Raw genomic sequence first — 57671 nt, 5'->3', positions numbered from 1 at the left:
TTTTCTTTATTGCGCCACAAGCTGCCGATATTCTGCTACACAAGCACCTCAACAACCCGTTACCACTCAAGAAATCAAAGCGTAGCAATAACGACATTGCGCTAACCCAAACCCACCTAAGGCTTTTTCAAAAATTCGCCATGGCGATAACCAACGCGCTGACTGCCGATGCCAATCACTACGCCATTGAGCACACAGACCATCAGCCCTCTGACATTGGTGTCACCATTACGTTTGAGTTCGACGACCAACAGCTCGATCTGACCTTCATGATCGACAACAAATACGTGAAAAAGCTGCGCGACATGATGGAAAGTAACGAAACCTTTGATCGGGAAGAGATACTCGACAACTTACGCTATCAGCCCGTTGAGCTAGGGTGCGTCATGCTTCACCGGCAGTGCACACTCCATGAGCTTTCTCAGCTAAAACCCGGGGATTTTATGCCCATGACCTTGTGCAAAAACCTCACGGTCAAGGTCAACGGACACCCTACTTTTTTTGGCAAACTTCAATCCATAAACTCTGAACTGGGAGTCGAAATCGATGGCTAACGACAAAGAGACACACAACATTGACAGCTCAATGAGCGACTTAAACCTTCATGATGAATTACCAGATCTTGATGACTTAGATTTGGATGATCTTACCGACGACTTGGACTTGGGAGACGACAAAGAGCATATGAGTAACATCTCTCTGCTAAAAAGTATCCCTGTCGACATCACCGTTGAGGTTGCACGTAAGACATTGATATTAGATGAGCTACTGAATTTAAAAGCAGGCAGTGTCGTGATGCTGGAAAAACATGAAGGCGACCCCGTCGATATCAAGATCAACGGCACCGCGTTTGGCACGGGGGAGATAGTATCCAAGAATGGTCAGTATGGCGTTAGATTACTGAGCATCATCAAGAAACCAAGTAAGTAGCTCCTTTGAATAACGCAAAGAGTACGATGCCAAAACGAATATTCTTCACGCTAGCTTTTGCGTTATTCGCGAGTACATCGCACGCAGAAGGGCTGACGATTCTCAGTGAAACAACCACATCTGACGGCACTGAATACAGCATTAAATTGCAGATTCTAATCCTGATGACATTACTGAGCTTCGTTCCAGCTTTCGTGATCATGTGCACCAGCTTCACGCGAATCGTCATTGTCTTGGCCATTTTAAGGCAAGCGCTCGGCCTGCAACAAACGCCGCCAAATCAGGTACTTGTGGGGATTGCACTCATTTTTACTTTGCTGATCATGAGGCCAGTCTGGACCAAGATTTACGATACCGCTTACATTCCATACTCGAACGATGAAGTGTCCTTGATGGAAGCGTTAGCCACAGCAGAAAAGCCGCTGCGTCGATACATGCTGGACCAAACGCAACGTAAGGCACTCGAACAAGTCTCCAAAATAGCAGGCGAAAGCTCCATAGAGTCCGATCAGGATATTCCCTTCTTAGTATTACTGCCGGCTTATCTACTGAGCGAGCTCAAGGCCGCCTTTCAAATTGGCTTTATGTTGTTTTTGCCCTTCCTGGTCATCGATTTAGTGGTGGCTTCTGTTCTGATGTCGATGGGGATGATGATGTTGTCGCCCTTGATTGTCTCTCTGCCTTTTAAACTGCTGGTATTTGTCATCGTCGATGGCTGGGGCTTACTCATGGGGAGTTTAGCCAACAGTTTTTGGATAAGTGGATGAGTCCGGAAGAAGCCGTCACTCTGGTAAGCCAAGCAATCTGGCTGATCATTCTTATGGTGTCGGTTCTTATCGTGCCTAGCCTTGTCGTGGGTTTGGTCGTAGCAATTTTCCAAGCGGTAACTCAAGTCAATGAACAAACCCTTAGCTTCCTTCCTAGGCTATTAGTAACTCTGTTATGCATCATTCTTTCTGGCCATTGGTTATTACAAGAGATCAACGACCTATTCTTGTTTATCTTCAATACAATACCAAGCAAGGTTGGCTAGCCCTGATGCAAATAACCTTTACTGATATCACCCAATGGCTAGGGATACTCTGGTGGCCATTTGTCCGATTTACTGGGCTTTTTCTTATCGCACCATTTTTTGGTGATAACGCGATACCGGTAAGAGTTAAGTTGCTGTTTTCTTTTATTTTTTCTTTGCTTCTCGCTCCCTTGGTGAAGGAGGTTCCTCCATTTAACCCTTTCAGCATCGACACTCTACTGTTCTCTTTTTACCAACTCATATTTGGTTTTTTAATTGGCTTTGCAGTGATGATATTTTTCACTATTTTTTCAATTGCGGGGCAGGCGATTTCCATGCAAATGGGGTTAGCCATGGCAATAATGAATGACCCTGCCAATGGCGTTAGTATCGCCATCATTGGCAGAATCATGTTCATCACCTCTATGTTGCTTTTCCTCTCTTTAGATGGACACCTAGTGATGCTGCTTGTGTTTAAAGAAAGCTTTGAATATTGGCCTCTCAATTCAGCCTTCCCTTTCAACAGCATTGAATACGTCTTGAAAATGGTCTCTTGGATGTTTGCGACCGGCTTACTGGTAGCGGTGCCTGCTATTGTCGTGATGCTATTGAGCAACATCACGTTTGGTCTAATGAACAAAGCGGCACCGTCTCTTAATGTCTTTGCACTTGGTTTCCCAATGACCATGTTACTTGGCTTATTCGCATTAATGGCCTCCCTAACCGGTATCGGCGATCACTATTTTGATCTGGTATTAGAGTTGAACCAGCATCTGCACTATATGTTGAGGCTGCCTAATGTCTGATCATCAAGACTCCGGAGATAAGAGCGAGCAACCCAGTCAACATAAGCTCGCCAAAGCTAGACGAGAAGGGCAAGTACCGCGCGCTAAAGAGTTCGTTTCTTCAATAACCCTTGTCAGCGTCGTTGCTTACTACGTGTTGAATGTAGACATGATTAAACAGACCTTCATTGAACTGTTTCTGGTGAGCTTTCAGTTTGATAGCCAAACGGTCAGCCAGCCAATGGCTATCGTTGAGTTAGTAGGCACCGCGCTTTTTTCGATGATCACGCTATTTTTCCCGCTACTGATTTATCAAATGATCGCCGCGATCGTCGGCTCAACGCTACTTGGTGGGTGGATATTCAGCCCATCTTTATTGATCCCCAAGTGGGAAAAGATAAGCCCACTCAAAGGACTGAAACGCATATTTTCCTCTCAATCAATCGTCGAACTGTTTAAGAACGTCATTAAGGTCTCTCTGTTCTTTACCCTACTGTATTGGGTAATATCGAGCTACATCTCGGTGATCACCAACCTAGTCAGTGCCCACTTTGATACCGTCGTACTTTCCGTAGCAACCATTACCATTGAGTACTTGGGTTACCTTCTTTTAATCGTCTTACTGTTTGGCTTATTTGATTTCCCTTATCAGCGGCATGAATTTACAAAACAGATGAAAATGACCAAGCAAGAGGTCAAAGATGAGCACAAAGACCAAGAAGGTAGGCCCGAGGTTAAAGCTCGAATCCGTCAGATACAGACTCAAAATGCCAAGAGAAGTGCCAATGAGCGCGTGCCTAAAGCGAGCGTTGTGTTAACCAACCCAACCCGTTATGCCATCGCCCTAATTTATGATTTAAGCCAAGCAGAGGCACCGTTTGTTGTCGCGAAAGGGCAAGATGATGTGGCACTTTACATTAGAGAGCTTGCGACTAAAAACGAGGTTGAAGTCGTCGAGAGCCCTGCACTTGCCAGGGCGATTTACAACACCACTCAAATCGACCAAATGGTTCCAAACCAACTCTTTGTCGCAATAGCGCACATCCTAACTTATGTGAATCAGCTAAAAGCATGGCGCAAAGGAGAAAGAAACAAACCCACCAATTTGCCCCACTTCAACATTCCTAAATCATGGTCCGATCCAAACGATTAGGCCGCTACTCCAGTAGTGAAACACATAAAACTGTCGTTTTTATTCAATACCTTCTTAAAGCAGTCACCTACACTTGCAGCTATTGAAACGACAGGAATTAACGCGATGTTAGACATCAAAAAAATCTCAGTACTTAGCGACTTGAGCGAACTTAAAACGGCTTACTTTGCTGAGTCAACAGCTCCACTCGATGGCATGTGGCATTTCGGTTTTGTACCTATGTCTGACCATTTTGGTTTTTACGAAAACGGCAAGCTTGTCGGTTACTGCGTGTTGAATGGTGAAGGCTACTTACTTCAGTTCTTCCTAGCACCAACCGCAAGCGCGAACATTGCCGACTTGTTCACCTTAATCATCGAAAACAACAGCTCTGTGATTGGTGAAGTGAAAGGCGCATTCGTAAGTACGGCTGAACCACAATATCTGTCACTATGCTTGGACAATACTGAGTCCTTCAAAGTCAACGCACTGATGTTTCGCCAGCGTCCAACAGCCGTCGAAAACAGCATTGAAAACATCGAGATGACTCTCGCGACGGAAGAACAACTCGATAAGCTAGTGGAATTTGCTTCATCGGCGATTGGCGCGCCAAAAGAGTGGCTCACCGGTTACTACGGTAATTTGATTGCCCGCCAAGAGCTATGGGGCTACTGGGAGAATGACGACATTCTCGCGACTGGAGAGTGCCGTAAGTTCGATGAGCATCAAACACAGTTTGCCGACCTAGGTATGATTGTCGCACAAGAAGAACGCGGTAAAGGCTTAGCAACGCGTGTTATTCACTTTCTAAAGCAACACGCTAATAACCAAAGGTTAGAAGCTATGTGCTCTACGGAAAGCAGTAATATTGGCGCACAAAAGGCCATCAAACGCGCTGGGTTATCATCAAAGCATCGTATCTTGCAGTTTGATTTTAGCGAATTAAAGGAAACTGATTAGCCTTGATTCGGATTAACAAACATCAAGACTAAGTTCTAACAATTGATACAGATAAAAACTGTCACCTCCAACGATATCCACATATAGTTGGAGGTGACAATCATCTGAAATAGAAGGTCTAATGATCAATTGGTTACAGTCTCCAAAATCCCCTGTAGTTGCTCAGTTCATTGATTGCTACTGGCTGATTGAAAAGACGCCCGACGCTCAAACTCATCAATTTCCGATACTCAATCCCGATCCATCGGCACACCTGATCTTATCGCCAAGCGAGCAGGTATATCACTACACGATTGAGCAACAAATCGATCAAGGCGTTGGCAACCATCTGCTGTTACCACACCATAAAGCCATCGAATTGGATCACTCGAAGCCCTTTGTTCACTTGGGCATTAAATTCCATGTCGGAGCCTTGTATTCATTGGCTCTCCCAGATAGTCCTCACCCTAGCTTGGACAGGGTTAGTCCAGTCAATCTCGCAGGTTTACTAAACAACCCAAACGCCGATGCAACGCTACTGATCAAACTCGCTCAAACTGATGTTGAGGCCTGCTGTCAGCAGTTAGATGATTTGCTATTTCCTTGGCTATCGACAGCTAAAACGGATAGGCACAGCGAACTGACACGTAAGGTGTTGGGTGTGCTTGGTTCGACACCGATTGCAGAGCTTGGCGACAAGCTGTTTTGCTCGCAAAGAACACTGGAAAGAAGCTTCAACAAGGTAACTGGGCTGACATTAAAACAGTGCCAATCGATGAACAAACTCGAAGCGATGTTGGAATATTTGTATAAGCGAAATTTGGATGACATCGACTGGATGGACGTCGCCTTTCAATTTGGGTTTAGCGACCAACCGCACCTGATTCGTTACCTAAAGAAAACCATCGGTCTAACACCCAATACTTACGCCAAACAAGGCGGTTTAACCATAGATGTTTATGGTGGAGTGAGATCGGACTAACCCACCCTTTCTCTATAACGAACGCTCTGTTTATAACGTACACCTCTGCCTTTTGTGTCCCATTAGTAACAAGTTTTATTGAGTTTAGATTTGCGACTAAATATACTGGGGACATCATCAGACGGAGGACAAAAATGAATAATAAAAACAAACATATAGTTTTAATTCATGGTCTATATATGCCTGCGTTGATCATGCAATATCTGGATAGAAACTTCAAAAAACGCGGCTTTACTACCCACAAGTTTGCCTACAACTCGCTGCGTTTTCCTTCAGCAGCCAAACGCCTCAATCGCTTCGTGAATGCTCGCTTTAATGAGTACGACGAGGTCTATTTTTTTGGTCACTCACTCGGTGGCTTGCTCATTCGCCACTACTTTAAGTTCTACCAACCCGACTTTGCAGACACCTGCATTATTACCGCAGGCACGCCGCACAATGGGGCAACTATCGCCAAAACACTGTCTAATCATGGGCTTGGATTTATATTTGGTTCGAGCAAAATGATCTTAAGCGATGGCTTGGGTGACTACGATATTGATGTGCCGATTGGCGTGATTACAGGTACCTACGACGCCGGAGTCGGACGTATTGTTCTGGGAAGAAACCCTGGCGATGGCACAGTCACACTCGAAGACGCCAACCTGAGAGGAGCAACGGATACTTACGCTCTCAAACTCAACCACACGGCGCTTGTCTACTCCAAGGAAGTCGTGACACTGTCGGCTCAGTTCATCGAACACAGAGCTTTCAAGGACGCTTCATAGCTTATTTCCGTTAGCTTTTGCGCGTTGACTCCTGTGTCGAGCTCTTGTTCTCTTATTTGTGATAGATAAAAACAAAAATACCACTCTGCGATAAGAGTGGTATTCAAAGATTCATTACTGAAGTGAGTGCTTGTTACAGACGATTTACTCGCGTTGGTAGGAACACCTCACCCAACATGCATCGCACCGAACCACCACCAATGTCTTCAATCGTTTTCACGTTAAATGGTAGCAGCTTGCCATGTGTCGAAAGCTGAGCTAACTGGGCTGGAGAAAACGCATCGTAAGCCGATTGAGACATCGCGATCACCTTGTCGCCATTCACTGTCTCCAGTTGCAGAATGTTGCCGCAGAATCGGTTCATCTGATCAATTGAGATAGAGATAACCTGCTTATCTTTAGCAAGCGACTTCACCACAAAACGGCGCTCAAACTCTGGGATCACTTCATCACAGATCACGCAGAAGTTATCACCAATCGCCATCATCACATTGGTGTGGTAGATCGGCTGACCAGACGGCAGTGCTGTTTGGAACGAGACCACGCGAGAATAACCAATACGCTTCGCATAGTCTTCTAACACTTCACGGTCACAACGCTGAGAAAGCGCTGCGTAGATGGTCTTATTGATATGGTCGATAACCATCACACCCGTGCTCTCTAGATAAGAGCCTTGCGCGATGTAAGACTCTAGAGACTCACTGTGGTTAACAATGCGACCCGACGCTTCTAACGCTTCAATAAGAGCATTTGGCTTAACTTCATTTTGACGGTTTTCACACGCCATAGGGAAAGTGAATAAGCTTCCATCACTACAAGTACTGAACCAGTTGTTTGGGAAAACAGCATCCGGAGTTTCAACGCCCAATTCTGGGTAATCAAACTCTACAACTTGCACACCTTCTTTACGCAACGAAGCGACCATAGCCTTAAATTCGGCCATCGTTTCTACCTTCACCTCAGCTTCGGTCAGATTCACTCTGTGCTGAAATTCGTTATCACGTGCTGTTTCTTCGTTAAATTTAAACTCTTTTGGCGGCACCATAACAACGCAATTGGCGTTTTGAACATTAGTAATATGAAGTGATTTTTTGTGTAGGTTTAACATTTCAACCGTCCCTATCTTTTATTTACTTCAGAATTGTAAACAACTTGTTACGACAAGATTCACTGAAAAGAATATTGATTTGAATATTTATCCCAAACAATTACTGCAGATCTTAGATTAATCGGTAATTTTTACTGCAAGATAACAGCACATCAGAAAGAACCAACTGTGTGCATATTCGTTAAGTCACTTTATGGATAAATATTCTGATTCCATTTTCTCGCCTATCACGAGTTTTGATTACAATTTAATCCATTTAACGTTAGGATTATCACCGTTGCATAACAATCAATTACGTTTGAAATAAGCTTAACTTTTCCTGTCTAATTCAATCTAAAATAAGCGTCATGAAAGACATTCTTTGGACCTTTCCTGCATCGCTTAAACAAAGTTTTAGTGTTTTAAAGCCAAGTGCCTAAATAAGCGCTAGAACAAAATCCATCGAATGACTTAATACTGATAAGAACCCATGGGCGTTTATATAATTTCAAACTAAGACAGTTAAATTTCAAATCAAGACCATAAAAACAAAGCTGCACCAACGATGCAGTCGCTTATAGATGCACTAGTTTATAAAGGGAAATCTATGTACAAGAAATTTGAAGGCTTTACTGAAGCCTTTCCAAAGGGAGAGCCGATACAACCTCCTACTGGCATACTGGCATTCTGTCGCCATTACACTCGAGGTTTCGAAAAACCGTTGATCTTACTCGGGTTGATGAGCATGACCATCGCGATAATCGAAGTCGCGCTGTTCGGTTACATGGGGCAATTGGTTGACTGGCTATCAACAAGCAACCCAGACACTTTCTTAGCAGACAACGAGTCGACATTGATGGGGCTCGGTATTCTGCTGTTGGTTGTGATGCCAATCTTGATCAGTGTTTACTCGCTATTGCTTCACCAAACTTTGCTGGGCAACTACCCAATGTCGATTCGTTGGTTAGCGCACCGCTACCTTTTGAAGCAAAGCCTGTCCTTTTATCAAGATGACTTCGCCGGACGTGTCGCGACTAAAGTGATGCAAACCTCGCTCGCGGTGCGCGAAACCGTGACCAAAATGGTCGATGTGTTTGTCTACGTAACGGTTTACTTCACGGCGATGCTGTTCATGCTTGCTGAATCAGATTGGCGCTTGATGGCTCCGATGCTGATTTGGCTATTCGTTTACATCGGTATTCAACTGCACTTCGTGCCAAAGCTAAAAGACGTTTCTTCCGAACAAGCGGATGCTCGTTCATTGATGACGGGTCGTATTGTTGATAGCTACACCAACATCGCCACCGTGAAACTGTTCTCACACAGTAAAAGAGAAACCGAATACGCCGAAGAAGGCATGGAAGGCTTTTTAGATACGGTTCATCGCCAAATGCGCTTGGTTACTGGCTTCAACATCTGCGTTGAATTTGCTAACTATCTATTGGTGTTCAGCATTGCGGGTATCTCTATCTACCTATGGTTAGACAATGCGATCACCGTGGGTGCGATTGCGATTGCGGTCAGCTTGGCTCTGCGTATTAACGGCATGTCGAAATGGATCATGTGGGAAATTGGTGGCCTGTTTGAAAACCTAGGTACCGTGATTGATGGCATTAAAACCCTATCTAAGCCTATCGCTATCGAAGACAAGAAAGACGCGAAGCCTCTGGACGTTCCACAAGGCGGTATCCACTTCGACAACGTGAGCTTTAACTACGGTGAGAATAAGGGGGTGATCAACAACCTCAACCTCAACATCAAACCGGGTGAAAAAGTGGGCTTGGTTGGCCGTTCAGGTGCAGGTAAATCGACCCTAGTTAACTTACTACTGCGTTTCCACGATGTAGAAAGTGGCCGCATCCTGATTGATGACCAAGAGATCTCGAGCGTTACTCAAGATTCTCTGCGCAGCAACATTGGTATGGTGACTCAAGATACCTCACTGCTGCACCGTTCGATCAAAGACAACATTCTTTACGGTCGACCAGAGGCATCAGACGAAGAGGTATACGCGGCGACTAAACAAGCGCACGCGCATGAGTTTATCGAAACGCTAACCGACCCGTTTGGCAACGTTGGTTACGATGCTCAAGTGGGTGAACGTGGCGTTAAGCTTTCTGGTGGTCAGCGTCAACGTGTCGCTATCTCACGTGTTCTTCTGAAAAATGCTCCATTACTTGTTCTCGATGAAGCAACGTCTGCACTCGATTCTGAGGTAGAGGCAGCGATTCAAGAGAGCTTGATTGAGCTAATGGAAGGCAAAACGGTGATTGCGATTGCACACCGCCTGTCGACCATTGCTGCGATGGATCGCCTGATCGTGCTTGATGCCGGCAATATCGTAGAAGAAGGCACGCACCAAGAGCTGATTAACCAGAATGGTATTTATGCGCAGCTATGGAATCACCAAACCGGTGGCTTCATTGCCGATGACCTTGAGCAAGCCACGAGCGCTTAATTTTTGTGCTATTTTAAAAGTGCGGCGTGATTCACACCAATTTGTTTATTAGCGGTAAATTACACGTGGCAGAATGTTATGTCGTAATTATATAATGACATTAACACCAAAGACGCCTCGCTTGCGCGTTCTGGAATAAGGCTAGACTTCGGGGGGAGGCTAGCCTTTTTTATGCCTGCTATTTGGTGCTCTTTGTTACCTGTCCAATAAACTTCATCGATCCTTTTGTTTTTTTCTTGGCGTTTTTTTCTTAAAATGCGCGCAATATTCTTTCTAGAGATCAACCATGAACAAAAGTGTCTTAACTAACGTTATTGCGTTAGCACTGCTTGCTGGCGGCTATGCGACAGCAAACCAATACTTGCTTTACGCAGGCCTATTCGCCTTTTCTGGTGCTATCACCAACTGGCTTGCGATTCACATGTTGTTCGAGAAAGTACCCGGCCTATACGGTTCTGGCGTTATTCCAGCACGCTTTGAAGAGTTCAAGGCAGCCATCAAGCAACTAATGATGGAGCAATTCTTTACAGAAAGTAACATCGACCGCTTCCTAAGCAGCGAGATGACAGGAAAGTCGCTCAATCTAGAGCCTGTGATTCAGAAGATCGACTTTAACCCTGCATTCGACTCACTGGTGCATGTTATCGAGAACTCTCAGTTTGGCGGTATGTTGGCAATGTTTGGTGGCACAGAAGCACTAGAACCAATGAAAGCGCCGTTTGTTGAAAAGATGCAAGAATCTGTGATTGAAATCAGCAAGAGTGACTCTGTAAAAAATGCCATCAAAGACGAACTAGAATCGCCTGCGATGATGGATGAAATTAAAGAGAACATTGAGGCGATCATCGATCAGCGCTTGAATGAACTGACACCTAAACTGGTTAAAGAGATGGTTCAGACCATGATCAAGAAACACCTTGGCTGGTTGGTCGTTTGGGGCGGTGTATTCGGTGGTGTGATTGGCTTAATCTCTGCGGCCATTACGCTGTAAGCCGGACAAGTTTATCGGATTGCTCGTTATCTGACGCTCAACAAAAAATGGAAGCTTATTAGCTTCCATTTTTTTATATCTAAATCACCTTGGTAAGGCGAAAGCAGGCCACTATTTTAGAGTTGCCAACAACTCAGGGTTCACGCCAAAACCCTTTTTGTGCTCTTCAATCACAACTTCACTGCGTGTCTGAATCACACCAGGTAGGGTGCCCAACTTCGTTGCCATAAACGCTTGATACGCTTTCATATCTTTTACTCGAACCTTGATCATGGTGTCAAAGTCACCCGACAGTGAGTAGCACTCTTCCACCTCAGGCATCATTTCTACCGCTTGGGCAAATTTGTCGAAGATCGAAAAGCTAGTCTGATCGAGACGGATATGGATAAAGACTTGAACATCGAGTCCTAGCTTTTCTGAACACAGCTCAGCATGGTAGCCCGTTATGTAGCCCTCTTTTTCCAGTCGCTTGAGTCTATCGGAGCAAGGGGATGTCGTTAGGTTAACCTGCTTGGCCAACTCAACCACGGGTAAACGCCCTTTCATATGCAGAATTCTTAGTATCTCTTTATCGATACGATCGAGTTGATGCTGAGACATAACATTCCTTAAACATTCTAAATTCGGCTCAGTATATTCCATACTAAGAGCAATCGAAGAAAACCTCGCTCACACATTTAAAAACTAAATGTACAGATGACATTCACACCAAATATAAATACATATAAATAGATAAGAATCCTTATAAATCAAACTCTGGTTATTAACAAATTATTATAGAAATGACCCGATTAACAAATAAGTTGAGCCGGAAACGAAAGAAAGGATATAGGCCAAAGTGAATAATATAATTATCAAAGAGAAAGGATGACTCTATTATGAAAACGCAAGAACTCGCATATAAACCTTACGGTATTGGTTCATGGACACACGTAACGGTATCAAAAGATGTTGCTCAGGCACTAGCAAATGAGTACTCAAACTACGGTTGGGATGTGAAGATTGATGGCGACGCCATTGATGCCGAGCTAGCACTCAAAGCCGCATAGAAACGCAAAAACCTCCTAAAACGGAGGTTTTTTGATCTAAGTTAGTGAGCGCTTACTGTAAGTTAAGCTAAACCAACTTGGGGTACAGTACTTCCTGTTTCGCAACGGCAGTTACACGTGCGGCAGAAGTGCTGAGTTTCCATATCGTAGTACAGGTTTCCACTAAATAGCTTTGACGTCCATTGCATCATACGGCCAGAGGTTGTCTCGGGCTCTGATTCACAACGTTTCATTATAGACTTATGTAGTGTTGTTTTTTTACATCCTTTGCAATAGAGATCAGGCATACCTTTGTCCTATAGGTCTTTAGTGGTTACTGACAATTGACACATCATGTCCAATTCAGTTCAACAATTCACCGAGCTAATAACAAAAGTGAGCGCCAAGTTCAAAAAATAGCCACTTTTCTATTTCATTTTTTGACATCACACACCATTGAGTAAGTTGATCTTTCACTTGTCACCGAAGATCCAACCACTTCGATTTACATTGTAAAACCCCATAACAGCGCCTCACCAGCTCGATCCAACAACAAACCTCCACGCAAAAAAAGCGGCACCTCCACAATGAAAGCACCGCTTTATAACGTCATTTCTGGTTCAATTTAATTCAAACTTAGAAGCCAAATTTACCGTTGTCATTTTTCCACTCTGAACGTGCTGGAATGGTTTCAATGGTGTCCCAGTGCTCCACAATCTTTCCGTTATCTACACGGAATAGATCATAAAATGCTACATGGTTATTCATGAACTGGCCTTCGCTGATCGAAAGTACAAAGTTACCTTGACCTAAGATCTTGTGGTTAGCGGTATAAACCATTGGCATTCCTGCTTCAGCTAACGCACCCAAAGCCTCGCCTAAACCGCTTAGACCATCGGCCACACCTGGGTTGTGCTGAAGGTAAGCGCTGTCTTCATTATCGATGTACTGATTAATCTTAGACATGTCACCGCCAATCAGGATGTCTTTTACAAAGCCACCGACAAGCTGTTTATTTTGATCCGTTTTCTCGATATCTACGACTTTAGTCGTACCGTCTAATTGAGTGCGACCACTTGCGTTTGGCTTCGCGATCTCTTGCAAGTTATCCCAGTGCTCAACAATCAGTCCATCTTCAAAACGGAATACATCGAAGCCGACTTTAGGGCCGAAGAAGTTGTACTCAGTGTGTGTTACTACGAAATCACCGTCTTGAAATGAGCGCTTAACTTGCGCCTTTGCAGAACCTTTAGGCAGCATTTGTAGAACTTCGCCAAAACCAGCTAAGCCATCGCCGACCGCTAGATTATGTTGGATGTATTTCTCAGGGTTAATGTAGCTCACCGCTTTCGCATCGCCCGTTTCAATACTTGAAATGACCGCGACACCTTTCTCTTGAATAGACAGCTCTTGAGCAGCCACAGAGCCGGTAACAACAGAAGCAGCAAGTACGCCAGCAGCTAGTAGTGTTGATTTGAATGTGTTGGTTATTGTTTTCATTATTAAGTCCTCTCGTTGGCTTGGAAACTATATTAGTCAACGAAAGAGGCTCACGGCAGAGTGGATTTAGGCAGAAAAATGGTAGATATCGAACCTTAGATGATTCGTGTCGACCTACTAGTTATTCAGAGAGTGAAGGCTTGGAATACTTCTTTTGAAACTCACTCGGCGTCATCTGAGTATGATTTTTAAAGTACTTAACGAAATTACTGGCGTCTTCAAACCCAAAATCCAACGCCATTTTCTGAGACGTAATATTGGTTACCACCAGCTGACGCTTCATTTCTAAAACGGTAAAAGAATCGATGATCTGCTTAGCAGTTAACCCCGTTGCGACTTTGCATACTTGGTTCAACGTCTTGTAGGTGGTGTTAATTTGATTGGCGTACCAGTTTGCATCTCGCACACGCAGGTAGTTGTTTTGAAGAAGCTCAAAGTAGCGGGCAAACTTAATGTTCTGCTGCAAGCTCAAGGTGTCTTGCTTCACTTCTGGTCGCAGGCGATGAAGAATCAGAGCTAGTGCGGAGAACAAGTACATCACAATCAAGGGATCGGATTCTGGCTGATTCAGCTCCGTCATAATTTGCTGAATAATACTTTGCGTCCGCTCTTGGTGGGACTCGTCTAGTGACAACAGTGCCGAGTGCGCCTTGTTCAAATGAGTAGGTGTGTAGTTTGGCAACTTCATATTAGCGTGAACGCTGTCTAAGAACGCTTGAGTAAACAAAACCGCAGTGCCTTGTGGCTTGTTACTAAAATCAAAGGCGTGCACCTGCTCTCTTTGAATGAACAACACGCTCCCTTGGTTAAAAGGGTAGTCCTCAAAGTCGACCATGTGCGTGCCTGAGCCTTGCTCGATAAACAGAATCAGGAAGAAGCTGACACGATGTGGCAATTGAGGATCGTGGTTAATATTGCTTTCTGAATAGAGCCGAGACAAGGGCACAAACTCCAGCTCAGCTTGCGCCGTTTTCTCGTGGTTAAAGCCAATATTCGGGATTACTTGAGGCACTATTAACTTCCTATTCATTTACTCAACGACTCTTAGCAAGAGTAATGTATCGCAATGGGAACGGAAATGCTCTGAGCCTAGAAGTATGACTTAGCCAGCGTCACCAACAAGGTAAACATGCTCAATACACTCAACTTGCCAGACGCAACACAAGGTCAAAGCATTTAGATATAGGCAAAAAAATAGAGCCACCGAAGTGACTCTATTATTTTTAGTTCATGTTCTTTGCTAATTCACGTCTGTTTTACAATGTAAATTAGTCTAGCTCAACGAGGTTCTTCTCGAACTCAGCGTGTTGCTTCTTAACTTCGTCTTCAGGCTCGCCCGTAATTAGACTCACGATAACGATAGAAAGAGTCGATAGGATGATTCCCGGTACGATTTCGTACACATCGAACCAACCGCCCGTGAACTGTTTCCAAAGTACAATCGTCACACCACCAACCACGATACCCGCTAGAGCGCCGTTACGGTTCATACGAGACCAGTACAGGCTCAATACGATAGCTGGGCCGAATGCAGCACCAAAACCAGCCCATGCGTAAGACACAAGGCCAAGTACTGAACTGTCTGGCGTCATCGCTAGTACAAGTGCAATCAAAGAGATTAGGATAACCGCGAAACGGCCTACACGAACAATCTCTTCTGACGTAGCGTCTTTCTTCAGAACTTGCTTATACAGGTCTTCTGCCATTGCAGATGAAGAAACAAGAAGTTGTGAATCCGCAGTACTCATGATTGCCGCTAAGATCGCCGCCAGTAGGATACCTGCGATTACTGGGTGGAACATCGCGTTCACAAGAAGCATGAAGATCTTCTCGCCATCGTCTAGCTTAGGTGCGCCAGAGTTCGTCACGTAGATTAGACCAACCAGACCAACCAGCATTGCACCAATCATAGACAGTGCAGTCCATACCACGGCGATACGACGCGCGGTTGTTAGGTCTTTATTGCTACGCGTTGCTTTGAAACGAGCAAGGATATGTGGCTGACCGAAGTAACCTAGACCCCATGCTGCTAGCGAGATGATCGCGATAGCAGAAAGAGGCTCACCTTTCGCATCATTCCATAGCGTGAGTAGCTCTGGGTTGATGTTGTGAAGGTCAGTCGATAGCTGGCCAAGGCCGCCGTTCATTGCTGCGATTGGTACAATCAATAGCGCAGCGGACATTAGTAGGCCTTGAACCAAGTCAGTCCAAGATACCGCTAGGAAACCACCAAACAGGGTGTACGAAACCACACATACGGTACCGATGATTACCGCCGTTGTGTAATCTAGGCCAAATACCGTTTCAAACAATTTACCACCTGCTACCAAGCCTGAGCTTGTGTAGAAAAGGAAGAATAAAAGGATAAAGAAAGCAGAAATTGTTTGGATCAGCTTAGAGTTATCGTTGAAGCGACGAGATAGGAACTCAGGCAGCGTCAGTGATTCAGTTGTAATACTGTAAGTACGTAGGCGTTTAGCACTGATTAACCAGTTTGCCCAAGTACCAACCAGTAGGCCACCAGCAAGCCAGAATGCCTCAAAGCCAGCAGCGTAAGCGTAACCAGGCAGGCCAAGTAGCAACCAACCACTCATGTCTGATGCACCAGCAGAAAGTGCAGCAGGCCATGGGCCTAACGAACGACCACCTAGGAAGTAGTCAGTTGAGTTAGATGTACGTTTGTAAGCAATAACACCGATCGCTAGCATCATAATTAGATACGCAATGAACGTCGTCGTTATTGCAAAACTGTTTTCTATCATTTGATAGTCCTCATTTTGTAGAAAGCCTTCCATGCCTAATTCAATGCAAGACACTCACCGTAAAGGCAAGCGAGTGCATTGAGTTAGGTATTCAGGCTCCAAAGCACTAAGGGTTGAATCCAAAAATGGAGAAACCAAAAAATGGAAACAACCAAAGGAGCTTAGAGCCAATTTTACTGAAGGTTAGTGAGCTTCGCTTCCAAGTTCGAGCAAGGTCGCGTTACCGCCCACGGCTGTTATATTTATAGTTCGCGTACGCTCGGTAATGAAGCGCAGCGATAGGTGTGGATCATTAGCAACATTCATTGTCGCCAGATCCGTTTCAGCCACTAAACCGACGATTGCACCGTCACGCTTAGCAAGCTGTAAATTGATAGCTTGTGCCGTTTGTGAATTACCCACGTAACCTGCACTTCGCACATCGCAAGACAGCAGCTGTTGAGCAGCGTCGTACGATGAAACCTGTACTAAGTTGGTTGGTAGATTCGCTTGTTTTGCAGCATCAGCAATTAAGGTGTTGAACTGCACGTCATCACTGCACAATTGAACGCTGTTACCTGCCAATAGTGCTGCAGTAATCATCGCTGTTGCAGTTTGCAGTGCCGGCACCTTCTCTTCGCAATCATCAACAATCACCAAAGCTACACCGCGGCCAGCGGCATACAGCTCATTGGTTTCGCCCGTAGGACCCACCATTAGATGATGCTCAGAAAGCAGCGCAGACGCTTGCTCTAGATGATAAGTCGCCACCGCAGCCAAAGGCGCAGATTGGCTTTCGATCTCTGATTTAAATGAAAGTACCTGAGCACTCTTATGATCAAAGTCGGTAAGATTCCATTGTTCCCACGCTAACAAAGCATCAGAAAAACCTGTCACTTGATGAACCATGATACTGCTCCTTATGCCTTGTCTTGTGATTGAGAAAAATGAACATCAGTAAAGCGGTATAGGTAGTGAGGACCACCCGCTTTAGGGCCAGTACCCGACAAACCTTGACCGCCGAATGGTTGAACACCAACAACAGCGCCCACTTGGTCACGGTTGATGTAGCAGTTACCCACACGAATGTGTTTCTCGATCCAACGGTAAGTTGTTTCGTTACGGCTGTGGATACCCATAGTTAGGCCAAAACCAGTTTGGTTAATTTGGTCTACTACTTGTGTCAACTCACTCGCTTTGAAGCGAACGATGTGCAGCACAGGGCCAAACTGTTCTTCTTTCAAGCAGCTGATGTCATCGATTTCAAACGCACTTGGTGGAACAAAGTCACCATGTTCACAATCCGTACCTAGAGAAAGTTGAGCCACCTTCTTCTGGGTATTGGTCATGTTTTCTAAGTGTGCCAACAACTTCTGTTTCGCGTTTTGGTCGATCACAGGGCCCACATCGGTTTTATGAAGGTGTGGAATGCCAACACTCAGCTCATCCATTGCACCGTGAATCAATGCAATCACACGGTCTGCGATGTCTTCTTGGATGTAAAGCACACGCAGTGCAGAACAACGTTGACCTGCTGAAGCGAATGCCGAACGAATAACATCACGGACTACCTGTTCAGGCAGTGCGGTACTGTCGACGATCATCGCATTCTGACCACCGGTTTCCGCGATAAACGGAACAGGCTTAGCGTTACGACTCGCCAATGACACGTTGATACGTTGTGCTGTTGGTGTTGAACCCGTAAAGGCAACGCCCGCAATCGCATCATGACTGGTGAGTGCACTGCCGATCTCAGCGCCACGACCCGGTAATAACTGAATCGTGCCAGCAGGGAAACCCGCTTCATTCATCAGTTCCACTGCGCGAGCTGCAATTAAGCTTGTTTGTTCGGCAGGTTTCGCCACAACCGTGTTACCCGCAACCAAAGCTGCTGTAATTTGGCCAAGGAAGATAGCTAGAGGGAAGTTCCAAGGGCTGATACAAACGAACACACCACGACCTTGTCGAGAAGCGATTCGTGTTTGACCATCAAAACCTTTTAGTTCGAAACCTTGTAGGTTATCCGCTTGTTTTGCGTAGTAACGACAGAAGTCGACGGCTTCACGCACTTCATCAACGCTGTCGTGAATCGTCTTACCTGCTTCTTGATGACAAATTGCCACCAGCTCAGCAAGGTTGTCTTCCATCAGGTCAGCCAGCTTATCAAGCGCTGCCGCTTTGGTTTCAACTGAAGTTGCGTTCCAATCAGCAAATGCTGCATCTGCGCCAGTGATCGCTGCGGAAACATGATCAAGGTTAGCGAAAGCCACCTGACCGACATTAATACGACGATCATAAGGTGCAGTCACTTGCTCAACATTCTGATCAGCCTTGATCATGCTTTCGGCAAGAGATTCACCGTTGATCACAGGGCCCGCAGTCCATTGGTTGTTTAAGAAGCCTTTTACTTGCTCTTCAAACTGATGCGCTTCGCTTTCAATATCAATGTTCACACCGTATGAGTTTTTACGCTCAGGGAATACCGCTGGAGGCAGAGGAATCTTAGTATTGTGCAGCGTATCGAATGCAAGAAGCATATCGACAGGGTGTTGGGTCAGCTCTGCCACAGGGCAACGAGCATCAACTAGACGGTGTACAAACGAGCTGTTTGCACCGTTCTCTAGCAAGCGACGTACTAGGTATGGCAGTAGATCTTTGTGGCTGCCAACTGGTGCGTAGATACGTACTGACTGTTGGTAAGCTTCCATCGCATGGTTGTAAAGTGAGTCACCCATACCGTGTAAGCGTTGGAATTCAAAGTCTTTATGCTCGGTCATTACTGCAATAGCAGAAACCGTATGAGCATTGTGGCTCGCAAACTGCGGGAAGATATTGCCACGAACACTTGGGCTCAATAGGTAACGCGCACATGCAAGGTAAGCTACGTCTGTCGCTTCTTTACGTGTGTAAACTGGGTAATCAGTAAAGCCCGCTTGTTGCGACCATTTGATTTCGCTGTCCCAGTAAGCGCCTTTCACTAAGCGAAGCGGGATCAAATCACCCTGCTCTTTCGCTAGGCGGTTTAGCCATACTAGAACCGGAAGTGCACGCTTTGAGTAAGCTTGAATAACCAGACCAAATTTACCCCAACCTTTTACTAGATCAGTGCGGTACAGTTTTTCGAATAATTTAAGAGAAAGCTCTAGGCGATCCGCTTCTTCCGCATCAATCGTAATTGCAACATCAAGCTCGACTGCACGGCGCAATAGCTGTTCTAGCGTGTCGCAAAGTTCCGTCAATACGCGGTCTTCGTTCGCCACTTCATAACGGGGGTGAAGCGCAGAAAGCTTGATAGAAACAGACGGTGCTGGGCTAGATTTTGAAGAGACGTATGTGTCTCGACCTACGGCTTCAATCGCCATTAGGTAATCTTTGAAGTATTTGTTTGCATCAGCAGTGGTCAGTGCCGCTTCACCTAGCATGTCGTATGAGTAGGTAAAACCTTTATCACGCATAGACTTACCGTTCTTTTGCGCTTCAGCAATGCTGCGGCCAAGAACGAATTGGTGACCCATCACCTTCATTGCTTGGTGCATCGCTTTACGAATTACCGGCTCAGAAAGCTTGTTCACTAAACGGTTAACCGCTTGACCTGCACTCTGCTCTTTAGATGAAAGCCCAACCACCTTACCCGTTAGCATTAAGCCCCAAGTGGATGCGTTAACAAACACTGAATCAGAATTCTTTAGGTGAGATTTCCAATCCGCAACGCTGAGTTTGTCGCGAATCAATGCATCAGCGGTTGCTGAATCAGGAATACGCATCAAGGCTTCCGCCAGACACATCAACAAGATGCCCTCTTGAGTATCTAAGCTGTATTCAAGCAACAGTGCATCGATCATCTGGATAGAAGTCTTATCCGCACGGATAGCTTCGATCAATGAGGTCGTTTTCTCTGAAATTTGCTGCTTTTCTGACTCAGAAGGGGTAGCTAGCGGCAGAAGTTGCTCTAGCCATTGGGTTTCATCCACCATATATAATGGTGAGATAAGCGACCATAGATCAGTAAGCGACTGCTCATTGAATTCTGGCTTTAACACATCAGTAGCTGTAAACATGCGTTTTCCTTAATCTCACACCCGGAATTAGCCCGGGGATCTCTACAATGGCTGCAGTGTATTTAGAGTATATAAGGATTACTTGTCAAAAACTCCGAGTTTTTTGCTAAAAACTCGCTTTATTAACAAAACAAACACAACGTCACATATGAAACTTTAAAATAATATGCCGTTTTGTTTCACTATTTAACAGAAATTTTCTTTTTGTATTGGGATGGAGACATGCCTTGAAGGCGTGAAAAGGTGTGAGTAAAAGAGGATTGACCGGAGAAACCAGCCAGTTCTGCGACCTGACCAAGGCTAAGATTACCTTGTTCAATTAAGCGGCGAGAGCGATCGATACGCTTACCAAGTACATACTGGTGAGGGGTAATGCCCATTTGCTCTTTGAACAGCATATGGAACTGGCTTTCTCCCAAGAACACGCTGCCCGCAAGCTGAGCGACGGAGATCTTATTCGCGAGGTGTTGTTCGATGTAGCGATCCAGTGCTTCAAGATCAAAACGCGAGTCTTTAATTGAGGTTTCAAATGCCGAGATGTGCCTTTGCATCAGAGCGATCACCGTGTCATTGCAGGCACGGCTTAACAATAGATCATCCGGGCTCGCCTGCATTTCTTGCACCAACATATGGATAAGCTTTTGAATTTGCGCGTCTAATTGAAAGTAGACGTTCGATGATTCTAACTGGTTAATCTTCTCTAACATTAGAGGGTCATCATCGGTTGGCACTGGCATGTTAAGCACTAGGATATCCGACTGACCGACCACCCCACCGAAAGCATGATCAGAGCTTGCCGTTACCACACAACCTTGACCCGGCCCGATAAGATTACCCTTACCGCAAACTTCAAATTCTGCCTGACCATTTAAACCAATCACGACCTGCGAATAGTGGTGATCGTGACAATCCATATGCGAAGGCAAAGTAATGATCTCCGCAGGGCGAGGGCCAGTAAGGCCTAGCGGGGACAAGTCTAGGTTTGGAAAGCGTAAAGGTTTTGGCATGACAGCAAAATACTCAGATCGACATAGTAAGAATAATACTCTGAAATCCGCATAAGATGAATTTGTAAATGATCATGAGAGTCACTTCCTCACCTTAAACAGAAGATCATTACCGCGATCGTCTTGATCATGCCTCCGGAAAGATGATCAAGAGTGTACAAACTACGGGCATTGTAAAACCAATCGTTCCGGCGAGTTTAGGGGCTTCACAAGCAATCACACAAGCACGAAAAACCATGTGGTCAATAAATGCTTCTTCACGCCAACATAATGAATAAGTTTTCTTATATAGCTCAAATAATTGACTATAAACCTGTAAAAAGTGTATCCGAAGTACCGAAACTTGGCTTTTGAGTAGATTGGATAGCAATAAAACGGTATAAAGACGGGTACTGTGTTAATTGCTAATAACTAGTGACTCACAACTAGGAAGTAGACACTTTATTAACGAGCCAATTTTCAATCTACAAGTTGCAGGGACCTATGACTAACTTTCGAATTTCAGCGCTTTTACTTGCGCTATCCCCACTTTGGGTATCTGCATCGGTATCCGCTGAAGAACTGAATCAAGTCGATCCCGTTTCAGCTATCGATGCAAAGCTAACAGAGAAAAACTCAGATATTGAGCGTATTTCAGCAACCAAAGTATCGGCGACTGAAAACCTAAAACAACTTCAAAACAAGAACAGCAAGTTGTTACGCGAAGGTGAAGAACTTAAGGCAAAACGTAACAGAGCCAAGTCTGTACTCGACAAACAGTACAGTCGCTTACTTGAAGATCCAGAAACGGATTTAGTCTCTTTCCAGAAAAGTTACCAAGATGCTTGGGCTGCGGTTAAAGAGAACCAATCGTCTCAACTAGATAACGAACAAGCGATCAACGAGAGCGAAATTCATCTTTCTCAAATCAAGCAAAAGCAAGCTCGCCTGAATAATGAGCTGGCAAACTTGAGAGAATCAAAAGTTGAAGCTCGCGTAAAACGTATCGCAACAGAACTGCGTGAAAGTGCGGTACTTGAAACCAGCTACACCACCACATGTTCATCAACAATGACACTGGGTGAGTGTACTGCACAGGGTAAACACCTGACCAATCAAAAAGCTGTGCAAACGTTCAAGAGCCAATTACTTGAGCAGCTCACAGAAAGCACACTTGCGAAGCAAAACTTACAAGGTGTTCAGCTGAATATCCATGTTCAAGACAGCCAAGCGATCAAGAGCGGCTTCTCTGGTAACAACTCTTACTTCATGCAGATGCAAGCTCAACTTCAAGCAAAACCTGAAGCAGTTGCAGCGTGTAACCTATTGAATGTTTCGACTCGCTACTGTTTAACAGGCAGTGACGCAGCAGTCGTTAAGAAGAGTGACAAACAGTGGGCTAACGTGACGGTACGTTCTGATCAGTACAACGACTCAGTAACCATCAACGGCATTAAGTATGGCAGCACCCCTCTTGAGGTTGCGCTACCAAGTGGTCGTCACCAAGTAACCATTTCAAAACAAGGTTACGAGTCTTATAACCGCACAGTTACCATCAACGGCAGCGACACGATTTGGGTTAAGCTTCTTCCTAGCAAAGAAAGCTAAACACCCTTTCTACATAGAGCTGAGCCAATTCAAAACGCTTAGCTCTATATCAGATAGCCGTGCCTATTTCACAAAGCTGAATGAACACTCGCCATTTTGTTGATAGTTATAAACTGTATGATCGTTACAAACTTGTATGGTCGTTATAACCTTATTTTATCGTTATAAACAGTAGCTGCAGACGAAATGGCGTTCTCGTTTAGAATATTCGATTAACCTAAATTACGATTGAAGTAGCCCATCATGCGCCAAGGTCTTCCTACTCTATTATTTGCACTTGCTCCCTGCTTAATGACGCCAGCTGTTTTTGCTGAGGCAACACCACCAGCGATCGCGTCATCTGTCACCGACATTGAAAGCTCACTTTTCGAAAAGCATACCGACTTAACGGCTGTTGAGAAGAAATTGGCTGACAAACAAAATGAAGTCGACAATCAGGCGCAGCAAACGGCACGTCTAGCTGAGTTATCAGCTCAAGCAGAGCAAACACTCGCAAAAGCGAAAGCCAGCCTAGAGCAAGATTACACGCGCATGATTGATGAGCCCGATTTCGATATCTCGCTTGCTCAAAACCGCTTCCAAGACGCTTGGAAAACCGTAAAAGAGGGCAAGCTTGCGATTTCAGACTCAGAACAGAAGCAGCAAGGCTTAGTGATGGAGCTTGAGGCTATTCAAGCTGAGAAAGCCGCGGCAGAAGCTTCAATCGCAAACCTGAACCAAGACAAGCTAAGAGCAAGAGCTGAGCGACTAAGAAACGAGATCACTCAGACGGAAGAGCAAACCGTTAGCTTTACCAACCGTTGCAGCAGCGATATGACACTGGCGCAATGTTCAGACCAAACGGTGACATTGGCACTTCAAAAAGCGGTAAAACAGTTCCAGCATAGCCTAGTGGACAACGCGACTGAATCGAAAACAGTGAAAGAGCACCTTGCGTCTGCTTCGCTGAACATTCACGTTCTGCAACACAAAGTGAAATCCTCTGGCTTCTCTGAAGATAACCGTTACCGAGCGGTGATTGCGGCGAACCTAGAAACTCGTCCAGATAAGAACACCCCTTGTCGCCTACTTGGTATTCAGTCATCAAACTGTTTCTCTCAAAGCGAGCAACAAGCCAACGACCAACCAAAAGAAGTCGCTTGGGTTAACTTGGTGGTTCGTTCAAATCAATACAACGACAATGTCTCTATCAACGGCGTAAACTATGGCAGTACACCGGTTGAAGTGATGTTACCGACAGGCCAACACATGGTCACGATCGAAAAAGAAGGCTACCTTTCTTTCCATCAAGAGCTGAAGATAGCCCGCGATCACAACCTACGAGCCGTATTGCAAGCCAAACAGAATTCATTGAATGTCGGCACCAAGTTTGCTGATCCGATGGGTAACGACATTCAGAGCCCTGAAATGATTGTCGTCGGCTCGGGTCGCTACCTACTGGGTGAAAATAACGCACAACAAGTGACGATCAAACAGCCGTTTGCATTAGCAGCAACACCAACCCGTGTTCAAGACTTCAAAGCATTCGTAAAAAACACAGGCTACCAAACAGACGCTGAGCTGATGAACACCTGCGATACGTTCGTCAATGCAGAGATCACAACCGTTTCAGACAAAGACTGGCAGAACCCAGGCTTTAAGCAAGCTAATAACTCACCAGTAGTTTGTGTTAGCCAAAACGATGCCAAAGCTTATACACGTTGGTTATCTAAAAACACCGGCTTCACTTACCGCTTGCCAACACCACAAGAGTGGGAAGCTGCAGCAAGAGCTGGCCAAGACACCAACTTCTGGTGGGGCAATGAATTCCGTTCAGGCAAAGCCAACACAGGTTGGGCGGGTACACCTTGGTCAAACGTTAGCACATCTCCAGTTAAGTCATTCCTACCAACGCCAACAGGCTTCTACGACATGGTGGGTAATGTATGGGAATGGACAACCGTTCAGAAAGGCCTAGCGAAGGGTGGCGCGTGGAGCTTCTCTCCTGAAGAGGCAAAGGTGTTCAACGAACTGTACGTACCGCCTTCAACGGCAGCGAACTATCTAGGATTCCGAGTAGTACGAGAGCTGTAGGCTCCCTGTCACAGGCTCAGAATGCCAAATATTTACTCTAGGTTCTCAATTATCACATTGAGCAGCATTTATAGGGGAATTCCCCCCTTATGCATAAGCACTCCTAGGAGTAGATTCGTCGATAGAGTAGTAAGTCACTCTGGGTATCAAATTGATGCCTCAGTTTAATTTACCTGACCCTCGTAAATTAGACTGAAAATCTTCTACATGTCGACAAGGCATATCTTGTCTTTAGCCAGCCCCTCTTCAGGCTGGCTTTTTTTTGCCTGATTATCACCCTTTATGCCCATCGATTCTCCGTGATTGACACAGTTAAACAGCAGTCCGTTTAACTGTCAGTCACCCCTTATTTTTCGTACTCTAATTGCCATTGCAGCGCTATAAGAAACTGATATCATTGCCATACCTCAGCTTACGAGATAAAACCTTGCCAGATCCACTCAACTCCATACATCGTTCTTTATTCGAACAACTTCCAGGCTGCTGGGGCTGCAAAGATACTGACTCGGTCTTCGTGTACGCCAACCTTGCTTACAACCAATTGATTGGCTTAAAACCCAATGAGACTTGCACTGGCTTGACCGACTTCGACATGCCCAGTCAAACCACGGAGTGCGCACAAGATTTCAGGGCTCAAGATAAACATGTGATGGATACACGCAGTACCCTTAAGATTCTCGATATTCACCCCTATCCAGACGGACGCTGGCACGCCCATATCTTTACCAAAACCCCTTGGCTTGATGATGACGACAACGTCCAAGGCACCATCTTCTATGGCCAAGAGCTTACCGATACCGCGATCTTAGAGGTTGGTCATTGGGTTTGTCAGGCCACAGGAACAAAAGGCGATCAGGCATCGCTTGCGGGGTCAGAGCCGCGCGTGTCTAAACTGCAAAAACGGCTGACTTCAAGAGAATCAGAGGTGCTATTCTTACTGCTTTTCGGCAAGAAACCACAGTACATCGCGTCGACGTTAAACATTTCAATCAAAACGGTCGAAGGTCATGTCGCCAGATTGAAACAGAAGTTTGATGCACGCAGTAAAAGCCAATTGATTGAGTATGCGTTGGATTCAGGATTGGGCTCAGTGATCCCAGAAACTCTGCTCAAAAAACAGATCTCCGTTGTTCTGCACAGTGACTGATTGACTGTTCAGCTGAAAATCCAGACAAAAAAATGCCGTTGATCAGTCTAATCAACGGCACTTTTGGATTTGTTAAGCAGCTAAGCGATCAAAAAGCCTAAGGCGCTAGGCGATCAATATCCCAGCTGTTGTCTTGGCGAGAGAACAAGAAACGGTCGTGCAAGCGGTGTTCACCACCTTGCCAGAACTCAATGCTATCCACACGAACTCGGAAACCACCCCAGAAAGAAGGCACAGGAATCTCTCCTTTGGCAAACTTCTGTTTAAGCTCTAGATACTTACCTTCTAAAATCCCACGTGCTGAGATGCGGCTACTCTGCTTACTTGCAATCGCGGCCAATTGGCTCTCTTTTGGACGTGACGAGAAGTACTTCATATTTTCCATAGCGGTCAGCTTTTCAGCCGTGCCCGTAATATGAACTTGTCGCTCGAGTGGATGCCAAGGGAAGTGCAAACTGATTTTGCTGTTGTGCTCAAGCTGGTGCGCTTTACGGCTACCTAAGTTGGTGTAAAAAACGAACCCGTCTTTATCAACATTCTTCAGCAGAACAATGCGTTGGAATGGCTGACCATTTTCATCAACCGTAGCAACTGTCATGGCAGTAGGGTCCGTCAACTTCGCTTCAATGGCTTGCTCTAGCCATAGATTGAATTGCTCAATCGGGTCTGCGGCCAAGTCTTTGCGTCTCAATCCACCCTTAGCGTATTCGCGACGAATATCTGTCAGTTCCATTTGGTTGCTCCTTTCAATTTTTTTGTGATTTTGCGCCGTAATCCTTTGAAACACAAGTCTAAGCCATGGTTTTGTCTCACAGAAGGTGCTCTGTGTTAACAAGATCTCGGTACTATCTCCATCATATTGATAATCTTTATACAAACCGATGACAAGTTGAGATCCGAGTGACCAAAATACTGCCTAACCTAATGACGCCCTTTGTTTTATTCTCATTGTTATTGGGAGCTGCAGGGCTGACCGCAACCCACTTTATGGCAGTGCAATTCCAAGAAAAAATCGTCACTCAGCAACTCGATGAAGCGGCGAATAAAGCGAATCTACAAATCGATTCTGAACTGGATAAATTCAAACAGATCCCGGATTTGCTCAGCCATGACCCGCGCTTGCTCTCTTATTTTGACTCATCACCACAAGCAGACAAGATTTCCGCTGCGCAGCTCAATCAATTGCTGTTTGAATGGTCGAATCAAAGCCAAGCCGACACCATCTATATTCACGACCCGAGCGGTACTGTGGTCGCTTCCAGTAATTACCAAAAGCCTCGTACCTTTGTCGGTGAGAACTTCTCGTTTCGTCCCTACTTTGCTTCTGCCATTAAAGGTAACAACACACAATATGTCGCGCTAGGTGCTCGCTCGAACGTACGCGGTTATTTTCTATCTTCACCTCTGTATATCGACAAGGAAATTGTGGGCGTTATCACCGTAAAAGTGAGTTTAGAGAACCTCGAAAACATCCTGACCAGCGAAGACTTTGAGATCGTAGTACTCGACTCTAACCAAGTGGTCTTTCTATCAAGCCAAGCTCCATGGCTTTATCATTCATTGTTGCCATTAACGCAGCAACAACAAATGGATATCGCACTTCAACGCCAATACGGTCAAAGCGAAATTTCGATCATCGAAGCCTTTCGTTCTTCAAGCTCTCAGTCAGAAGCTAGCAACGCCAATCAATCTAGCAACCTTCAATCCAATGAAATCCGAAAAGAGCTCACCGCCAACCAGTTATTCAAGCTTGGTGCTTTTAATCTTTACCCCGCTACCATCAGCAACAATCAGTACCAAGTGGTCGCACTAAAAGAGACCAGAGCTGAACTTATTAAAATCTTGCAGATCGATGTCATCTTCGTGGTGATTTACAGCTTGGTGATGCTCATCGCTTGGTCGTGGCGCCAGACTTATCTCGCGAAAGTGGCGTTGACCCGACTCAACCAAAACCTAGAGCAAACCGTTGATAAACGTACCCACTACTTGAAGCAATCCAATCAACAGCTGCAACAAACCCTTTTTCAATACCAAGAGTCGCAGTCCAAGTTGAAGCAGACAGAACAAGAGCTGACACAAACCGCGAAATTAGCGGTACTCGGCGAGCTGTCAGCCAGCATTAACCACGAAATCAACCAACCGCTTGCAGCGTTGCGAACCTACAGTGAGAACAGCTTAAAACTGCTTGAAATGGAACGAACCGATTTAGTGAAAAGCAATCTTGAGAAAATGATTGGCCTCAACAACACCATTACCGACATCATCGCGCGACTCAAAGTCTTTACTCGCAAGGTCACTAAACAAGAACATCATGTGGCGAACCTGCATCAAGCGGTCAACAACGCCACCAGTATTCTCAGTGCGCTGATGATCAAGCAAGGCATTACGCTAAGGCTAAGCACGGTGCCAGATGACATCAATATTGCGATTCATCCAACCGAACTCGAGCAAGTACTGGTGAATCTGATTCACAACGCGACTCAAGCGCTGCAACAACATGCTCTTGAACAGAAAATCTTGCAGGAGCAACAAAACCTGGAAAGCGTTGACCAACAGGCTAGCCCACAGATAGGCATCGAATGGCAACTGCATCACAACTCTTGTCAGCTGATCATTTGGGATAACGGAATTGGCATGCCGGATGACAAACTAGAACAGCTATTCGACCCGTTTTTCACCACCAAACCGGAAGGTTTAGGGCTAGGGCTTTCAATATCGAAACGGATTATTGAAGCGTATCACGGCACGATCAGCGCGAACCGGTTAGAGCCTTCAGGCATGGTATTCTCGCTAAGCATCCCGTTATATAACGATAAAGGCTAACACGCCGTTGTTATCGCTGATTAGAAAACGAATTTCACATACAGCTAAGGACTCGACTTTTGCACTCTATGCCTAAACTCTATTTTGTCGACGATGAACCCGCCATTCGAGACTCCGTAGAACAAGCTATGCTCATTGAAGGCATCGATATCGTCTGCTTTCCCAATGCTATTGAGGCATTAAAGAAAATAGATACCACGCAAGCCGGAATTGTCATCACCGATATTCACATGCCGGTAATGGATGGCATTCAATTGACGCAAAAGTTACTGAGCCAAAATCCTCATTTTCAGGTCATCGTGCTGACTGGGCATGGTGATGTGCAAACAGCGGTATCTGCGATGAAAGCCGGCGCTTACGATTTTCTGGAAAAGCCATTTGTGGTCGATGCCCTACTCACTGCCGTTAAAAAAGCCGCAGATAAACTCGCACTGGTTGAAGAGAACAACCTATTGCGCAAAGAGTTGGCAATGCAAAATCAGGTTGGCCCAAAACTGATTGGTCAATCTCCATCGATGCAGGCATTGCGCCGAGAATTGATCACCCTAGATACCAAAACCAACCCACTTCTATTGTTTGTTGGTGATTTAGGGACGGGGAAAAGGGTCACTGCACAATACACCCATGATTTACACAGTCATCAAACCGCAGAGCTTTGCCCTGTCGCAGCATTTAATTTGCCACGCAGTGACGAAGCGACATTCCATCAGTTTATTTTGCAACTGTTCTTGAAGCATCAGGGTGGAACACTCTATATCCATGAAACAGAAGCATTAACTCAGGATCAATGGCAGTGGTTAGCGAACTTAAAACCCACCCTACTTCGTGAAAACTCATGCAAGACCAATGCAACTTGTATCATTATCTCAACTACAGTAGTTCCTACTACAATTACAGGTGAACTGCGCCGATTTAATTTACTACCCTTGGCGCAAAGAACGGAAGATATTGGCTCTTTGTTCAAACACTTTGCTCGCGGTGCAGCCAGTCGCTATCAGCTGCCGCCACCCGTCATTACAGAAAAAGAGATTCAGCGACTTATTGCAACGCATTGGGCGGAGAACATTCGTCAGCTTCGCCAACATGCCGAACTCAGAGTGCTGACTCAAATTAAGCAGCCGTCGCTCGACAGCGATACTAATGAGCAAAATGAACTCGATATGAGCATTGAAGAGCAACAACAGTCGTTAAATCAACGCACCGATAGCTTTGAACAAATTATCTTGATTGAGGCGCTACATCGCCATCAAGGCCGTTTAAAAGAGGTACAACAAGAGCTGCAGGTGTCGCGAAAAACACTGTATGACAAGCTAAGAAAGCACCAGCTCGATAAAACGGATTTCAAGAATCGATAGGTCTTAAAAAATATATAAATTCAAAGATTTAAAGGAACAAAATCTTAACATTTATCAGAAGTAAGAATACACTCAATAGGCTTGCACTTTTATTTAGCGAACAAGGACTGTTATGAGTCAGAAAAATTTCAGCAAATTGAACGAGACCGAGCTTGAGTATGTCGATGATAAAACAGCGGCACTGCTCCTCAATACGCCCACCAGTGCGCGTATTATGTTGTGGGTGATCGTTCTGTTTTTTATTGCTGCTATTGGGTGGTCTGCATGGGCAGAGATCGACAAAGTTACCGTTGGCCAAGGCAAAGTCATCCCTTCCTCTCAGATCCAAGTGGTGCAAAACCTTGAGGGCGGCTTGGTCAAAGAGATCTTAGTTAGAGAAGGCCAACAAGTTCAAAAAGGTCAACAACTACTATTGATCGATGATACTCGCTTCCGCTCAGATTTCAGAGAACGCGAGCAGCAAGTTGCCAATTTAACCGCCAACGTATTGATGCTTTCAGCCTCATTAACCAGCGTTGTTATCGACGAAGAGTTCTCTGTAGAAGAGTGGAAAAAAAGTGTGTTGCTTGATTACGGCAAGCTCGCCTTCCCACCTAAGTTCTACGAACTGCAACCTCAACTGGTTAATCGTCAAAAAGCAGAATATCGTCAAGATCTCAACAATCTGAGAAACCAACTTTCCGTTTTTGATCAACAAGTTGAACAGAAACAGCAAGACCTAGTTGAGATTAAAGCGCGTGTTCGAAACCTAAAACAGAGCTACCAGTTTGCTCGCCAAGAGCTGGATATCACCAAACCTCTCGCCGATGAAGGGGTAGTACCACGAATTGAATTACTTAAACTGCAAAGACAAGTGAACGACACTCGCCGAGAAATGACTTCAAGCGAGCTAAAAATCCCTCTTCTACGCTCAGCAATCAAAGAAGCCATGCTCAGCCGTATTGATGCTGCTCTCAACTTCCGCTCTGAACAACAAGAAAAGCTCAACCAAGCACAAGACAAGCTCTCTGCACTGACCGAGTCTGCAGTTGGCCTAGAAGACAGAGTAAACCGTACAGTCGTAGTTTCTCCAGTAACCGGCACCGTTAAAACGTTAGGCATCAATACCGTCGGTGGTGTTATTCAGCCAGGTATGGACATCGTTGAGATTGTACCGACCGAAGACTCGCTACTCGTTGAAGCAAAAATTGCCCCGCAAGACATCGCATTCCTACGCCCAGAGCTGACCGCCATTGTTAAGTTTAGTGCTTATGACTTCACTAAATACGGTGGCTTAGAAGGCGTACTAGAACATATCAGTGCCGATACCACTCAAGATGAAGAGGGCAACAGCTTTTACATCGTGCGCGTGCGCACCGAAAAACACAATTTTGGACAGAACGAAGAGTTGCCAATCATTCCAGGTATGACCGCCTCTGTCGATATCATCACGGGTAAAAGAACTGTGCTTGAGTACATGTTGAAGCCACTATTAAGCGCTCAAAACAATGCACTAAAAGAGTAAGGACGTTTGATGTTTGATAACGCCTTTCAATACACAGTAAATAGACAAGAGCAGAGGCTATGAAGTCTCGGATTTCGCTATTGCTGCTGGTCCTCACCTCTTTTACCTCTGTGGCGCTCAACAAGAGCGACCAACGGTGGATAGATGCAGTGACCAAAACCTACGGCGATAGAGCCGGAAAGCGAGTGGCAACGTGGCGCTCAAACATGACGTCTTACGACGGGTTAAGTGAGAAAGAGAAACTCAGGTCGGTAAACCAGTTCTTCAACCAGATGTACTTTGTCGACGACACCATTTTGTGGGGAAAAAACGACTACTGGGCAACACCACTGGAATTTTTAGGCAGCAACGCCGGTGATTGTGAAGACTTCACTATCGCAAAATACTTCTCTTTGCTTGAACTGGGCGTCCCAGATAAAAAATTACGATTAGTGTACGTAAAGGCACTGGAGCTAAACCAGTTCCACATGGTGTTGGCATACTACTCAACACCGAGTGCAGAGCCACTAATTTTGGACAACTTAAACCCTGAAATTAAACGCGGTTCCAAACGCCCAGATCTACGACCAATTTACAGTTTCAACGGTAAAAACCTTTGGTTGATCAAGTCGGCAGCAGGCAGCGGCAAGTTGGCAGGGAAATCTTCAAGATTGAGCTTATGGAACGACTTACGTTCACGTGAGCGCTCTCTAAAATTAAACAAACCCATTATCAATTACGATGAGTAGGTACAATGACTTTATATAAACAGCTTGTGGTCGGGATGGTTGCGGTGTTCATACTGCTGATGACGTCAGTTTTTATGATCGAATTCAATACCACCCGTGGATACTTAGAGGAGCAGCAACGCTCTGAGGTAAGTAATACCATTAATACTGTTGGACTGGCTCTCGCCCCTTACCTCGAAGAAAAGGACAAGGTGGCAGTGGAGTCTGTTATCAACGCCCTGTTTGATGGCAGTTCTTACTCAGTCGTTCGATTGATCTTTCTCGATAGCGGTGAAGACATTCTCCGCTCATACCCTGTAAAGCCTACCGGCGTACCAGAGTGGTTTACCAACCTAAACCTGTTCGAGCCTGTTCATGACCGCCGCGTGATCACTAGTGGCTGGATGCAACTGGCCGAAGTCGAGATAGTAAGTCACCCCGGTCCTGCCTACGATCAACTTTGGCAAGCATTCATCCGCTTACTGAGCATCTTTGGCACGATCTTCTTGCTCGGTTTAGTGTCTATCTCTTGGATCCTTAAGCGTGCTTTACGCCCGCTCTCGTTGATCATTACAAAGATGGATCAGATCGCCAAGAATCAGTTTGGCGAACCTCTGGCTCGTCCAAAGACAAAAGATCTGACCTTGGTTGTCGATGGTATCAACCACATGTCGACTCAAGTTGAACTGGCATTTAAAAACCAAGCGAAAGAAGCTCAGAAGTTACGTGAAAGAGCGTATATCGACCCTGTATCTCAACTAGGTAACCGTGCTTATTACATGTCTCAGTTAACACAATGGTTAGAAGAGTCGAGCTTAGGTGGTTTAGCGGTACTTAAAGCGGAGTTTATTAGTGAAGAATACGATGAAAAGGGCTATCAAGAAGGTGATGCCTTGGTTCATCAACTGGCTGAACAGCTACAGGCTTCAATCTCATCACCAGATATCACCATCGCCCGTATTTCTAGTGACGAATTTGGTTTCATCATGCCAAACATTGATGAGAGCGAACTGAAACTTGTCGCGAGCAGCATCGTAAACTGTATCCAGAGCCTAGGTTCAGACCCAACAGGCACTGCGAACCCACACATTGCTCTTGGTGTGACATACAGCAACACGCGTAAGACCAGTACTGAAATCATGTCGCTGGTGGATAACGCACTTTCAAGTGCCAAGGCGAATCGAGAACTTGCTTACGGCTACGTAACTGCAGACGATCACGGCGCTGTGATGGGCAAACAACAATGGCGCATGTTGGTTGAAGAAGCGATCATCAACGACCTCATTACCTTCCGTCTGCAAGCTGCAAACAATGCCTTTGGTAAAACGTATCACCAAGAAGTATTCTCTGCGATTGAAAAAGATGGTGTGCGTTATGGTGCCAATCAGTACTTATACGCGCTAGAACAGCTTGAAATGAGCCACATTCTCGACCAATACGTTATCGAGAAGATGATTGAAAAGCTCAATGCAAATGAAGTAACCAGCCCTGTCGCTATTAATATTTCACCAAGCAGTATTTCTCAACCAAGCTTCATCCGTTGGATAGGTAAGACGCTTGAACAGAATGCTTCAATCGCTCACCTGTTGCACTTTGAGATTCCAGAAAACTGCTTCATCAACGTTCCGCACTACACGGCACTATTATGTAACACCATTCGCAACGCTGAAGCGGTGTTTGGTGTCGATAACTACGGACGTAACTTCCAATCACTGGATTACATCAACGAATACCGTCCAAGCTATGTGAAGCTAGATTACCTGTTCACACATAACCTTGATGACGAAAAACAGAAGTTCACCTTAACGTCGATCTCTAGAACCGCTCACAACCTAGGTGTCACCACCATCGCGTCTCGAATAGAAACTCAGACTCAGCTAGATATCCTGTCTGATAACTACGTAGAAGTGTTCCAAGGCTTCATTGTTGATAAATAGTTGTAAGGGTTATATCACATGCAAGATCCACTATTGAACTCACTGATCTACGTTAGCCGGTATTACGGGTTAGCTAACTCGCCCGAAGCGTTGGTCAATGGGCTACCACTATCCGATGGAAAGCTAACCCCTTTCCTATTCCCTCGTTCTGCTGAACGAGCAGGATTAGTGGCAAAAGAAAACCGCTCCGACTTAGAAAAGATTCCTCACCTGATACTGCCTGCTGTCTTACTGCTTAAACAAGGCGAGGCGTGCGTTCTCAACAGCATTGATTTAGAGAAGCAAGAAGCGGAAATCATTACAGCGGAAAGCGGAATGGTGCCAATCATCATTCCTGTCGAAGAGCTGAAAGAACAATTCATCGGCCGCTACTTCTTGGTAAAGAAACAGTTTCGCTATGATGAACGTTCACCAGAGGTTCTAAAAACACGTAAAGGGCATTGGTTTTGGAGCACGATTTGGGAATCTAAAAACATCTACCGAGATGTGTTGATCGCCTCCATTCTGATCAACATCTTCGCGATAGCCGCGCCCATGTTCACACGCTTGGTGTACGACAAAGTAGTTCCCAACCTTGCCTTTGAAACCTTGTGGGTGCTAGCGAGTGGTATCTTCGTCGTATTCCTATTCGATTTGCTGCTCAAATTGATGCGCAGCTACTTCATTGATGTTGCTGGTAAGAAATCCGATATTCTCATTTCCTCCAAGTTATTCAGTAAAGTACTGGGGATTCGTATGGAAGCGAAGCCTGCTTCTGTCGGTGCTTTCGCTAAAAACTTGCAAGAGTTCGAATCCATTCGAGAGTTCTTTACCTCTGCAACCATTGGCTCGTTAATCGACTTACCGTTCGCACTGATGTTCTTAGCGCTAATTTGGCTAATGGCTGGAAACCTTGTATTCGTTCCCGTTGCTGGCGTGGTCATTTTGATCGTCTATGCATTGCTAATCCAAGGCCCACTGCGCCGCACCATTGAAGAAGGCTCTCGTCTTGCTTCGCAGAAGTATGCAAACTTGATTGAAAGTTTGGCAGGGTTAGAAACGGTTAAGCTATTCAGCGCGCAAAGCCAATTCCAATTCCGTTGGGAAGAAGCCGTTGCTCACATGGCGAATTGGAATATCAAAAGCCGACGCATCACAGACAGCATCCAAAACACCGCCGGCTTTGTTCAGCAAAGTACTAACGTAGGTATGATCATATTTGGTGTGTACCTGATCGCGGAAGGTGAACTTACGATGGGTGGCTTGATTGCTGCAACCATGCTGAGCGGCCGAGCGATTGGCCCGCTTGTTCAGCTGTCTTTGCTTTCGACTCGTTACAACCAAGCGAAGTCATCAATGACTCTGATTGAGCAAGTAATGTCGATGCCGGATGAACAAGAAGAAGGTAAACGTTATATCCACCGTCCGATTATTCAGGGTCATATCGCGCTAGATAAAGTGACGTTCCACTACCCTGATTCACCAGTGGCTTCTATCAGAGACTTGACCCTCAATATTAGCCCAGGAGAGAAAGTAGCAATCATTGGTCGTATTGGTTCAGGTAAAACCACACTAGAACGTCTGATTATGGGCCTCTACAAGCCCACAGAAGGCCACGTGCGCATTGATGACACCGATATGGAGCAACTGCATCATGTCGACGTACGACGCAATATAGGTTGTGTTCCGCAAGACAGTAACCTGTTCTACGGTTCGGTAAGAGACAACATTACTTTAGGTCGCCCTTTGGTGGATGACCGTGACGTGATGGATGCGGCAAACCGTGCAGGCGTAACCGCATTTACTCAGCAAGATCCTGCAGGATTAGAACGCCAAGTGGGTGAAGGTGGTGCTTTGCTGTCTGGTGGTCAACGTCAGTCAATTGCCATTGCTAGAGCCTTCCTAGGACGCCCGCCAGTATTGTTAATGGATGAGCCGACCAGTGCTATGGATAACCGTTCAGAGATGCACATCAAACACCAGCTTAACCAATTGCTACCAAGCGAGACGTTAATTCTGATTACACACAAAACGTCGATGTTGGACATTGTCGATCGAGTGATCGTAATGGAGAAAGGCTGCATCATTGCCGACGGTCCAAAAGCACAGGTTCTTTCAGACCTTAAACAAGGTCGAGTGAGAGCAGTAAGCTAGAGTGCTCAAGCTACCTAAATAAATCATTATCAGTAGAAGCCAAAAGGGGAGCATCAGCTCCCCTTTTTTATTTGTCAGTATCGGCACCTTAACCATACGTAAATTTGTGTTCAGCACAAAAGTCTACAAAGCAATATCCTCTTGCTCCATCTTGAATGAACATTGAATCTCGTATTGGTTGAATGAGAAAACACTTCCGCCGTGAGTTCGCTTGGTTGTGACTGTCTCATCACCAAATTGAATCGTCACTCGGGTATACACTTTTTCGTGTACCTCTACAGTGCATTCAGCAAGGTTGGTTTCAAACTCCGCTTCGAGTGTATCTAACTGCGATTTTGTATTTTCAATTGCGAGGTTGTTCTTCTCTCGTTGCTGCTCAATTTCTAGAGCTTGCTCTTCGCTTCTCTCGGCTTTCGGACGCTTCTTAAATTCTAACTCTTGGCGAATAACACCCATGGTTTGCTCTTGCGTATGTTTATAAGTTTCCTTCAGCTCGGCTATCTTTTGTCGGTAACCATCGTAGCGCGCAAAGCCATGTACCTTGGTGGCGGTATCTCCCTCAACGCCTAAGAAGACACATTCGACCTTTCCGCCGACTTTGGCTTCACCACCGCTGAGGGTGCCGTGCTTTTTCAAACTGTCCATCACGATAAGGTTGTTACCACAGCGAATGTCATTACTCATACTGTGCACGCCTAGTCGAAGGTCGTTGGCCGTTTGTAGCTCGGCATTCTGTGCGTAGCTTGCTGTGATAGAGCCTTTGCTAAATACCTTACAACTTTTTGGCTCACCCTCTTTGGTCGTATGGCCGATAATCCCTTTGGCGACTTTGATATCCCCCTGAGCTTGAACTTCGGCCGATTCGATAAAGCCACCAACCGTAACACTTCCGGTCGCCTTGACGATCATCCCCGGCTCGATGTTGCCAGAGACAAAGACATTACCTTTAAATTTAACGTGCCCAGTTGAGACATCGACGTTGCTGACACATAAGGCGTCATCCACTTCGATGGTTCGATCTTTAATGATGGGCAATCCAGGGTGTGAGGCGAGTAGTAAATTGGGATCTTCAGGGGAGATGTAAGTGCCCTTTCCAGGCTTGATTAAACTGTCTTGTCCAGGAAGCGGTGGGATAATTCGGCCTTGAACGGTAAATCCAGCGATACCTTTGGTAGCGGGGGTACGTTTCATTAAGTGATCATTTTGACCAACGGTAATGGTTTGTCCCAAGTCTCGCATATCAATCTTGCCTTCGTCTTTGCTGCGAGGCTTCAAGACTTGGCGAGTAATATCTTCAACCAAAGCGGCAAACTTAGCGTCTTTACCTTTTATTGGTTGTGTCCCTTTAGCGACTGGCTGAGTAAACTTTTCGCCCGGCTTAAGCTTGCTACTCATCATTAATGCTTTTCTGAGCGCTAACTTATTAATTCCTTTTGTTATGTGGGCTTGAGCTAAACAATGAATAATGTCGCTACCACGCAGCGCATGTCCATTATATGGCCCCGTTACCACAAGACTTGCGAGCATCTCATCATCAGACAATTCGACCGCAACAGTGGCATTTCGGACTTCAGCAATCAAGATTCCTTCATAAGCTTCGCCCTTACCTTCTTTAGCAAGAGTAACGAAACGCAAAACCTCTTCTTCGAAAAGAAAATAGTTTGATGCATTCAAAGCTTCCAAAGTTGGTGGCAGCGTCTTGTTATCAAAGCTTGCGTCAACCACAGTCCCGGTTGGCAGACATGCCATTACTTGTTGCTTGTCTTCCGACAATGTAACGATGTTATCCCACATTCGAATTGAGTATCCCTAATGACTCAGTTGTTATTCAGTCTATATAATTCATTCTGCGCTGAGTATCACATTATTAGAATAATCAGCGTCACATCACTTACTTTCGATTCTGCAAACACGACTCATAAATAAGACTTACACATTTTATGATCTGCTTCGCCTTTACAAATACATAGGAAAATTTTTTCAGAATATTTCGTGTGATTGAATGTCGATTCGATATTGGTGCAAGATAGTAAAGGCGAATAGCTTTAGAAGATTAAAGGCTGTCATGGAGAGATGAAACGGAAGTGATGAAACAGATAATCAGGGTAAAAACGGATTTCAATATGGAGCCTCAGTTTACAGTGTAAATCCAATATTCTAATTTACAATGTAAATCTAATTTGTTGCGGTCAGCCTATTTACACTGTAAATTTGCTAGCAGAGCATCGACATCTTTACGAAACTGAGTCTCTGCTTGTTTGCGACCTACAAGATTAAACTGTTCGACACAAGTCCCCCACTCTTTCTGCTGAACAACCTTTGCGATGAGTAAACCAGAAATACCTATGTTTCGATCGTTACTGAGTAGAATCAAGTTCAGTACGCTGAAGCTGATCGCATCATAACTGTTGCCACCGTTCACGTAATTTCTAACTAACTGAGTTTCAAACTCGCCAACGGTATCGACACTCTTTGGCAGCAGTGCGCGCACCATATCGGTTTCAAGTGAAACCAAAGAACCTGAAACAAGAAAACAGTAGCTACGCTCGAAGTGATTTTGAACTTGGTTTATCCAGCCTTGAGAGTTTGAGTTAAGCGCCTTAACCATCAGAACAGAGTGACAGCCACTGGCCTGATCTCGCTGGTGGCCAATGTGTACGGCTTCGAATTCACTACCACGCCAAAAAGAAATCAATTCGCTGGTCGCGCCAAAGCTTGTCGCTAGATAATCTGCTTGGCTGGTTTGCTGTGATAACTGAGCCAACATCCAACGACCAATACCCAAACCTTGATGACGTGCTGAAACAGCAATGCGCATAACTCGAAGGCAACGACTGGTCGCCGCCTGAATACAACCAAATTGGTTTGCCAGTAATACAGGAGCAAGGTGACCTTGAGGCCTGCGTTTTCCAAGTTGAACTTGAGCAATCAACTCGCTGTCCAAACCACCCTCTTCCGTCACTAACATACAACCTAAACATTCATCTTGCTGCCAAGCGGCGTATAAACGGATTGCTGGATTGTTGAGAAACTGCATTAAGTCATTAGGCGAGGTCTGATAGTGCGCATCCACAAGAAGAGAAAAACATTGCTGTAGCTGCTCAGGATTAGCCAAGCATCCTGCTTTTGATAACTCGACCAAGTTTAATTGGTTGATTGCCTCGGCAGAAAAGCCATCGAGTTCATCAACCACCGATTCACTGAGTGATGCGTCATTACCAAGTAGGAAGCAATCAAACAACCAAGCTTCTAGCGGATCGTTGTTATTCCAACGAATCGGTTGTTCGAGCTTAAAGCCTTTCCACCCCGGACGATGCTCAGAAAGCCAAGATTCAAACTTAATTCCGAACCCTCGTCCACTGCCTTCGTAACCGTGTACCGTGGTTGAAAAGACCATACGGTGATAGATATCGACCATGGATTTAAGCATCGGAATTGGTATTGCAGCTGCTTCATCAACCAATAACAGATCGCAATCAGGCTTAGATTTAAGTAATTCATCTGCTGCGACGAATCTTAAACTGCCACCTTGATGACGAATGTGAGTAGCGTTGACCACTTCACAAGATTCTAACCCTTGGCTAGCATGAGAAAATACCGGCTCTACCGCTTTCACTGAAGGCGCGGTAACAATTATATTAAACCCGTGACGCTCAACTAACAGTTGCGCTGCGGCAATACCCAATGTCGAGCTTTTACCACGCCCTCTATCCGCAGTGAGAATCAAAGGACGTTTACGATGTCCAGACACTACCTTTTTAACTAATTCAACAGCCGTGTTTTGCTGTTCAAATTTATCCAATCCGTTTTGGGCGCTTTGCATCTGAGGAAGAGCGTGAGTTGCTTGAACTACATCGCCGGCTTCATTGTGTTGTGAAACAGAAATCAGTTTATCGAAATGATGTTTTAACCAACGTAGACCAAAGCTCTCGCGATCTTCAGAGGCATCAACTTTTGGCGGCAACACCAACAGCAGCCCACCACCAACTAACGAACCCAGCACAGCACTAAAACCATTCGCATCAAACTGCTCTCTAAAGTCACAAATAAGGAGTTGGCACTCGCGACCAAGCAGTTGTTGGCCTTTTTTTACTGGAGCATGAATCACACCTTCAAATGGCGTACCGCCAATCTGGAAGATGCTCGGAGTGAGTGAGTCTTGAAGGAAGGTAAAAACAGCAGAGTTTTGCCAATCAAAATCGCCATCAAAGACCACGCCGTAACGGTGATCGTTATGTTGAGCAATATTAGAAAGTGTATGTAGAAAAGTGTTGGTTGGGTTTGTCATAGTTAGCGTCCAGATTGATCTAAACACAGTTTATCACAGCCAAATAAAAAGCCGCATAAAGCGGCTTTAGAGGAGTAATGAAAAGTCGTCGACTTAGTCGAGCTTCGATTGAACGAAGGCGAGGATTTCTTCCATTGTTGCATCATCAACTTTCTTAAGGTTCAACGCCAAGTTTGAACCCTTACGGCTGTATGATGCGCGCCCCTTAATAAGCTCAACTTTTGGAGAAGCTTTCTTCGCTGGCGCTGGCGCCAATTCAAGAATCCAACCTTCCAAAGTTTCTGTCACGTCTTTGGTTAGACGAGTTACACCTTGAGCTTCGCTACGCTGCCATACGAAACCTTCAGAAGCATTACACTTAGTAAGCAGTGTTTGCTGCTGTTCACTCGTCAATCCACCAAACTGCTTGTGTAGCTTAACAATGGTTGGACGACCAAGGTCGCTCACATTTGGGTAAGCTTGTAGCAATTCAAGTGGTAGAGCAGCTGCTTTCAATGCACCACTCACCAAAGCTTCACTGCACTGGAACATTTTCGCCAGTGCTTTCTGGTCTTCAGCTTCGCCTTTATCTAGCTTCGCTTGCATCTCTTTGCCCTTCTCGTAAAGAGAAAGCGGTTTATGAGCGTTAGCTACGTCTGATAGGAACTTAGCGTGTTCGCCGTTAATGTTTTCAGCAACATAGATTAGGAACTCTTTGTCAGCCAAAATACATGACATACGACGACGGCTACCATCAAGAACTTCAATCTTACCGTCTTCGTTCTTACGACCAACTGCTGGGTATTGCTGACCACGTTCTTTCAATGTTGTAAGAACATCAGAAAGCGCGTGCTCGTTTAAGAAAGATTGCTCACGAGCGTTCTCTTCAAAAACAACCGTTCGAGTAGCCACTTCAGCCGCAGGAATTCGAACCAATTCAAATGAAACCAGATCTTCGCCAGCAACAGAAAGCTCGATCACTTGAGCCTGTTCTTTTGCCGCAGTTTGCGCTTCTTGTGGTGTTGCTACGCGACGTTTGTTTGCTTTACCAAATAGCTTTGCATTTAAGTCAGATGTTTTAATTGCCATTGTTGTTATCCCTGATTAAGTGAAGGCCAGTTGCTATGTAATACGCGCTCTAATTCTAGAGCACTTTTTTGTACTGCGTCTTGAGCAACAGCTAGAGTTTTCTTACCGCCCTCAAAGTCGCTCACCGTTAGATCGAAAACCGTGCTGTAAGTGTCGGCACAGGTTTCAAAAGCACGGCTTCTTGGAATGGTTGCCATCATTACTTGGTCATTCAACAGGTAGTTCATTTCAGTCAGAACTGACACCTGCTTCTTGTTGTCGTCTTCAAACATGGTTGGCATTAGACGAACAAATTCGAGCCCTTTCCAGTCATCCGGGAACATTTCGTAAACCGTTGGTAAGTGCTGGAAGAAGTTAACCGTTGAAGCCCAATCCAAACGCTTAGCTGCACATGGAATCAGAAGTGCGTTCGACGCGTACATTGCATTCCATACTAGAGGGTCAACGTGCGGGCCGGTATCAATCATAATCACATCGAAATCATCGGCGATTTTGTCGATAAGCTTCTCTTTTAACAGACGAACAATATCAAGTGACTGATCTTGTGAAAGGCTTTGCCACGCTTCAGCGTTAAACATCGCATCTTCTGGGAAAGCAGAAATTGTCTTCAGGTTTGGATACTGAGTTGGCAATAGTACGTTCTTACGAAGAAACTCTAGATCGACATCTTGGCCTTCAGGCACGTTGTCCAACATGATATCGACGGCAGAATAGATGCTGTCGTGCTCTGCCCCACTAATTTGTGGATTTAGGAACAGACGCAAAGAGCCCTGTGGGTCCAAGTCAATCAGACAGATACGGTAGCGCTTATCCAAGTTCAGAGACAAACAAGCGGCTAAATGAACCGCTGTCATTGATTTACCCGTACCACCCTTCTGGTTTTGTACGTTGATAATCCATGGCTTATTGTCAGCGTGCTGCTTACGTTCATGGAACTTTGGCACTTCTGCCGCATCCATCAACATGTGAGCTTCTGTCAATGAAATCGAGTAATGATTGGCGTTGTTCTTTGTAAACTGATGACCATCAGCTTCAAGTTTAGTGATCGCTTCATCGAGTTTACGACGCGTTAAACCAGAACGAGTCTCCATCATAGCTTTAGACATTGGAGGGAAATGTTCATCACTTCGCTCTTCCAAAATAATCTCAATTCGGTCAGCCTGAACTTGTTGAGTTTGTTCGGCTAGCTGATAGAGCTTATCAATCGTTTGTTCTCTTTTCATTGCCAGTTTCCGTAATGATTAACTAAGTACAAATTGTACAGCGATTAACAACAAACACAACAAAAACATGAACATACATTTATGAGTGAAATCACATAAAATAGACCGCGTTTTTACAATTTGATGAAACATCGCCTTAGACAAACACAAAAATCACCGCTTTTATCATGCATAACCATGTTATTTCTTGCTTACATTTAAAATGTTACAGCATCACTTATTTACAATGTAAATGGAATTTCAGCAAAAAATCTTCGGAACGATTGAAATACAACCGTAGATTACGGTTGGTGTGATTTGCATTCGAATTTATAGATTTTCAATCCAATAAAAATTAAAAAACACTCAATGAACAAAAAGATTCAAAACAGAAGAGAAGATGGGGTGTCAAAAAACGACAAAGGATTGGAGTTCAACCGGAAGAATGATCATGGAACACATCCAGTGTAAGATAATTAATAACGCCAAATTATGAAGCATGATCAAGGCGTAAACTGAGCAATATTGATCCGAGCAACTGCACATTGGAAATGATCAACTTCCGGAAAAATGATCAAGTAAACATCGTTCCGGAAGCATGTAATTTATGAGCTAAGTTACGGACAAATGCTTTTGGAATGGGGATTCAACGCCAATAAGGGCTCAATGATTGAAAATTCAATCGACACAGACCGAGAATACACAAACATGACAATTTCATGATCATGCTTCCTAGTTAAGACCCACCAGCGCTAAATACATCAAAGCAATCCATTTCCAGCGGATACAGACTAAATTTTGCACTCAATAGGGTAGGAACGATAAAAAAGTATGCTCTCTTGATCATTGTTCCGATAGATTGGCCGCCACAAGTGTCCACATAGACAAGTAAAAAGCGACTTAGAAACCGATGTTGAATTCCGTTCTGTGGATAAGCTGTATAAGTATAATGATCATGCTTTCGAACCAATAATGATCATGCTTACAATGACTTAATGATCATCGTTCTGATGTTCTGTGATCATGCTTTCTTAAGTTTAATGATCATAGTTTCGGAACCTTTATGATCATGCTTTCCAAGGCGATTTATTTTAATACTTTAAATTCAGCTACTTAAAAGCAAAGTTACGTCCAGATCATTAGATCACTTAATCATTTAAGATCATATTAATCAAAAAGATCAGTTATTTAAAAGCCAATAAATTCTCTTTATTTATGATCATTCTTTCTTTATCATTCAGGAACTATAGTGAAATTACGGTTAGTGTGATACAGATCAAAAATGAAACCAGAAGAGAAATTGTTAATTAAGGCACGAAGCCACAAAGATGGTCATTTATTTGAGGTATCTGAAACAGCCGTTGAATGGATAGAACAATATCAACACTTCAAAGGTGTCACCAAAAGCATAGTTGAGCTTCTTAACCTAATTTCACTTCGTGGGTTTAGCAGCAAAGACGGGTACGTTTCCACCACTGAGATTATTGAATCAACCGATGGTCAAGTCACTCGCGCGGCCTTACAGCAAAGGCTGAGAGCAGCAGTCAATATCGGATTGTTCAAACAAATCCCCGTTCGCTTTGAAGAAGGCCTTGCTGGTAAAACCATGTTGCATCGCTTTGTGAACCCAAACCAATTGATATCGGTACTGGGTGCCACCAGCTTAGTGACAGAAAGCGTGAAGCAAAATGAAAAGCAAAAGCGCTCTAAAGCCCTAGCTCAAACCAAAGTAAACAAGCGCTTACTGAATGAACATGGACTGAATACCCCACCAACGATGAAAGACGAAGCGGATCAATTCATTGTTTCGCCAACCAATTGGGCGGGGATTATTGATCAAGCGTTAGCGCCACCTAGAACTCGTAAGAGCTACCAGAAATCCATGGTTTCGATCTCTGGCACTCGAGCTGTGATCGAGACAAGATCTTCTAAAAACATCATGACCGTTGACGATCTGATGACGTTATTCGCGTTATTCACGCTCACCGTTCAATATCATGATCATCACCAAGATGATTACCATCTAGACGCGAAACACACGCCGAACAAAACACCACTCTACATCACTGATATTTTGTCTTTACGTGGCAAGAAAGACAGCGGCCCTGCTCGTGATTCGATCCGCGACAGTATTGATCGTATCGAATTCACGGATTTCCAACTGCACGAGCTTACAGGCCGTTGGCTTAGTGAGAACATGCCAGAAGGCTTTAAGAGTGATCGTTTTCGATTCTTAGCTAGAACCATTACCGCATCGGAAGAAGCGCCTACAGAGGGCTCTGACGGCGAAATTCGCATTAAACCGAACCTATACATCCTGGTTTGGGAACCTTCGTTCTACGAAGAGCTGCTGACACGTGACTATTTCTTCCTATTTCCGCCAGAAATCCTGAAGCAACATACCTTGGTCTTCCAAATGTATTCTTACTTTAGAAGCCGCATGGCACGTCGCCATTCAGATAGCATGTTGCTCAGTGAACTCAACCAGAAATTGGCGCGTAACATCGATTGGCGTCGTTTCTCGATGGATCTGATCCGCGAGCTCAGAAAGCTGGGTGAAGTCGGGGAGCAAGAAGATACCTTCCTGGTTAATCTTTGGGGTTATCACTTGACGATCACCGCGTTGATCGAAAAAGGGAAAACGACCGATTACCAGGTAGATATCAAATGTAATGTGGAAGAGGTCTTACGTTACTCAAGAGCGCGTACCACTAACGCGGGTAAGCGTAATATGGCACCAACGCTGCCGAACCCACTTCGTAACGAGATGGTGTCTAAGCAGAAACTGGAAGAGCTGTCTGAGATTATCGACGGTGAGTTTGAGCCAATTCAACGTAAAGCACCGTCGCCAAGAGGCAAATTGGGACGTCGAGTTAAGCAGCGTAAACACTCTGTTGAGATCAACGCTGATGAGATCATGATTACTCTCTCTAAATATACCTCTACAGAGGCTCTAGAACGCAGCATAACGGCTTTATCTGCTATGACAGGGCACTCACATGCCTCAATCAAAGAAGAGTGCTCAGAGCTCATTGAGAAGCTTGATTGGTTGAGAGTAGGGGAGGACGTTATCCCATACGAAACACTGAGTCGCTTGATTGAGCTATATAACGACCGAGATAGCACCAGCAATCGACATCTGTCCATTGAACGTTTGATCTCTGGCTTAGCGGTGCGTCGTAAAGTGTGTAAACAAGTTCATGAAGGCCATTTAGATGAAAACGTGTTCCTTGCGCTCGATGAAATGGCGATTGGCCACTAGTCATTATCCTATCGCGATAAGCCTGTTTTACCGTCGCTGAATGGATAGTTTTGAACACATTAGGTGCTGATTAAAATCGCACCTAACGCTGACAAACTGATGACAAAGTAACGCATCTAGTTGATTATTATTTATCCCGAATAGACAACCTTTGTCCTTTCTTATGATTAATAGATTGGCTCATATTTTGTTACATCATACTGAATAGATTTTTGCGAGTTCCTAAGGGACTCGCTTTTTTTTGCCTTAAATTCAGTCAATCATTAAAATTCAATAACTTAAAGAATCAAATGCCGAAGCATGATCAAGGCTAGATCATGCTTTCTACGGATCTAGCTCTGATGAGATTTTGATTTCATGTTTGATCGAGAAGGGCTTGATCAGTGGAGATGGCGTTGAATGCTGCCTTGATCATCGTTTCGGGGATGGGTTGCCATAAAGCGTACATGTGATTCGATCAATTTCTCTGATTCTGCTTTCCAACGTGGTTCTTGCTGTTGGTTCGTGAACTCTAAAGCCAATACACACAAGTGTTGTAACCGCTGTGTACACCACTCTTGCAATCCTGCTTCTGATTTTGGGTCGCATGATACCGCTTGCAGCTTACTGTAGGCAAACATCAGGTATTGGTAGGCCTTTTCTTGATGGCTTGAACTGCTGGCCTCCCGCGAAGCCAACTCCGGATTCGATGAATCCGCGAGGTGGCGATAGAATGTAAAGATTCTCAGGCATCCGTCTAGCCAACATGCGATGCCTTTACTCTGCTCATCTGTGATCAATGGCCCCCAGAGCGCATCTGGAGGCGTTAAGATCAAAGGTTCTAACCGGTCCACTTGATCATGCTTTCGGTCTTTGTACCAATCTCCGATCCGCTCTAACCAAGTGTCTAGTTCATTCATGCAACGTTATCCCACTGTTTTACAAAGTGATTATCAGCAACTTGTTTGATTTCATACTGTATTTCACTGCTCTGCTCTCGAATACGATCAGCGTCTATTGAATAGTTTGGCTCATTTTTAACGAGTTCGCCAAATGGCAGATCGGGATCAGGGACGGCAGAGATCAACAGCTTAGTGTACGGGTGTTGTGGATTGGTTAAGATCGACTGGGTTGATCCCCATTCAACGATCTGCCCTTTGTACATCACCGCCGTCTCTTCAGCGATGTAATGCGCCGTGGCAAGATCGTGGGTTATGTACAAAAAGCCAATCCCCAACTCTTTCTTCATTTTTTGCATTAGGTTCAACACGCCAAGTCGAATCGAAACGTCCAACATCGAGGTGGGTTCGTCAGCAAGAATAACCTCTGCGCCAACGGCCAGTGCTCTGGCTAGGTTAACCCTCTGTCTTTGGCCTCCACTGAGCTCGTGCGGGTATTTGGCGAGCGTTTCGATGGGTAACTCCACCAGCGTTAATAACTCTTTGAGGCGCTCTGTGAGAGCCTGTTTAGTGGCTACCTGTTTATGGATCTTAAGTGGGCGCGTTAAATGGTGCTCAATGGTGTGAGTGGGATTGAGTGAACCAAAGGGGTCTTGAAAAACCATTTGAACACGGCTGCGATAATCCAAGATATCTTTACGGCTTTTCAGCGTAGAGATGTCTCTGCCTTTGAACAGTATCTCTCCCTTTGTCGTAGGGTAAACCTTAGTCATCAATCGTGCGCAGGTGCTTTTCCCGCAGCCAGATTCGCCAACCAGTGCCAATGTTTTGCCTGCATGTAAGTCAAAACTCACACCATGCAGTGCTCTAAAGATCTCTTCTTTGCCAAATCCACCACCAACAGTGAATTCTTTAACGAGGTTTTTTACTTGAAAAATAGGTTGTGACATAGAGCTCTCCTAGCACGCCGTCGCGTGAGCATGTTCATGAATATTAGGGAAAGAACTCCATAGCTTTTGGGTGTAGGAGTGTTGTGGGTTGTTACGAATCTCATGGGCTTTATTGACCTCAACTATCTTGCCGTGGCGCATGATGGCAATGCGATCACACAGCTGGCTCATTAGTGCGAGGTCATGGGTGATGAAGAGTATCGAGAAACCAAACTCCTCTCTGAGTTGGTGTATCTGCTGCAATATTTCGCGCTGTACAACCACATCCAGCGCTGTGGTTGGCTCGTCCATGATGATCAACTTTGGGTTAAGGGCGAGAGCAATCGCAATCACCAAACGCTGACGCATGCCTCCACTGAACTGATGCGGGTACTCTGTTAGGCGATGACGTGGAATATTGACAAGGTCGAGCAGTTTCTCGGCGCGATCTTTGGCCTGTTCATTGGTCATGCCTTTATGGTGACGCAGCACATCAGCAAACTGCTCTTCGATGGTTAATACTGGATTGAGTGAATTCATGGCGCTTTGGAACACCATCGCGATCTCACTCCAACGCAAGGTATTCAAATGGCTGTCCGATAAGCTCAGTAGATCTTGCCCACCAAACAGTATCTGGCCTCCCGAGATGAAAGCTGGCGGCTTATGCAGGCGGTTAATGGCAAATGCTATGGTGCTTTTGCCACAACCGGATTCTCCGGCTAAGCCGAAAATCTCGCCTTGGCCTATGTTAAAGCTAACGGATTTGACTGCATTGAAATCACCGTCATCGGTGATGTAGTCGACACATAGATTCTTCACTTCGAGAAGTGGTTTATCTGAATTTCCCACAGACATGATAAATACTCAGTTATGATATTGATAACTATTATCATTAACATATGTTGGATTTAGTGGAAGCGGCGAGCACGAAAAGGATGAAGTGCCTCGAAATTTATCTTGGGTTATTTCACGAATTTTCAGCAGAAGAGAAGCATTGAAAGCGGGGAAAATGAGAGTTGGATCAAACCACATTTCTTATGGGGAATCTTTTAAATGTAATTGCAGAAAATGGCTTTGGCAAAGTTTAAATGAGGCATTTATTAATTAGCTTTGTGAAGCGTCGGAATCATCACACTTCAGTACAGAATTTCTTAACAAGCGAAAAAGCATTTGCTACAGATTACTTGTCCATTACATGGTGCTTTTCGGAGGAAAACATGTCCATTAATTCTATCAACCATGATGAAATGACAAATATTGCAAACAAGTGGGATGCTGAAGAAGAAGTATCTTTCAAACCAGAAAAGAAAATGAAGTCTGCTGAAGCTCGTCGTCGTATCGAGACTCTAAGAGAAATTAGAGAAAGCGGTTTGAGTCTGGAAGAAGCGAGGGAGCTAGGTCTTATTCACTAATAATCCCCATTGCATTTAGAAGGGTGGCACAACGCCACCCTTTGATTTATAAGTATTTTTTCATAGTTCCTATCCAGGTTGAATCAACCTTTTGATTCTTTAGCTCACTGTTTCGTTTAGCCTATCCCTTTTGACATTACGCTTTTTAGATGAAAAACACGCACATGGCATACTCTTGAACTAAGTTGTTTGACAGTCATATTCAACGCCACTAATTTTAAAGTTAAAGCAAAAATATGCGATGTCGTTGGTAAGGAGAAGGCTATGTCTAATTCTGTGGCTCAAGCTAAAGAAGTGCTGTTTTACGAACCCGAAGATCCGAACGGATACCTGTCAAATTTTGCCGCTTGTCCTATCAAGGTGGGTGATCAAGTTTGGGCAACCAGTGAACATTATTATCAAGCGATGAAGTTTGCCTCCGAAGCGCTACGCAATACCATTTTGGAAGCCAGTACACCTGCTGAAGCGTTCTCTTTAAGTCGTGACTACGAAGACCAAGTTCGCGACGATTGGTATGATATTCGTGTTGAAGTGATGCAGTTTATTGTGACGGAGAAGTTCAGACAGAATCCACAGTTTGCGCTGTTTCTTACCAATACCGGAGATTCGGTGATCAAAGAACATTCGCACAAAGACCACTTCTGGGGCGATGGTGGCGATGGAACCGGCGAGAACCATTTGGGTAAGATTCTGATGGCAGTGCGTCACCAGCTTCGTACTCAGCAACTGCATTTGATTGCTTCGCACTGATTCGTCGATTCAGATAGCGGGAGCGGGCATACTTATGATTACCCCTAAGACGCATTTAAAAGGCCGCCCTGCTATCTAGTATTAAGCAGGGCGGCCTTTTCGGTTTTAGAGAGTCAGGCATCAACGAGAGTTAAAGTACGTGACTAAGCTATCCGTTGCTAAGTTCTACTTTACGCTGGTGCTACAAGTAACTCTGTACGATGTCGTCAAGCTGTCCATCGTCTTTCATTTGGTCTAGGCGTTGGTTGATGAAGCTTTGCAGCTTAGGATCCATCTCAGGGTCAAACGCCAAATGGATAGGGTAGTTATTGATTACAGAACCAAACTCTTGCATCTGGTAATCATCAATACTCAGTTTTTGTTCGTTTAGGTTGTATTTGATTCGTGATTCCATTTCCACAAACACGGTGTCGCCAGGTGCTCGGTTCAGGACACGAAACGCAGCAGTGTAATCTTTTACTCGAATCTCGTTGAGCTTGCCCTGTTGGATATAAGGTTCCAAGTTCGGGTACTCAAATCCTTTCAGCAATACCACGGCTTTCCCATCGAGATCATCGATTGTATTAAACTCAAATGGCTTTTTACCGCTGCTGAGTAATACGTGTTTTACATTGTAAATCGGGTCTTCAGATAGGTTCGCAGATTGAATATTCCCCCAACTAGGGCTGCCATAGGTAACCCAGTTTGGGTTCTCTCTCGCATCGAGCTTGTCGATCATTCGATTAAAAGGGTAGGTGTGGTAGTTGATCTCATATTGGCTGTCATCAAACACGGCTTCCACAATATCTGAAACGATTCCTCTGTGAGATGACCCGTCAGTTTCGATTTGAAAAGGTTGCGCTTGGCTCGCAATAATGTAGTAGTGAAGAGGTTCGCTTGCTAAAGCATAACTGCTTGAAAACAAACTGACTATGGATGCAACGATAAGATGTTTTTTCATAACCTTCCCTAGTTATTTGATGAATGACTACTATTATACTAGTTGAGTAATTGTAGTTTGCTAGGATAACAATAATGGTAATTCGTGTATGGTGACAAAAGGAAAACGCTACGTTGGACTCTCCCGACAGTTGATCGGGATGATAATAGCGATCAGTACCTTATTCACAGTTATAGTGACAGGTCTCGGATTGTATGTAGAGTACCAAAGTCGAGTTTCTTTTATCAGCTCTCAGATCGAGCAGGTCAAGGCTGGCTACCTGTCTGGTTTAACGTCTAGTTTGTGGGTTGAAGATAGAGAGCAATTGTTTGTGCAAGCCGAAGGCATCTCTCGCCTCCCTTCGGTCAGTTACCTTCTTATCGAAAGTCCCGATGAAAAAATTCTAGAGTTAGGTCAAAAGACCGAAGGCCAATCTTATTCTCAGTCTTGGGAAATGGTGCACCAGATGGGCGGCACAGACTTCCCATTGGCGACGCTCACGGTGCAATCTGACTTGAGCATGATCCTAGATGACTTTGAAGAACGAGTGTTATTGTTGCTCGCCTTCGAAGCCGTTAAAATCTTCTTGTTGTCTCTGGTATGTTTAACCATCGTCTATCGTCTTGTCGTAAAACGTTTGATGACTATGTCTTCCCAAATCAACCAACAACAGGTCGAAGACAACAAACCGCGCTTTATAACGCCAACTCACTCTACTTACAAAGACGAGATATCAACTCTAGAGAGTAGCTATAACCGATCGGTAGAACGTATTCGTCAACAATATCAAGAGTTGGAAAAAGCTAAAGATGTTGCTGAGGTGGCCAATCGGAATAAAAGTGAATTCCTTGCCAATATGAGTCACGAAATCCGTACCCCAATGAATGGGATTATCGGGTTGTCGTCTTTGCTCTCTGAAATGGATATGCCGAAAGAGCAAAAAGAGTATATCAACATGCTCAACACCTCTTCGCTTACTTTGCTCGACTTAATCAATGACATTCTCGATTACTCGAAGATAGAAGCGGGGCGACTAGAGCTTCAGCAAGAGCCGATGAAAATGATGGGCATTGCGGCCGACGTTGAATCAACCTTCCGAGTGAAAGCGGAGCAGAAAGGGCTTCGATTCCAATTAGCGATCGACCCTAAGATCCCAACTATGGTGATTGGCGACGGTACTCAACTAAGACAAGTCCTAAATAACTTAGTAGGCAACGCGATTAAATTTACCGAGCACGGCCACGTCACGCTCTCGCTTCGTTTGGAAGAGGTGGTTGAGCCTGAGCAAAAACTCAGAGTGAAGTTCGAGGTTGTCGACAGCGGTATCGGTATTGCAGAAGACAAACAGAAATCGGTGTTCGATAAGTTTCAACAAGCCGACGGCAGTACCACACGTATTTACGGAGGCACAGGGCTTGGTCTAACAATATGCGAGAAGATCGTGACATTGATGGGCAGCAAGCTTGAACTCACCAGTGTTGAAGGTAAGGGCAGTACATTCTTTTTTACGGCTGACTTTGACCCGTGTTTAGAAGCCGATGAAAGCAATATCGATTTCAATCAGGTTTCGGTTCTGCTTGTGGATGATAGCCAGCTGAACATGCGTATAACGTCTACACAGCTTCAATCCTTTGGCGTTAAGTCTGAGTGCTGTGAAACGGCAAACCAAGCGTTAGAGTTGGTTTCAGAGTCTGTGGCTAAGTCATCACCTTATGATCTCGTGCTGATAGACAAAGTAATGCCGTCCGTTGATGGCTTTCAACTGGCGAGAAGCTTAGTTGAACGCTTTGGTAGCGAGTGTCCCAAGTTAGTGATGATCTCTGCTGACCCTAGAAAGCAAGATGAAGCTCGTGCTAAACAAGTCGGTTTTGTTGCCTACATTGCGCGTCCTTACCAAGATAATCAGCTAAAATGGACCATCAGTGAGGTACTCGCGAGAGCCGCTGATACTTCAGTCTTTACTTATCCGAATAGAGGAGAGGTTGCGTTTAAAGACAATGAGCCTGTGCCGCTAATCAAACCTGCGGCGGTTGTTAAAGAGGATCCCACTGTCTCTGTAAACGCCCCACAAGCCGGTAAACAAGCTCCAGTTCAAGCAGAGTCAAAACCTGTCGCGGCTGCCGGAGAATTTAGTGGTACGGTTTTGGTCGTTGAAGACTCGCGAGTAAACCAGCAAGTTGCCAAGATGATGCTCAAGAAGCTTGGCTTTGACGTTGATATTGCCGGCAACGGTGAAATTGGTGTCGATAAATTCAAGTCCAACGAATACGAGATGATTTTTATGGATTGTCAGATGCCGGTTCTTGATGGTTTCGAAGCGACCAAGCAGATCCGAGCGCTCGAAGAAGGGTCTTCAAAGCACATTCCAATCGTTGCGCTGACGGCCAACGTTGTACAGCGAGACAAGCATTTGTGTTTCGATGTAGGCATGGATGAGTTTTTACCTAAGCCTGTTAATCAAGGGAAACTGAGAGAGATCGTTGCCAGTTTCTTGTCGAAAGAGACCGAATCAAGCAAAGAACACGAGCAGAAAATCGTTTAGTTTTATGTGATTCTTCATCGTTCCTAATCTTTTATCGAGACCTAAAGCACATCCGTGTTTTAGGTCTTTTTTATGTGTGTTGAAGAGATTGGACTTCAATACCAGTTCGCCAGAGAAAGCCTCTAATCGGCAGACAAGAACACCAAACATTGATCGTGAACTCACTTTATCGAATCCTTGTGTAAGCTTCATTTCATTGTCATACAACTTCTCCAAGGCTTTGCTAGTCTAAAGTTGCGACCTATTAAGGGTTCACCCACCCCATATTCATCATCTGTTGTACTTCTGCTATTTGCTTTTATTAAAACCTAATCAATTGAAAGGGCTATCAACATGAGTAAAGTAATTGCAACTCACTCTGAGTTAGACAAAGCAACGCAACTATTCGACGACTTTTTGGCAGGCATGCCAGAAATATCAATCAATACCGCTCACACAGACGCGCCAAACAGCATTAACATCAATGACAATGAAGAAGTGCAGGCTTATCTCAAGTATTCGTTCTCCCAATATCTTGACTCGATAGCCCAGCCAGACACCCAACATGAACCTGAATTAAAACCTCATACCCAAGTGCTTCTCACACTGGATGAAAGTGGCTACCCAATCACAGCGGTGAGTGATGGTGACAGTGAGTTAGAAATTCTGATTTGGGACAACGATTACGATGGCATTGTTGATCATGTATTGCCGAAACCAGACGGAGGCTGCGGTATTTTGACCAACCAATACACCACCAAAGATGTGGTTGCCATTGAGTGGGCGAGCGCCATTATGGACGTGAATCTCAATGGTTTTGAGTTTGAGTGTACGACTATTTCTCTACTGTCTGAAAATGAAATAAAAATAGAACAAACAGGCGCGGCACCTAAGACAGAGATCATCCATGCATCGTCTGAGAACGCCATTAATATGCTTCATGCGATAGAGCAAGAGTTCAAGTACATTCATGGTCATGCTTGAACCGTTGCTCTCTGAAAGGGATATCAGCCGAAGATCAACCAAGCCGCATCAATATGCGGCTTTATTTTGGGTAATGGATATCTGCTTAAATTCACTGACTATGAAATCAATCAAGCCTCTCAACGCCGGGTTTTACTGCGGTAAGCATGGTCAATGCAGTACTAGATACATTCACCAAAGCGTATCGTCATGCCATCGCAAGTGATGAGTCAGGGCAAGCCTTTGATGTGGTTGATTACATCTAAGTAAAAAAGTGAAGTAAGTGATAAAGGTGGCCTGAAAAGACCACCTTTTTTGTTTGTGTGGGTTTGAACTTAGTCTCTATCGATTGCGAACGCAGACCACGCTTGTCGGGTCGGCATCACTTCGACTCGGTTAATGTTGATGTGCTCTGGTAAGGTTGCGATATAAAACATCTGCTCGGCTATATCCTCTGCTGACAACGGTGTGGTGCCTTGGTAAAGATTGTCTGAAGCCGTCTGATTACCTTTGGTTCTTACTAGAGTAAATTCCGTTTCTGCAATACCAGGGGAAAGGTCAGTCACTCGTACCCCAGTGCCTTGTAGGTCGCAACGTAGGTTGTAACTGAACTGCTTTACGAACGCTTTGCTGGCGCCATAGACATGGCTGCCTGGATAAGGCCATTGCCCGGCGATTGATCCAACATTGATGATCGAGCTTCCTGCACCATTCTTAATTAACGTTGGCAACAATGCATGAGTGACATTGACTAAGCCAGTGACATTGGTGTCGATCATTGTGTGCCAGTCTTTCAAGTCCACATCAGGCGAGCCTTCTGGTGCCAAGGCTAATCCTGCATTATTGACCAATGCGGTAATCGATGAAAATTCAGCGGGTAATGAATCAATGGCTTGTTTTACGGCGTCTGCGTCTCGAACGTCGAGTTGAATTACATGCACAGGCACCGTTAATTCTTCCTTTAGGTCGAGTAGCCTTTCGATTCGACGACCAGACAGCACTAACGACCAGTTATCTTCTGCGAAACGTTTTGCTGCCGCTTTGCCGAAACCAGAGGTTGCCCCTGTAATGAACGCTATCTTATCCATAAATACATCCTTCTAATTTGAAATTAACATAAGTAGTGCCATGCCGATCAAAATCGGCGCGGTCGTTGTTTTTGCAGACAAGTTCGGTACTGATAGATACAGTTTTTGCCCCAGTACATTGCCAATCAAAGCTGCCGGTAATAGCCATAAACCTGTGATGAACGATTCTTGGTTAAATGCGCCAATCCATATGAAGCCGATCAGTGAAATCGCTGAACTCAGCAGAAAAAACACAATCGCGGTGGCTCTCTGTTCACTGGTTTTAATGGTCAGGTTCATCAAATACGTCACTAATGGCGGACCTCCTGAAGAAGCGGTAGTCATGCTAAACCCCGAAATGGCTCCCGCCCAAAACGCGTGTCGTTGGTGCAACCAAGTGAGGCGTAAGTCCAAAATAATCAGCGTGCCAGCGACCAAAGACATCATCGCGATGAAGGCCTTCAAGCCTGATTCCGATATCGTGCTAATGAAATACAGCGAGAAAGGCACCGCAACCAACATGCCAATACACAGCGGCGCAATAAGCCGGATATTGATGGTGGTTTTACTTCGCTTGAGCAGAGGAAAGGTACTTAAAAAGTCCAACAAGATAGCGATGGTTACCGCTTGCAATGGTGGAACAATAAAGCTGAGGGAAAGCGCTGCGATAATCGCAAACCCAAATCCTGAATAGCCTCGAACTACTCCTGCAAACAGAATCAATGTCATCGCTAATCCTAATTCCACTCTTGCTCACCTCTTTGCTTTTGATATTGCTGCTGCGTTAATTAGCGTTCGATGAGACCTGTCTCGTCTGCCTTTCAATCTATTCACACCTAAGAGTTTTTAATAGAGCCAGATCGACGATTGGATTGGGTCAGGCTGTTTGTTGGATCGGGGATGAGACTTGGGCTGATGTACTGGCCCAATGTTTTGTTGAAACTGACACTATGAGCTCCGCCCTGTTTGGGATGAAGATTATTCCATCCGATAGCGCAGCCTTTTCAATGTCGTGTTTTGTGTCTTTCATTCTCGAAGACGAGCCAAGCACGAGCGGCTGTGAATCTAGTGTTGTTAATGGAGACGATGAAATGGAAGTATCAACAGAACAGCTTGTGAACCAAGATATTATCGACCTCGACAAGAGCGTATTTCATTCTTGGTCGATTCAAGAAGCAGCGGAGCCTATCGCCATTGCGGGTGGGCAAGGATGCAAAATGTGGGACTACGAAGGTAAAGAGTACCTTGATTTTAGTAGCCAGCTCGTCAATACCAACATTGGTCATCAGCATCCACAAGTGATCAAAGCGATTAAAGATCAAGCGGATTCCTTGGTGACGGTTGCCCCTGCGACCGCAAACCTCACTCGCGGTTTGGCGGCCAAGCGCATCTTGTCGAAAGCGCCAAGCACGTTTAAGAAGGTGTTCTTTACCAATGCAGGGGCAGACGCCAACGAAAATGCGATTCGCATGGCGCGACAATTCACTGGGCGCGACAAGGTGTTATCTGCTTACCGTTCTTACCATGGCAATACAGGTACTGCTATTGCTGCGACGGGGGACTTTCGTCGAATTCCAAACGAGTATAGCCGTGGGCACGTTCACTTCTTCAATCCATTTCTCTATCGAAGCGAGTTCAACGCGGCGACTGAGGCAGAAGAGAGTGAGCGTGCCCTGCAGCATTTAGAGCGAGTGATTGAATGCGAAGGGCCAACAGCGATTGCGGCGAT

Annotated in this window: 46 protein-coding genes (2 of these 46 cut by a window edge); 27 read left to right on the top strand and 19 right to left on the bottom strand. The window is 45.0% G+C overall.

The genetic code is table 11. The annotated features are described in order from the left end of the window. The 9 genes from HRQ85_RS01820 to HRQ85_RS01780 all read left to right on the top strand — a co-directional run. On the top strand, positions 1–554 hold the 3' portion of the coding sequence (locus HRQ85_RS01820; RefSeq protein WP_048610125.1) for a FliM/FliN family flagellar motor switch protein. 214 nt of this gene lie to the left of the window's left edge; the window shows 554 of its 768 coding nt (coding positions 215–768); the start codon falls outside the window, past its left edge; it ends in the stop codon at positions 552–554. Beyond that, positions 547–930 carry a FliM/FliN family flagellar motor switch protein gene (locus HRQ85_RS01815; RefSeq protein WP_048610127.1) on the top strand — a complete coding sequence of 128 codons (384 nt, stop codon included), beginning with the start codon at positions 547–549 and terminating at the stop codon, positions 928–930. The genes HRQ85_RS01820 and HRQ85_RS01815 overlap by 8 nt, the downstream gene beginning before the upstream one ends. A gap of 26 nt (positions 931–956) precedes the next feature. Then, entirely contained in the window at positions 957–1697 is a 741-nt protein-coding gene (fliP, locus tag HRQ85_RS01810) for a flagellar type III secretion system pore protein FliP (RefSeq protein ID WP_061037791.1), read from the top strand. Continuing rightward, positions 1694–1963 carry a flagellar biosynthesis protein FliQ gene (gene fliQ / locus HRQ85_RS01805; protein ID WP_048610132.1) on the top strand — a complete coding sequence of 90 codons (270 nt, stop codon included), beginning with the start codon at positions 1694–1696 and terminating at the stop codon, positions 1961–1963. The genes fliP and fliQ overlap by 4 nt, the downstream gene beginning before the upstream one ends. Next, positions 1873–2748, top strand: a complete 876-nt coding sequence (gene fliR, locus HRQ85_RS01800; protein ID WP_367646124.1) for a flagellar biosynthetic protein FliR — start codon at positions 1873–1875, stop codon at positions 2746–2748. The genes fliQ and fliR overlap by 91 nt, the downstream gene beginning before the upstream one ends. Then, complete coding sequence (gene flhB, locus HRQ85_RS01795; RefSeq protein WP_061037790.1) at positions 2741–3880, top strand: flagellar biosynthesis protein FlhB; 1140 nt, start codon at positions 2741–2743, stop codon at positions 3878–3880. Before fliR ends, flhB begins: the two co-directional genes overlap by 8 nt. A 105-nt stretch (positions 3881–3985) precedes the next feature. Next, positions 3986–4819, top strand: coding sequence for a GNAT family N-acetyltransferase (locus HRQ85_RS01790; RefSeq protein WP_172378510.1), 834 nt, complete (start codon positions 3986–3988; stop codon positions 4817–4819). Positions 4820–4940: 121 nt separating this feature from the next. Next, positions 4941–5780: a helix-turn-helix domain-containing protein gene (locus tag HRQ85_RS01785; RefSeq protein WP_172378509.1), complete on the top strand. Its 840-nt coding sequence runs from the start codon at positions 4941–4943 to the stop codon at positions 5778–5780. 134 nt (positions 5781–5914) lie between these two features. Continuing rightward, positions 5915–6547: an esterase/lipase family protein gene (locus HRQ85_RS01780; RefSeq protein WP_048610139.1), complete on the top strand. Its 633-nt coding sequence runs from the start codon at positions 5915–5917 to the stop codon at positions 6545–6547. A gap of 133 nt (positions 6548–6680) precedes the next feature. Here HRQ85_RS01780 and HRQ85_RS01775 read toward each other — a convergent pair whose 3' ends face one another. Beyond that, positions 6681–7655: an arginine deiminase-related protein gene (locus HRQ85_RS01775; protein ID WP_017061193.1), complete on the bottom strand. Its 975-nt coding sequence runs from the start codon at positions 7653–7655 to the stop codon at positions 6681–6683. A gap of 586 nt (positions 7656–8241) precedes the next feature. Between HRQ85_RS01775 and HRQ85_RS01770 the strand changes: the two genes are divergently transcribed. Both HRQ85_RS01770 and HRQ85_RS01765 read left to right on the top strand, forming a co-directional pair. Then, on the top strand, positions 8242–10092 hold the full coding sequence (locus HRQ85_RS01770) for an ABC transporter ATP-binding protein (RefSeq protein WP_048614233.1): 1851 nt from the start codon (positions 8242–8244) through the stop codon (positions 10090–10092). Between the two features lie 286 nt (positions 10093–10378). After that, positions 10379–11083, top strand: a complete 705-nt coding sequence (locus tag HRQ85_RS01765; protein WP_017065155.1) for a hypothetical protein — start codon at positions 10379–10381, stop codon at positions 11081–11083. Positions 11084–11194: 111 nt separating this feature from the next. On the opposite strand, the gene HRQ85_RS01760 is transcribed toward HRQ85_RS01765, so the two are convergent. Next, on the bottom strand, positions 11195–11683 hold the full coding sequence (locus HRQ85_RS01760; RefSeq protein WP_004732526.1) for an Lrp/AsnC family transcriptional regulator: 489 nt from the start codon (positions 11681–11683) through the stop codon (positions 11195–11197). A 278-nt stretch (positions 11684–11961) separates the two neighbouring features. Here HRQ85_RS01760 and HRQ85_RS01755 point away from each other — a divergent pair, with 278 nt between their 5' ends. After that, the gene (locus HRQ85_RS01755; protein WP_019823299.1) at positions 11962–12132 is read left to right on the top strand and encodes a hypothetical protein; all 171 of its coding nucleotides are present in this window, start codon (positions 11962–11964) and stop codon (positions 12130–12132) included. 615 nt (positions 12133–12747) lie between these two features. On the opposite strand, the gene HRQ85_RS01750 is transcribed toward HRQ85_RS01755, so the two are convergent. From HRQ85_RS01750 to HRQ85_RS01725, 6 genes are all read right to left on the bottom strand, one after another. After that, positions 12748–13611: a nuclear transport factor 2 family protein gene (locus HRQ85_RS01750; RefSeq protein ID WP_172378508.1), complete on the bottom strand. Its 864-nt coding sequence runs from the start codon at positions 13609–13611 to the stop codon at positions 12748–12750. A 121-nt stretch (positions 13612–13732) separates the two neighbouring features. After that, positions 13733–14623: a helix-turn-helix domain-containing protein gene (locus HRQ85_RS01745; RefSeq protein ID WP_172378507.1), complete on the bottom strand. Its 891-nt coding sequence runs from the start codon at positions 14621–14623 to the stop codon at positions 13733–13735. Positions 14624–14879: 256 nt separating this feature from the next. Next, positions 14880–16406: a sodium/proline symporter PutP gene (gene putP / locus HRQ85_RS01740; RefSeq protein WP_170930181.1), complete on the bottom strand. Its 1527-nt coding sequence runs from the start codon at positions 16404–16406 to the stop codon at positions 14880–14882. A gap of 150 nt (positions 16407–16556) precedes the next feature. Further along, the gene (locus tag HRQ85_RS01735; RefSeq protein WP_172378506.1) at positions 16557–17261 is read right to left on the bottom strand and encodes a 1-pyrroline-5-carboxylate dehydrogenase; all 705 of its coding nucleotides are present in this window, start codon (positions 17259–17261) and stop codon (positions 16557–16559) included. An 11-nt stretch (positions 17262–17272) separates the two neighbouring features. Next, positions 17273–20410, bottom strand: a complete 3138-nt coding sequence (gene putA / locus HRQ85_RS01730; protein WP_172378505.1) for a bifunctional proline dehydrogenase/L-glutamate gamma-semialdehyde dehydrogenase PutA — start codon at positions 20408–20410, stop codon at positions 17273–17275. Between the two features lie 182 nt (positions 20411–20592). After that, a complete protein-coding gene (locus HRQ85_RS01725) occupies positions 20593–21417 on the bottom strand; it encodes an AraC family transcriptional regulator (RefSeq protein ID WP_172378504.1) in 825 nt (274 codons plus the stop codon). 483 nt (positions 21418–21900) lie between these two features. On the opposite strand from HRQ85_RS01725, the gene HRQ85_RS01720 reads away from it, so the two are divergent. The 3 genes from HRQ85_RS01720 to HRQ85_RS01710 all read left to right on the top strand — a co-directional run bounded on the left by HRQ85_RS01720 (position 21901) and on the right by HRQ85_RS01710 (position 26224). Then, a complete protein-coding gene (locus HRQ85_RS01720) occupies positions 21901–23004 on the top strand; it encodes a PEGA domain-containing protein (RefSeq protein WP_017065149.1) in 1104 nt (367 codons plus the stop codon). Positions 23005–23247: 243 nt separating this feature from the next. Continuing rightward, a complete protein-coding gene (locus HRQ85_RS01715; protein ID WP_172378503.1) occupies positions 23248–25077 on the top strand; it encodes an SUMF1/EgtB/PvdO family nonheme iron enzyme in 1830 nt (609 codons plus the stop codon). Between the two features lie 364 nt (positions 25078–25441). Continuing rightward, complete coding sequence (locus HRQ85_RS01710) at positions 25442–26224, top strand: helix-turn-helix transcriptional regulator (RefSeq protein WP_032547136.1); 783 nt, start codon at positions 25442–25444, stop codon at positions 26222–26224. Between the two features lie 97 nt (positions 26225–26321). Here the strand turns inward: HRQ85_RS01710 and pdxH are convergent, their stop codons facing one another. Continuing rightward, entirely contained in the window at positions 26322–26957 is a 636-nt protein-coding gene (gene pdxH, locus HRQ85_RS01705; protein WP_017061203.1) for a pyridoxamine 5'-phosphate oxidase, read from the bottom strand. Positions 26958–27124: 167 nt separating this feature from the next. Between pdxH and HRQ85_RS01700 the strand changes: the two genes are divergently transcribed. The 6 genes from HRQ85_RS01700 (at position 27125) to HRQ85_RS01675 (ending at position 36683) form a co-directional block, all read left to right on the top strand. Next, positions 27125–29047 (top strand): sensor histidine kinase, encoded by a 1923-nt coding sequence (locus tag HRQ85_RS01700; RefSeq protein WP_172378502.1) that lies wholly within the window; start codon positions 27125–27127, stop codon positions 29045–29047. Positions 29048–29115: 68 nt separating this feature from the next. After that, positions 29116–30402, top strand: a complete 1287-nt coding sequence (locus HRQ85_RS01695; protein WP_172379333.1) for a sigma-54-dependent transcriptional regulator — start codon at positions 29116–29118, stop codon at positions 30400–30402. Positions 30403–30514: 112 nt separating this feature from the next. After that, complete coding sequence (locus HRQ85_RS01690) at positions 30515–31906, top strand: HlyD family type I secretion periplasmic adaptor subunit (RefSeq protein ID WP_172378501.1); 1392 nt, start codon at positions 30515–30517, stop codon at positions 31904–31906. Positions 31907–31965: 59 nt separating this feature from the next. Beyond that, the gene (locus tag HRQ85_RS01685) at positions 31966–32634 is read left to right on the top strand and encodes a transglutaminase-like cysteine peptidase (protein WP_017629972.1); all 669 of its coding nucleotides are present in this window, start codon (positions 31966–31968) and stop codon (positions 32632–32634) included. 5 nt (positions 32635–32639) lie between these two features. After that, on the top strand, positions 32640–34550 hold the full coding sequence (locus HRQ85_RS01680; protein ID WP_050643552.1) for a bifunctional diguanylate cyclase/phosphodiesterase: 1911 nt from the start codon (positions 32640–32642) through the stop codon (positions 34548–34550). A gap of 18 nt (positions 34551–34568) precedes the next feature. Beyond that, positions 34569–36683 carry a type I secretion system permease/ATPase gene (locus HRQ85_RS01675; RefSeq protein ID WP_172378500.1) on the top strand — a complete coding sequence of 705 codons (2115 nt, stop codon included), beginning with the start codon at positions 34569–34571 and terminating at the stop codon, positions 36681–36683. A 123-nt stretch (positions 36684–36806) separates the two neighbouring features. On the opposite strand, the gene HRQ85_RS01670 is transcribed toward HRQ85_RS01675, so the two are convergent. The 4 genes from HRQ85_RS01670 to HRQ85_RS01655 form a co-directional block, all read right to left on the bottom strand. Then, a complete protein-coding gene (locus HRQ85_RS01670) occupies positions 36807–38477 on the bottom strand; it encodes a DUF342 domain-containing protein (protein WP_172378499.1) in 1671 nt (556 codons plus the stop codon). A gap of 400 nt (positions 38478–38877) precedes the next feature. Next, positions 38878–40971, bottom strand: a complete 2094-nt coding sequence (locus HRQ85_RS01665) for a GNAT family N-acetyltransferase (RefSeq protein ID WP_172378498.1) — start codon at positions 40969–40971, stop codon at positions 38878–38880. A gap of 93 nt (positions 40972–41064) precedes the next feature. Next, entirely contained in the window at positions 41065–42039 is a 975-nt protein-coding gene (locus HRQ85_RS01660) for a ParB/RepB/Spo0J family partition protein (RefSeq protein ID WP_172378497.1), read from the bottom strand. Between the two features lie 5 nt (positions 42040–42044). Beyond that, positions 42045–43262 carry a ParA family protein gene (locus HRQ85_RS01655; RefSeq protein WP_017061213.1) on the bottom strand — a complete coding sequence of 406 codons (1218 nt, stop codon included), beginning with the start codon at positions 43260–43262 and terminating at the stop codon, positions 42045–42047. 1261 nt (positions 43263–44523) lie between these two features. On the opposite strand from HRQ85_RS01655, the gene HRQ85_RS01650 reads away from it, so the two are divergent. Next, the gene (locus HRQ85_RS01650) at positions 44524–46503 is read left to right on the top strand and encodes a replication initiator protein RctB domain-containing protein (protein WP_172378496.1); all 1980 of its coding nucleotides are present in this window, start codon (positions 44524–44526) and stop codon (positions 46501–46503) included. A 380-nt stretch (positions 46504–46883) separates the two neighbouring features. On the opposite strand, the gene HRQ85_RS01645 is transcribed toward HRQ85_RS01650, so the two are convergent. From HRQ85_RS01645 to HRQ85_RS01635, 3 genes are read right to left on the bottom strand one after another with little or no spacing between them, the layout of a single operon-like run. After that, entirely contained in the window at positions 46884–47402 is a 519-nt protein-coding gene (locus HRQ85_RS01645; RefSeq protein WP_172378495.1) for a transcriptional regulator, read from the bottom strand. Next, positions 47399–48331, bottom strand: coding sequence for an ATP-binding cassette domain-containing protein (locus HRQ85_RS01640; protein ID WP_172378494.1), 933 nt, complete (start codon positions 48329–48331; stop codon positions 47399–47401). Before HRQ85_RS01640 ends, HRQ85_RS01645 begins: the two co-directional genes overlap by 4 nt. Positions 48332–48340: 9 nt before the next feature. Next, a complete protein-coding gene (locus HRQ85_RS01635; protein ID WP_172378493.1) occupies positions 48341–49165 on the bottom strand; it encodes an ABC transporter ATP-binding protein in 825 nt (274 codons plus the stop codon). A 362-nt stretch (positions 49166–49527) separates the two neighbouring features. Between HRQ85_RS01635 and HRQ85_RS01630 the strand changes: the two genes are divergently transcribed. Together HRQ85_RS01630 and HRQ85_RS01625 are read left to right on the top strand one after the other, a co-directional pair. Further along, positions 49528–49722 (top strand): hypothetical protein, encoded by a 195-nt coding sequence (locus tag HRQ85_RS01630; protein ID WP_017061218.1) that lies wholly within the window; start codon positions 49528–49530, stop codon positions 49720–49722. A gap of 189 nt (positions 49723–49911) precedes the next feature. Further along, positions 49912–50472 carry an NADAR family protein gene (locus HRQ85_RS01625; RefSeq protein ID WP_048614216.1) on the top strand — a complete coding sequence of 187 codons (561 nt, stop codon included), beginning with the start codon at positions 49912–49914 and terminating at the stop codon, positions 50470–50472. A 181-nt stretch (positions 50473–50653) separates the two neighbouring features. On the opposite strand, the gene HRQ85_RS01620 is transcribed toward HRQ85_RS01625, so the two are convergent. After that, the gene (locus HRQ85_RS01620; protein WP_172378492.1) at positions 50654–51412 is read right to left on the bottom strand and encodes a substrate-binding periplasmic protein; all 759 of its coding nucleotides are present in this window, start codon (positions 51410–51412) and stop codon (positions 50654–50656) included. An 88-nt stretch (positions 51413–51500) separates the two neighbouring features. Here HRQ85_RS01620 and HRQ85_RS01615 point away from each other — a divergent pair, with 88 nt between their 5' ends. Continuing rightward, the gene (locus tag HRQ85_RS01615) at positions 51501–53933 is read left to right on the top strand and encodes a response regulator (protein WP_172378491.1); all 2433 of its coding nucleotides are present in this window, start codon (positions 51501–51503) and stop codon (positions 53931–53933) included. A 333-nt stretch (positions 53934–54266) separates the two neighbouring features. Further along, entirely contained in the window at positions 54267–54896 is a 630-nt protein-coding gene (locus HRQ85_RS01610; RefSeq protein WP_172378490.1) for a hypothetical protein, read from the top strand. Positions 54897–55210: 314 nt separating this feature from the next. Here the strand turns inward: HRQ85_RS01610 and HRQ85_RS01605 are convergent, their stop codons facing one another. Beyond that, entirely contained in the window at positions 55211–55963 is a 753-nt protein-coding gene (locus HRQ85_RS01605) for an SDR family NAD(P)-dependent oxidoreductase (RefSeq protein WP_048610163.1), read from the bottom strand. Positions 55964–55975: 12 nt separating this feature from the next. Further along, a complete protein-coding gene (locus HRQ85_RS01600) occupies positions 55976–56671 on the bottom strand; it encodes a sulfite exporter TauE/SafE family protein (protein ID WP_081229169.1) in 696 nt (231 codons plus the stop codon). 362 nt (positions 56672–57033) lie between these two features. Between HRQ85_RS01600 and HRQ85_RS01595 the strand changes: the two genes are divergently transcribed. Then, a protein-coding gene (locus tag HRQ85_RS01595) for an aspartate aminotransferase family protein (RefSeq protein WP_172378489.1) crosses the window boundary here: on the top strand, positions 57034–57671 show its beginning. Its footprint extends 679 nt past the window's final position; 638 of the gene's 1317 nt are visible here — the first part of the coding sequence; it begins with the start codon at positions 57034–57036; its stop codon lies beyond the right edge, outside the window.

It is taken from the genome of Vibrio sp. Vb339, assembly GCF_902751245.1.
In the GTDB taxonomy this organism is placed as follows: Bacteria; Pseudomonadota; Gammaproteobacteria; order Enterobacterales; family Vibrionaceae; genus Vibrio; species Vibrio coralliirubri.
Note: the sequence above shows the minus strand (reverse complement) of the source record. Positions and strands in the feature narration are given on the sequence as shown.

Bases quoted from the DNA above. Each gene is read 5' to 3' on its own strand.
- putP (WP_170930181.1), bottom strand. From the start codon at position 16,406: ATGGAAGGCTTTCTACAAAATGAGGACTATCAAATGATAGAAAACAGT.
- HRQ85_RS01660 (WP_172378497.1), bottom strand. From the start codon at position 42,039: ATGGCAATTAAAACATCTGACTTAAATGCAAAGCTATTTGGTAAAGCA.
- HRQ85_RS01600 (WP_081229169.1), bottom strand. From the start codon at position 56,671: ATGACATTGATTCTGTTTGCAGGAGTAGTTCGAGGCTATTCAGGATTT.
- HRQ85_RS01645 (WP_172378495.1), bottom strand. From the start codon at position 47,402: ATGAATGAACTAGACACTTGGTTAGAGCGGATCGGAGATTGGTACAAA.
- HRQ85_RS01695 (WP_172379333.1), top strand. From the start codon at position 29,116: ATGCCTAAACTCTATTTTGTCGACGATGAACCCGCCATTCGAGACTCC.
- HRQ85_RS01630 (WP_017061218.1), top strand. From the start codon at position 49,528: ATGTCCATTAATTCTATCAACCATGATGAAATGACAAATATTGCAAAC.
- HRQ85_RS01635 (WP_172378493.1), bottom strand. From the start codon at position 49,165: ATGTCTGTGGGAAATTCAGATAAACCACTTCTCGAAGTGAAGAATCTA.
- HRQ85_RS01675 (WP_172378500.1), top strand. From the start codon at position 34,569: ATGCAAGATCCACTATTGAACTCACTGATCTACGTTAGCCGGTATTAC.
- HRQ85_RS01780 (WP_048610139.1), top strand. From the start codon at position 5,915: ATGAATAATAAAAACAAACATATAGTTTTAATTCATGGTCTATATATG.
- HRQ85_RS01775 (WP_017061193.1), bottom strand. From the start codon at position 7,655: ATGTTAAACCTACACAAAAAATCACTTCATATTACTAATGTTCAAAAC.
- HRQ85_RS01680 (WP_050643552.1), top strand. From the start codon at position 32,640: ATGACTTTATATAAACAGCTTGTGGTCGGGATGGTTGCGGTGTTCATA.
- HRQ85_RS01790 (WP_172378510.1), top strand. From the start codon at position 3,986: ATGTTAGACATCAAAAAAATCTCAGTACTTAGCGACTTGAGCGAACTT.
- HRQ85_RS01640 (WP_172378494.1), bottom strand. From the start codon at position 48,331: ATGTCACAACCTATTTTTCAAGTAAAAAACCTCGTTAAAGAATTCACT.
- HRQ85_RS01685 (WP_017629972.1), top strand. From the start codon at position 31,966: ATGAAGTCTCGGATTTCGCTATTGCTGCTGGTCCTCACCTCTTTTACC.
- HRQ85_RS01815 (WP_048610127.1), top strand. From the start codon at position 547: ATGGCTAACGACAAAGAGACACACAACATTGACAGCTCAATGAGCGAC.
- HRQ85_RS01720 (WP_017065149.1), top strand. From the start codon at position 21,901: ATGACTAACTTTCGAATTTCAGCGCTTTTACTTGCGCTATCCCCACTT.
- fliR (WP_367646124.1), top strand. From the start codon at position 1,873: ATGCATCATTCTTTCTGGCCATTGGTTATTACAAGAGATCAACGACCT.
- fliP (WP_061037791.1), top strand. From the start codon at position 957: ATGCCAAAACGAATATTCTTCACGCTAGCTTTTGCGTTATTCGCGAGT.
- HRQ85_RS01605 (WP_048610163.1), bottom strand. From the start codon at position 55,963: ATGGATAAGATAGCGTTCATTACAGGGGCAACCTCTGGTTTCGGCAAA.
- HRQ85_RS01615 (WP_172378491.1), top strand. From the start codon at position 51,501: ATGGTGACAAAAGGAAAACGCTACGTTGGACTCTCCCGACAGTTGATC.
- flhB (WP_061037790.1), top strand. From the start codon at position 2,741: ATGTCTGATCATCAAGACTCCGGAGATAAGAGCGAGCAACCCAGTCAA.
- HRQ85_RS01715 (WP_172378503.1), top strand. From the start codon at position 23,248: ATGCGCCAAGGTCTTCCTACTCTATTATTTGCACTTGCTCCCTGCTTA.
- HRQ85_RS01655 (WP_017061213.1), bottom strand. From the start codon at position 43,262: ATGAAAAGAGAACAAACGATTGATAAGCTCTATCAGCTAGCCGAACAA.
- HRQ85_RS01610 (WP_172378490.1), top strand. From the start codon at position 54,267: ATGAGTAAAGTAATTGCAACTCACTCTGAGTTAGACAAAGCAACGCAA.
- HRQ85_RS01665 (WP_172378498.1), bottom strand. From the start codon at position 40,971: ATGACAAACCCAACCAACACTTTTCTACATACACTTTCTAATATTGCT.
- fliQ (WP_048610132.1), top strand. From the start codon at position 1,694: ATGAGTCCGGAAGAAGCCGTCACTCTGGTAAGCCAAGCAATCTGGCTG.
- putA (WP_172378505.1), bottom strand. From the start codon at position 20,410: ATGTTTACAGCTACTGATGTGTTAAAGCCAGAATTCAATGAGCAGTCG.
- pdxH (WP_017061203.1), bottom strand. From the start codon at position 26,957: ATGGAACTGACAGATATTCGTCGCGAATACGCTAAGGGTGGATTGAGA.
- HRQ85_RS01770 (WP_048614233.1), top strand. From the start codon at position 8,242: ATGTACAAGAAATTTGAAGGCTTTACTGAAGCCTTTCCAAAGGGAGAG.
- HRQ85_RS01670 (WP_172378499.1), bottom strand. From the start codon at position 38,477: ATGTGGGATAACATCGTTACATTGTCGGAAGACAAGCAACAAGTAATG.
- HRQ85_RS01620 (WP_172378492.1), bottom strand. From the start codon at position 51,412: ATGAAAAAACATCTTATCGTTGCATCCATAGTCAGTTTGTTTTCAAGC.
- HRQ85_RS01735 (WP_172378506.1), bottom strand. From the start codon at position 17,261: ATGGTTCATCAAGTGACAGGTTTTTCTGATGCTTTGTTAGCGTGGGAA.
- HRQ85_RS01785 (WP_172378509.1), top strand. From the start codon at position 4,941: ATGATCAATTGGTTACAGTCTCCAAAATCCCCTGTAGTTGCTCAGTTC.
- HRQ85_RS01760 (WP_004732526.1), bottom strand. From the start codon at position 11,683: ATGTCTCAGCATCAACTCGATCGTATCGATAAAGAGATACTAAGAATT.
- HRQ85_RS01765 (WP_017065155.1), top strand. From the start codon at position 10,379: ATGAACAAAAGTGTCTTAACTAACGTTATTGCGTTAGCACTGCTTGCT.
- HRQ85_RS01725 (WP_172378504.1), bottom strand. From the start codon at position 21,417: ATGCCAAAACCTTTACGCTTTCCAAACCTAGACTTGTCCCCGCTAGGC.
- HRQ85_RS01690 (WP_172378501.1), top strand. From the start codon at position 30,515: ATGAGTCAGAAAAATTTCAGCAAATTGAACGAGACCGAGCTTGAGTAT.
- HRQ85_RS01750 (WP_172378508.1), bottom strand. From the start codon at position 13,611: ATGAAAACAATAACCAACACATTCAAATCAACACTACTAGCTGCTGGC.
- HRQ85_RS01755 (WP_019823299.1), top strand. From the start codon at position 11,962: ATGAAAACGCAAGAACTCGCATATAAACCTTACGGTATTGGTTCATGG.
- HRQ85_RS01650 (WP_172378496.1), top strand. From the start codon at position 44,524: ATGAAACCAGAAGAGAAATTGTTAATTAAGGCACGAAGCCACAAAGAT.